We start from the raw sequence: 57,671 nt of genomic DNA, 5'->3' as shown, positions 1-57,671 counted from the left end.
GGCGGGCAGCTTCACGTGACGCAAAATCTGCAGGCGCGTGGCACCCATGGCACGCATGAGGTCGATCTCGTCGGGGTCGACGGAACGCAGACCCTCGAGCATTCCCACCGTGATGGGGAAGAACGTCGCCACCACGATGAGCACCACCTTGGGCAACATGCCGTAACCGAACCACAGCACCAAAAGCGGCGCGATGGCGACGGTCGGAATGGTCTGCGTAAGCACGACGATGGGATAGAACGCGCGGTAAAGCAGGTCGAAGCGGTCCATGGCGAGCGCCGCGATGAATCCGAGGGCGACACCGGCGGCAAGGCCCAGCCCGGCCTCGGCAAGCGAGGTCGCAGCGTGCCCGATGAGCAGAGGCCAATCCCCTACGAGCGCCTGCACCACGCGAATCGGACTCGGCAGCATGAACGGGGGCACGAGACCGGCCGAACATACCAGCTGCCAGATCGCCAGCAGCGCAAGAATCGTCAGCGGGGCGACGAGTCGCGACGTAACACGCGAAGAAGCGGGAACGTTACGCATCGTTCTCGTGGTACTTGGAAATCTTCTCCTCGGTGGTGAGGACGCCCTCCTCGGGTGCGAAGAAGATCTTGACGTAGGTTGCCACCTCGGGTGCACCGGCCTCGACGCAGATGCGGTTCACACCTGCCACGACCTCCATGCACAGGTCGTACTCGCCCTGAATGGTGGTCTCGAACGGACCAACGTAGGCGTCGGGGAACTTGGTCTGAATGTAGGCGATCGCCTCGTCGACGATGCGGCAGACCTCGTCGTTGCCGCCGACGCGCTGGGGCAGGACCTGAATCGCGACGCTTGCTTCCATGAGCTTCCTTTCCGAGGCCACAAAAAAGCGGGCCCCTCGTTTTCCGTAGGGGCCCGCTCTCACATCATGACGTCCGCCTATTTCAAAGCGTCCGCGTCGATCAAAGCAAGGCTGCTCGATCCCTACGCCGGCATTACCCGGATCAGGTTACGGGTCGAGCGAAGGTTCGCTCCTCTCAGCCGGGCCATTTCCCAGCTCCCCAATACGTCATTCAGTATACGGCAACGAGGATGCGCGTGCGGCACAATCACCGAAAAGCGCTACGGCGAAAAATAATGCCGGCGCCAATCACAGCGGCCATGAGCACGCACAGAACCGCAAGGTAAAGCATGAGGCCGTCGGGTGTCACGGTGTTCTCCAGAACGACGATGGACGTATGCAGCAACATCGAGGCCCCCTTTCGCCTGCCCGCACAAGCGCGAACGGCCGCGCGGGGAGTCGCCACCGGCGCGGGCCAATTCAGCAGTTTTAACATACCGCGCAGGTATCAGGACCAGGTAAACAGCCGGTCAGCATAAGAAAACGCCGCCCGCCAAAGCGGACGGCGTCATGTTGATTTGCATGCAGGCTCGCAACCCAAGCCTTAATTCAGAACCTCAATTTAGGGACTGTCCCTAAATTGAGGTCGTGGACTGCAAGGCCACTTACTCCAGGCGCAGGCCAACTTCCTTGAGCTGAGCCATGCTCACCTCGGACGGCGCGGCGGACATGAGGTCGCTGCCGCTGCTCGTCTTGGGGAACGCCATGACGTCGCGGATGGAGTCGGTGCCGGCCAGAAGCATGCACACACGGTCGAGGCCGAGCGCGAAGCCGCCCATGGGCGGAGCGCCGAACTCGAGGGCCTCCATGAGGAAGCCGAACTGGGCGCGGGCGCGCTCCTCGGAAAAGCCCATGAACTCGAGCATCTTGAGCTGGAGCTCGGCGTCGTGGATGCGCATGCCGCCACCGCCGGCCTCGAAGCCATCCATGACAAAGTCGTAGGTGCACGAACCCATCCTGAGCGGATCCTCATCGAGCAGGTGCAGCTCGTCGAGATGCGGCAGGGTGAAGGGCTGGTGCTCGGCCTCGTAGCGCTGACCCTCCTCATCCCAATGGAACAGCGGGAAGTTCACGACCCAGAGGAACTCGTGGCCCTCGCGCGGAACATTGAGCGCGTCGGCCATGTGCGAACGCATACCGCCGAGGATGCCGTTGGCCTCCAAGCGGGGACCGGCGGCGAACATGACGAGGTCACCGGGCTCGACGTCGCAACGACGACGCAGCTCCTCCATCTCCTCGTCGGTGAAGAATTTCACGATCGGGCTGTTCACGGAGCCGTCCTCACGGAAGGCAATCCAGGCGAGGCCCTTGGCGCCGAAGGTCGCGGCGACCTTGGCAAGCTTGTCGATCTGAGCACGGGGCCAGGCGCCGGCGCCCTTGGCGTTGATGGCCTTGACCACATGGCCCTCGGTGGTTGCAGCGCTTGCGAACACCTTGAACGCGGACTCGGTGAACACGTCGGTCAGGTCGACGAGTTCCATGCCGTAACGGGTGTCGGGCTTATCGGAGCCATAGGTGTCCATGGCATCCCAGTAGGACAGGCGACACAGCGGCGTGGGCATCTCCACACCCACGCGGGCGAAGGCGTCGGACAGCACGTCCTCGAGCTGGGCCATGACGTCGTCCTGCTCGACAAAGCTCATCTCGATGTCGACCTGGGTGAACTCGGGCTGGCGGTCGGCGCGCAGATCCTCGTCACGGAAGCACTTGGCAACCTGGTAGTAGCGCTCGACGCCGCCGACCATGAGAAGCTGCTTGAGCAGCTGCGGGGACTGCGGCAGGGCGTAGAAGCTGCCGGGCTGCAGGCGGCTCGGCACCACGAAGTCGCGCGCACCTTCGGGCGTGGACTTGAACAGGGCCGGTGTCTCGACCTCGGTAAAGGCGCGGTCGTGCAGCGCGGAGCGGATGGCAAAGGTGAAGTCGGAGCGCAGGCGAAGGCGAGCGGCCATCTCGGGACGGCGGAGGTCCAGGTAGCGATAGCGCAGGCGCGTGTCCTCGGCGGTCTCGATGCCGTCCTCGATCTGGAACGGCGGGGTCTTGGAGCGGTTGAGCACGGTGGCGTGGTCGATGAGGACCTCGATCTCGCCGGTTGCGAGCTTGGGGTTCACCGCGTCCTCGCCACGGTAGCGCACGACGCCGTGCACGCAGATGGGCCACTCGGGACGCATGGTCTCGGCGATCTTGAAGGCATCGCCATCGGAATGCTCGGGGTCGAAGTTGATCTGCGTGATACCCTCGCGATCACGCAGGTCGCAGAAGATCAGGCCGCCGTGGTCGCGGCGACGGCTCACCCAACCGGTGAGGGTAACCTCCTCGCCGATGTTGGCGGCGCGAAGCTCACCGCAGGTGTGGGTGTGCATGCAGTGCATGTTGGCGGGGTTGGTGGCAGGCGTCTCGGCCATAAGCCCTCCTCGTGATCTGTGCCGCCCCGTGCCGTAAGCGGGCGACTGGTGTACAGACTGCCGTGGCGCGTAGACAGCGCGGCTCGGCATATCGCGCGCACGCCGAAACTCGGCACCCGCAGCGCGATAACTCACTAGGATAGCGGAAAGCCGGGCACTTTATCATAGAAGAGCGCCCGGCTTACGTTGTCTTAACAGGTTCGCAACCCGAACTCGGCACGAACTCGCCTACAGCTAGAGGCCCACGGCTTTGGTCGCCACGACTCTACCTATGCATCCCTCGGCTTTGCCTTTGCCTCCCCGGATTTTGCCTATGAAAAAATGCCGCTCAGGACCCCTGAACGGCATAATTCCATAGGCAATGTGAAGCAGGTGGCCTGCGAGGGCAACGGGTCCGCGGAGCCAACGTGCACCTGTGAGGGCAACGGGCCCGCGAAACCAGCACGTGCACCTGCGAGGGCAACGGGTCCGTGAAGCCAGCACGCACCTGCGAAGGCGACAGACCTTACCCGGTGTTCTGCAGACCGGCGGAGACGCCGGTGACGGTCTCCAGAACCAGGCTCATGAACTCGGCCTTGGCCTCCTCGGACAGCTCGTCCTGGTTGGCGCGAACCTCGCGCAGCGCGCGAACCTGCGCGAGCGACAGCGCGTCCACGAACGGGTTGCGCACACGCACGGCCTGACCGAGCACGCGACGATGCTCGAGCGGCCACGCGTCGCCCACGATGCGCAGCACCCAGGAACGCGTGAGCATCATCTCGTCAAAGACCTTGTCGGCCAGGTCGGCGCGATCGCCGAGCGCAAGATACATCTTGGCGATGCGGTTGTCCGTCTTGGCGATCGACATCTCGATGTTGTCGATGAACGTGTTGAACAGCGGCCACTCGCGGTAGGCGCGCTGCAAAAGCTCCAAGTCGCCCAGCTTCTCGCAGGCGGTGCCCAGGCCGTACCACGCGGCCAAGTTGATGCGGGCCTGGCTCCAGGAGAACACCCACGGGATCGTGCGCAGGTCGTCGAGGGACTTGGCGCCCAAGCCTCGCTTGGCCGGACGGCTGCCGATGGGTAGCAGGCCGACCTCGGTCAGCGGCGTCACGCAGGAGAACCACGGCGTGAACTCCTCGGTGTTCAGCAGGTCGAGGTAGCGCTCATGACTGGCCTCGTTCAGCGTGGCGGCCATCTCGGCATAGCGCGCGGTCATCTCGGTGTTCGTACGCTCCACGGAAGGCGCGGAGTTGAGCAGGGTCGCCGCGGCAACGGACTCCACATGGCGCTGCGCCAGCGCAGGATTGCCATAGCGGGCAAAGATAACCTCGCCCTGCTCCGTGACCTTGAAGAAGCAGTTGACCGAGCCGGCGGGCTGGGCGAGCACCGCGCGGTTGGCGGGACCGCCGCCACGGCCAACGGCGCCGCCGCGGCCGTGCATGAGCACCAGGTCGATATCGTGCTTCTCGGCCCACGCGACAATCCGCTCCTCGGCGGAGTGCAGGGCGAGCGTGGCGGTAGTGGGGCCAGCGTCCTTGGAGGAGTCGGAGTAGCCGAGCATGACCTCCATGCGACGACCGGACTCGGCAAGGCGCTTCTGCACCGCGGGGATGGCGAGCATCTCCTCGAGCACGTCGACGCAGCCCTCGAGGTCCTCGAGCTGCTCGAACAGCGGGATCACGTCGAGGGTCGGGACGTCCTCGGCATGCGCGAACGCCAGGTTCGCGAGCTCATAGACATCGGCCACGTGGCTCGCGCTCTTGGTGAACGAAATGATGTAGCGACGGGCCATCTTCTGGCCGAAGCGCTTCTGGATGGACCCGATGGCACGGAACGTGTCGAGCACCTCGCGCGTCATGGGGGCGAGCTCGCCGTGAATACCGTGCTCGCGGATATCGGCGAGCGCGCGGCTGTGGACCACGGAGTGCTGACGGAACTCCATTTCCACCATGTGGAAGCCGAAGGTCTCGACCTGCCATATGAGGGTCTGGACCGGGCCGTACGCGGCGCGTCGGGCACCCGCGGCGGCCAGTGAGCGCTGGACCACGCGCAGGTCCTCGAGGAACTCCTCGGCGGTGCGGTACATGGTGTCGGCGTTGCGCGTCACCGTGGCGTCCAGGCGGGCGGCCATCACGAGCATCACGGCGCGATGCGGCTCAGAGTTGGAGATCTCGCGGGCGCGCTCGGTGAGCACCTCGCTCATCTCGACCTGATGGCTCCACAGGTTGAGCAGCTCATCCGAGGGCTGCGTATGCGCTGCCTCGAGCGTGAGGTTGCGACCCACGCGACGGCACTTGTCCGCGAGCTTGGAAATCATGTGGGTGGCGTACTTGGCGGCCACCTGACGGCTCACCTTGGCGGTGACGTTGGGGTTGCCGTCGCGGTCGGAGCCAATCCAGCTGCCGGGATGGAAGAACGCCGGGCACACGGGCGGGACCGTGCCCGCGACCTCGCCCAGGACCCAGTCGTCGAAGCGACGGTAGATCACGGGAATGGTGTCGAACAGCGTGCTGTCGAAGATGTCGATGATGGTGTCGGCTTCCTCGACGGGCGTGGGCTTCTTGAGGGCGATGGGGCTCGTGCGCACGAGGGCGTCGATCTCCTGCAGCATGTGGCGCTCGTTCTCCACCAGGTCGGAGCCGCCCATGTAGGGACGCTCCTCAAGCAGGCGGGCGATGCGGCGGATCTTGCCTTCGACGGCCTTGCGACGCGCCTCGGTGGGGTGTGCGGTAAAAACCGGGTGGAACTCCAGGCGGGAAAGCAGCTCGGTGGCCTTGGCGCCGCCGACCTCCTCGTTGAGTTGATGGAACGCCACGGTGAGGGCATTCGCAGGGTCGACCGCATCCTCGGTGGACACATTGCGCTCGCGCTCGCGCAGCTGTGCCACGCGATAGTTCTCCTCGGACAGGTTGGCGAGGTGGAAGAACGCGGTAAACGCGCGGACGATGACCTGGGCCTGATCCATGGGCAGGGCGTCGATGAGCGCCACAGCGTCGCGGAAGGCACATGCAGAGGGCGTGTCGCTCGCGGGCATGCCCTGGGCGTCCACGGCCTCGCCATCGGCCTCGGCGCCGGGGTCGCCGGCGTTGGCGCGGATCACGTTCATCATGAGCTCGTCGAAGACATCGAGCACCTTCGCGTCATACTCACGCAGGACGCGACGCTCGAGACGCAGGAACAGCGCGAGGTTGTCGCGGAGCTCGGCGGGGATGTCGATATCGGACAGGACCTCGACGGCGGCCGCCAGGTCGGTCAGGTCGATGCGGCGGGTGCCGGACATCACGTCGGCGACCATGTCACCGGTGATGAAGTCTCCGAGCCGCTGCTCTGCAGACGTATTCTCTGCCACGCTACCTCCTTAGATGCAGGCACGGACGCTCCCAGGGGGCCCGTGCGACCGCACTATTATAGGCGGGCAACGCGTCACCTACCACCTACTTTAGTCTGATAGAGTTCCTCTCCCGCTTTTCAACAAATAATCGGCAGGCGGCGTGTATGTCCCGACGGATGGGCGTACTCGCGCCAAAAAACGGCGGGGCACTCGCCCCGCCGCAACCATGCGATTCGACTTTCGCGCTACAGCCCCGTTTCGCGCTACAGCCCCGCGATGACCTCGGCAGCGCTGGCGCGCTCGATCAGGTTCTCCTCATGCGTGGCCATGTTGCGCAGCTTGACCTTACCGGCAGCCAACTCGTCGCCACCGACGATCACGATGTGCGAGGCGTTGAGCTTATCGGCGAGCTTGAACTGGGCCTTCAATGACTTGCCCTGGTAATCGCACTCGGTGCGGACCCCGCGACCGCGAAGCTCGAGCGCAAGCGCGAAGACCTCGTCCCTCAGATCGGCACCGGCGTTGGCAACGAACACGCAGCGATCGGCATCGCAATCCATCTCCTTGCCGAACGCCTCGAGGGCGAGCACGGCGCGCTCGAAGCCGACCGCAAAGCCAACGCCCGGCGTAGGCTTGCCGCCCTCGAGCTCAACCAGACCGTCATAACGGCCACCGCCGCCGATGGAGCCAACGCCCGCGCCCGGGGCCTCGACCTCGAAGACGGTGCGGGTGTAGTAGTCGAGGCCGCGGACGAGCGTGGGATCCTCGACGTAGGCGATACCCGCCGCGTCCAGATACTGCTTGACCTGCGCATAGTGCTCGCGACACTCGTCGCACAGAGAATCCGGCATGAGCGGGGCGCCCTGCATGATCTCGTGGCAATGCGGGTTCTTGCAGTCGAAGGCGCGCAGCGGGTTGAGCTCCGCGCGCTCGCGGCACTCGTCGCACATCTCATCCTCATGGTCGAGGATGAACTGGCGCACGGCCTCGCGATATGCGGGGCGGCACGCCGGGTCGCCCATGGAGTTGATCAGCAGGCGAAGCTGGGAGAGGTCGAATCCAAGACGCTCGTAGAAACGCATGAGCATGATGATGCACTCGGCGTCGGCCGCGGGGTCGGGCGCGCCCAACCACTCGATGCCGACCTGGTGGAACTGGCGCAAACGCCCCTTCTGGGGACGCTCGCCGCGGAACATCGCCTCGGCGTACCACGCCTTGAACGGAGCGGAGCCCTGCGGCACCAGGTTGTTCTCCACCACCGCGCGGACAACGCCAGCGGTTCCCTCGGGTCGCAGGGCGAGGCGCTGCTTGGCCTTGAGCTTCGCATCGGTGCCCTCCGCGAGGACGCGCTCGAAATTAGCGCCGGAAAAGACGCGGAACATCTCCTTGCGGACCACGTCGGTGGACTGGCCGATGCCGTGCACGAACACGTCGAGCTGCTCGATCGCCGGGGTCTCGATGGGCTCGAACCCAAACGGCCCGAACACCTCCGCTGCAACCTGCTGCATCCTCTGCCAGGCGCGCATGTCGCGCCCGATGAGATCCTTGGTGCCCTCGGCCTTCTGTGCCTGCATGTGGCCTCTCCTTCGCATATCCCCCGGCATCCGCCGGGCGGTACATCGTCAATCTCTCCATTATAGGGGCAGATACGGATGTGCCCCGACATTTTCCACGCGTTATACTTCGTTTTGGCAAAGTGCGTCGCCGAACCTCGCCGCGACCCGCGCGCCGTCTTACGCTCAACTCCCGCACGTATGAAGGGGCAGGACATGCACCAGTTCCGCAACGATTACTCCGAGGGTGCCGCACCCGAAATGCTCGAGGCGCTCATCCGCACCAACGGCGAACAGGCGCCCGGCTACGGCACCGATTCGCACTGCGAGCACGCCGCTGAGCTGATTCGCGCGGCATGCGGCCAGTCCGATGCCTTCGTGCAGTTCATCCCCGGCGGCACCGCCGCCAACGCCGTGTGCATCTCCGCCTTCACCGAGGACTTCGAGGGCCCGATCCTCGCCGCCGATGCGCACCCTACCGCGCATGAGACCGGTGCGATCGAGGCCTGCGGCCGACGCATCCTCGCCACGAACGACGCCCTGGGCGTGCTGACCCCTGCCGAGGTTGAGCGCGTGTACCACGCCTCGATTGCCGGCGGCTGCCACTGCACGCGCCCGGCCATGCTCTACTTCTCCAACACCTCCGAGCTCGGCCACGTGTACACCCGCGCCGAGTTCGACGCGCTGTGCGATGTGGCCGAGGAACTCGATCTTGCCGTGTACGTCGACGGCGCGCGCATGGCCAGCGCACTCGCCGCGCCCGGCGGCGACCTCACCCTCGAGCACTTGGCCGCACGCGCCGATGCGTTCACGCTGGGCGGCACCAAAGCCGGCATGCTCTTTGGCGAGGCGCTCGTGGTGAGCCCGCGCTCCAAGCGCGGACGGCGTGCCATCGACCGCATCCCCTACCTCACAAAGCGCGGCGGACACATGACCGCCAAGGGGCGCCTCATGGGCGTGCAGTACACCGCGGCATTCACGCGCGGCGAAGACGGGTCGCTGCCCTATTTCGCCCACGCTGCAAGTGCGAACGAATGCGCTTGCATGCTCGCCCACGGCCTTGAGGACGCAGGGTTCGAGCCGCACGTGCACACCAACGGCAACCAGCAGTTCTTCTGGTTTGACTCCGACGACGCCGTCCGCATCGTCGAGGCATGCGGTGCCGAGGTCACACCCGCTGTGGATCCCGCGGGTCGCGACCGCATCCTGCTGCGCTTCGTGACGAGCTGGGCATGCCGCCCCGAGCATGTCGATGAGCTGCTGGAGTTTGTCCGAGGATTGTAAAAACAACTGAGCGCGAGCGTTTCGGCCTCGCGCAACGCAAAAGATAGGCGCCCGGAGACGGGCGCCTTTTCTCATCTACTTCTTGGGGAACCACTTTCGCAGGAAGCTGAAGTGCGTCTCGGACAGCACGATCGACAGGAAGATCAGCACAAAACCGAAGATCAGCTTGCCGGTGAGCACCTCGCCCGCCATGAGGACGGAGAACAGCACGCCCGAGGGGCTCTCGAGCGAGAGCAGCAGCGAGCCAGTCGCCGGCGGCACGTGCGAAAGCGCCTGATTCTGCAGCAGCAGGCCGATGGTGGTGCACACCACGGCGAGGAACACGAGCTGGCCGATGATCTCGGGCGTCCACTGCTCGGCGGGGACGCGGGGCTCGAAGGCGGTGGTCGCCGCGAGCGAGAACAAGCCCACGAACAGGAACATCCACGAGGTCAGGACGCTGACGTCGCGCGTGCGGCCGATATGGCCCACAACCGCCATATCCACGGCGAAGAACACGGCGCCCACGAGCGTCATGAGGTCGCCCATCTGGATGCTGAAGTTGTCGAGCGCGACGAAGCCCACGCCCACCAGGCACAGCAGCGCAGAGGCGATATGCCACTTGGTGACGCGCTCCTTGAACAGGATGAGCGCGATGAACGGCACCAGGATGCAGTAGGTTCCGGTGAGGAACGCGTTCTTGCCCGGGGTGGTGTCGACCAGGCCGAGCGTCTGCGCGGCATAGGCCGACCAGATCACGCAACCCATGAGCACGCCGAACCCAAGGTACTCGCGGTTGAAATGAGCCTTGATGCGCTTGTGGAAGATGATGAACATGATGACCGCCGACAGCAGGAAACGGCAGGCCAAAAGCATGAACGTGGGGACCGTATCCAGCACGGTCTTCATGGTCAGGAAGGAATAGCCCCAGATGAGCGCCATCGCGACGAGCATGAGCTTCCAAAACAGCGGTGAGCGGGCGCCGGCGCCTCTAAGCTCACCCGGAGCGCGGTCCTCGGGCGGGACCGGCACGGCGTCCTTGCTTGCGAACGGATCGTTCTCCTCGATACCGGCAGTGGTCTTTGCCACCTGCTCCTCAATCACGGTCTTCAATTGAGCCCACGCCTCGCTTTCTCCCTCATAACGCACACCGGACCTGCAGGCACAGGCGTATTTCCAGGTGCCACCCTTATGCGCGCGCTTCATCGCGCGCACGTCCTCTATAGTTTTGACGGTGGTGATGTCATCCCCACGCTCGCGATCGATGCTGGTCATCCCGGCTCCCTCGCGCACCCGAGCGTGGTGTCCGCACCCCATAGGCGCCACTCGGCATCACATAGTTCTAGCGTCGGCCCCCCGACTTTAGAAACATTACCATACGCTTTACCTGCAGCTCAACGCACCACGCTAAAGCGCTGGCTCGATATATGTGAAAACGACGGGCCATCGTTCGCGCTGGAGCCGTGTGGCTAGGCGCAAACCTTAGCTCAGCATTCCGCGTATGTGACAGAGGTCTCGGGAAACGGCGTCACCGGAGGCTGGTCCGCACGGTGCTCGCCGATCATCTTTTCCATCCAAATCATGTTGTACCAACGGCCGCCCTTGAACCCACACTGGTAGAACTCCCCCACCAAGCGGTATCCCATATGCTCGTGAAAATGCTGGCTGTTGCGGGTAAGCGTCTCGTCGTCCTCGCCATCCGGCACGGCGATGCAGGCATACATGTTGAGAACGCCCTGCGCACGCAGCAGAAGTTCGAGCATGTCGTGCAGGGCGCGGCCGATCCCCTCGCCCGCGTGACCCTGCGCCACGTAAATCGAGGTCTCGACTGCCCAATCGTAGGCGGGCCTGCCCTTGAAGGTTCCCGTGTAGGCGTACCCCACCAGGCGCCCGTCGAGCTCGGCAACCAGATAGGGGTAGAACTCCATGGTCTTGCGCATGCGCTCGGCAAACTCCGCGGGCGTGGGCGGGACGTACTCGAAGGTGATCGCCGTCTCACGTACGTACGGCTCGTATATGGCAGCCAGCTCCTCGGCATCCTCGATGCGTGCCAGCCTAACCCTCACGTCTCCGCTCATGGCCGTCCCCTCTCAAATCGTTTTCGTCCATCTTATCCCAGGCGTCGCCCCCGCTGCCGACTGCCATACGCGGCCGACAAGGCGTGCCCATACGGAAAGGCCGGCATGGAAACCACGCCGGCCCTTTCGATGGGAGCAAGTTGTTACCGCGAATTAGGCGCGGCCGCAGGAGCCGAGGTTCTCCATACGAACCTTGACGATCTTGGTGATCTCGGCCATACCAGCCTGACCCGGGTTCTTGGGGTCGAAGTTGTTGGGGTTCTCAGCCATGTAGGCCATGTAGCCCTTGGTGTAGGCCTGACGCAGCTCGGTGGCGTAGTTCACCTTGCAGATGCCGTTCTTGACGGCCTCGGCGACCTGCTCGTCCGGCACACCGGAGGTGCCGTGCAGAACCAGCGGCACGTCGACGGCGGCACGGATGGCCTTCACGACGTCCTGGTCGATGTGGGGCTCCTCGGTGTACACGCCGTGAGCGGTGCCCACGCCGATGGCCAGAGAGGTGCAGCCGGTGCGCTCGACGAACTCCTTGGCCTCGACCGGGTCGGTGTAGGGGGACTCGCCCTCGACCTCGACGTCGTCCTCCTTGCCGCCAACCTTGCCGAGCTCAGCCTCGACCGGCACGCCCATGCAGGCGCCAGCGTCGGCAACGGACTTGGTGAGGGCGATGTTGTCCTCGAAGGACTCGTGGGAGCCATCGATCATGACGGAGGTGTAGCCAGTGCGAAGGGCCTTCATGCAGCGATCGTAGCCATCGCCGTGATCGAGGTGCAGGGCCACGGGCACGGAAGCGCGCTCAGCGGCGGCCTTGACCATACCGTAGAAGTAATCGAGACCGGTCTTCTTGATGGTGCCAGAGGTGGTCTGCATGATGACGGGGGACTTGGTCTCCTCGGCGGCGGCCAGGACGGCCATGACGAACTCGAGGTTCTCGACGTTGAAGGCGCCGACGGCGTAGTGGTTCTTCTGCGCGTCGAGCAGCATCTCCTTGGTGGTTACGAGCATGAGCGATCGCTCCCTTCTCGGCCCCGGTTCACCCGTGGGCACCTGCCATACCGCCGGCACCGATACCGACGTAATTGCTGCATCCATTGTACAAAAGCGGCAGCTCACGTGCTGCGCTATTCACGCAGGGTCGGCGCGTCCGCACATGCCCATCAGAAGAGAAACGAAAGATTCGCCCATCCTCGCGCATTTCGTCATATTTGCGTTCATGATGAAACGAAAGAGAAACAAACTCTTTTTGTTTCTCAAAAAGAAAATAATGCAAAATGGACTCAACACATTTTGCACACGATTGACGAGGGGGCTTCCATGTCCGCATCCGCATCCCGCACGTTCGCCGAGGAGCGTCGCACGGCCATCATGGATATGCTCGAGCACAGCGCCTCCGTGCAAGTCGCCGACATCGCGCGGGCTTTCGGCGTCTCGACCGTCACGGCCCGCGGCGACCTTGATGCGCTCGCCGCCGCCGGCAAACTCAGGCGCACGCACGGCGGGGCCGTCTCGCTGCACAAGACCCTGACCGTTTCGGTCCAAGACCAGCGCGTCAACGTGAATGTCGATGCCAAGCAGTCCATCGCTCGCGCCGCCCTTGAGCTGGTGCGCGATGGCGACACCGTGTTCGTCGATTCGGGCACCACGGCCCTCGAGTTCGTACGCATGCTGGACATGCGAACGGGCATCACGGTCATCACCGCAGATATCACCATCGCCGACTTCATCGACGAGAGCCTCCCCTCGGTCGATGTCATCATGCTCGGCGGCGAGCTCCGCAAGGGCCACCGGTACCTCTTTGGGCCGCTCACCATGGCGGCAATCGCCACCATTCACGCCGACCTCGCGGTGATCTGCCCGGGCGCATTCGTCGCAGGGCGCGGCTTTGTGACCGACTTCCCCCAAATGGCGGAAATTAAGCAGGCCGCGATGAGCGCCGCGAGCCATTCCGTCGCTCTCATGGACGCCAGCAAGCTCACCTCCCGCGGAACGTATTGTTTCGCCCCCATCCACGCGGTCGACCACATCGTCATCGATAAAGACGAAGAGGGCACCCTCTCGGATGCCCTCGACAAACTGCCGAACGACGCCAAGCGCCCTCAGCTTATAGTCACCACTGAACAGTAGCGGGTTTTCCAGGTGCCCGAGGTTGCCGTGAAAGAGGAGGGCGCACGCCTTGCATGCGGCGCCCGACGATTGAACGGCAAGATCGAATACCTGGGAAGGCCGACTAGAGCTCGGTGACCTCAACGGCGTTGTAGACCTCGTCCCAACGCTCGATGACCAGGTGGCCGGTCTGCGGGTCCATGGCGTTGAGCTTGCCGCAGGTGTTGGCCGTCTTGAGCACGGTCACGTCGTCGGCGCCGGCGGCGATGGCATGCGCGAAGCCGGCGATGGTGGAGTCACCGGAGCCGGTGGCGTTCACGGCCGGGATCGGCGGAGTCACGGCGCGGTAGATCTTATCGCCGTGGAAGGCAAAGGAGCCGGCGGCGCCCATGGACACGACGACCCACGGAATACCGGCGAAGCGCTCGTCGGCCTTGAGGGCGGCGGCCAGATCGGTGACCTGCTCGGGCGTGTAGCTGGTGCCGAGCAGAGCGTTGATCTCGGTGAGGTTGGGCTTCACGAGCGTGGGCTTGACCTCGGCCTCGAGGGCGGCGTCAAGCGATGCGCCGGAGGTGTCGAGCAGCACGGGAACGTTGTGCTTGGCGGCCTCGGCGACCATGCCGGCGTAGAAATCCGCGGGGACGCCCTTGGGCAGGGAGCCGGAGATGGTCACGCAATCGGCCTTGGCAACGAGCTCGGCGAACTTGGCAGAGAAAGCAGCGAGCTCCTCGGCGGAAATCTCGGGGCCGCTCTCGAGCAGCTCGGTCTGATTGCCCTCATGCAGGATGTTCAGGCAGATGCGGGTCTCGCCGGCGATGGGCGTGAAGTCGTGGTTGATGCCATCCGCATCCATCAGAGAGCCCATGTAGGCACCCATGTGGCCGCCGAGCAGGCCCGTGGCAACGACGTCATCGCCGAGCTGGCACAGGACGCGGCTCACGTTCAGACCCTTACCACCGGCGGTCTTCTTCGGCGCGACGCGGTTCACGTCGTCGACGATCAGCTTGTCCAGCTGATACGCCGTATCGATGGCGGGATTCATGGTGACGGTCAGGATCATGGTTCCTCCTTACGTACGCGGACTCGGCCGTCCGCGCGATTACCCCTACAACATCTCGGTATGATGGCCGCAAGAGCGGCGATAAATAGCTTTCACCACGCTCCCCATTCTACCGCTCCGCACCATTCCAGTGCTTGATTCTCGCTGGTCGGAACGTGCATCATGGCGATTTGGAGCAGCGCTGGCGCAAGCAAACGAAAGGCCCGACGCCCATCGAACGGCCGCGCAAGCGCTATTCGGGCGCACCCGCGTTTTTGCCAAGCGTCGCATCCATGACGCGCTCGACGTGCTCACGGTATGCCGCCGCCTTCTCGTGATCGCCCTTGTTCTCATATTGCACGGCAAGCAGCTGACAAAGCATGACCTCGTCGGACGGAGTCGCCTTCTCAAGCGCATGCTCCATCTCTGGAATATAGGCGCTCGATTTCTTGAGGAAGATATCGTACGTGCGCCTGTTCACACGGGCCGCCTCTTTACCGCCGTGCTTCTCGATGTACTTGAGCGCCTCCTTGGCCTTGCGCTTGTCCTCGACGTCCACATAGAAGTTGAACGCCTTCACCGTCAGAGCGAGACGTTGCTCATCATTCATCTTGAGCTTAGCCATCTGCTCGATGGTCCGCTCCGTCTGCTCAGCGTCACTCAACGCCATCGTCGCGTTTAAACGCAGGAAAAGCACGTTGTACTTTGGATACAGGATGCTCGTGAGCGGGCGGTCGACCAACTTGAGATAGCTTTCAAAATCGCCCTTGGCAAGGTAAGTCTCGAGCTTTCCGATGGTCGTCCGCTTTTTGACCTCCATGTAGACCGTGAACACGAGTACCGCAGCCACCATGACCATGCCGATGGTTTTCATATCCATGTACCTTGACCTCCAGATCGATCGACCGGACCCCGACCATACGAAAGGCGCCACCCCAAACGAGGTGGCGCTTCTCAAGACATACGCGTCTAAAGGTGTCCTCACGTGTAGTTTACGCCGTGTAGACGCTCTCGCCGCCGAGATAGGTCTCGACGAGGGACAGGTCGTGGTTGAGGACGACGAAGTCGGCATTGCGGCCGGGGCGGATGGAACCGCACTCGTCGGCGATGTCGTTGGCCTCGGCGGGAGCCTGGGTGGCCATGTAGACGGCCTCGGCCTTGGTGGCGATGCCCCACTCATAGACGTTCTTGACGGCGTCCTTCATGTTGAGGATGGAGCCGGCCAGAGAGCCGCCGTCCTTCAGGCGGGCGGTGCCACCGGCAACGACAACGGGCAGCTCGCCCAGGAAATAGTCGCCATCGGGCATGCCACCGGCGCACATGCAGTCGGTGATGAGCGCGACGTGCTCATGACCCTTGGCGTGCATCACGATGCCCGCAGAGATGGGGTTGACGTGATGGCCATCGCAGATGAGCTCGGAGAAGGACTTATCCTGGCTGGAAAGGGCGGCGCCCACCATGCCGGGCTCGCGGTGATGCAGGCCGCTCATGCCGTTATAAGTGTGGACGAAGACCTTGGCGCCCGCGTCCAGGCAGGCCTGAGCCTGCTCGCAGGTGGCGGCGGAGTGACCGAGGGCCACGACGACGCCGGACTTGACAGCCTCAGCGGTGAACTCGACGGCACCGTCGTACTCGGGAGCGACGGCGATCTTCTTGACGAGGCCGTGCGCGGCGGCCTGCCAGGCGTTCAGCTTCTCCATAGTGGGGGCGGAGAGGTAAGCCGGGTTCTGGGCGCCCTTGTACTTCTCGGTGAAGAAGGGGCCCTCGAGGAAGATGCCCTGGATGCGGGCGTGCGGCGTCTCGTCGCCAGCCTCGACGTACTCGGCAACGGAGGCGCAGGCGCGCTCGAGCTGCTCGGTGCTCGCGGTGAGCGTGGTGGGCAGGTAGCTGGTCACGCCGTTGCGCAGGATGCCACGGGACACGATAGCGACGCTCTCGGACTCGCAGTCCATGATGTCATGATCGTCGAAGCCGTGGATATGGGTGTCGACGTAGCCAGGAGCGATCTCGTGACCGGAGTAGTCGCGGATCTCGCAGTCGGGGGCCTCGGTCACATACTCGCCGAAGACACCGTCCTCGACCATGAGGTAACCGCCGCGCGCAACGCGAGTGGGCAGATAGAAGGCATCGGCCTTGATTGCATAAGTGCTCATGTGTTCTCCTAACACGATATTGATGCACGCACTGGGCTTGTACCCAGAAAGCAACGAACGAGCAGCAAGAAAAGCGCCCGCCCGTCCTTGCAGACCGGGAGGGCGCCTTCAATTCGGAATTCCGAGAGCTATTAGGCCTCGAAGGGGTGGATGGTCACGCCCTTGACGACGCGGTTCACAGTGCCGGACGGAGACGGGGTGTCCGGGGTGTTGCCCACGCGCACGGAGTTGAGCAGGGAGATGACCTGAGCGACCATGACGAACGGCAGGGCCAGGTAGCCCTCGGGCAGAGCCTCACCGGCGAGGGTGAAAGAGGTGCCGTCGAACTTGGTGGCGCCGTCCTGCTGGATGGCGATGGTCTTGGCGGCGATCTGGTCGCCGTTGATCTCGTTCAGGATGTCGAGGTCATACTGACGGGTGTACTCGTCGTTGTTCATGTACACGAACACGATGGTCTTGTCGTCGACGAAGGACTTCGGCCCGTGACGGTAACCCATGCAGGAGTCCCAAGAAGTGGCAACGAGGCCGTGAGCAAGCTCGAGGATCTTGAGCTGAGCCTCCTGAGCCAGACCCACGAAGGAGCCGGAACCCAGGTAGGTCACGCGGTTGAAGTCACCGGAGAGGAACTCGGCGATCTCGGACTCGCGAGCGACGACGTCCTCGCCCAGCTTGGCGGCAGCCTCGACCCAAGCGATCTTCTGCTCGAGGGAAGCGGTGTCGAAGATGAGGGTGGAGAGCAGGGTCATGCAGCTGTAGGAGCCGGTCATGGCGAAGCCCTTGTCGTTGGCGCGCGGGATGAGCAGCGTGAGCTGATCGGCGTCGCCCTCGGACTCGACGGCGAGCTTACCCTCGGGAGCGCAGGTGATGTTGATGAACTTGACGTTCTTCACGAAGGTCTTGGCAACCTGAACGGCGGCCAGGGACTCAGGGCTGTTGCCGGAACGGGCGAAGGAGACGACCACGGTGGGCTCGTCGGGGTTCAGGAAGTCGCGAGGAGCGGACACGATGTCGGTGGTCGCGATGGGCTTGAAGTCGTACAGCTTGGTGTCGCCAGCGTGACGCAGGTAGGGAGCGCAGGTGTCGCCGACGTAGTCGGAGGTGCCGGCGCCGGTGAACACGACGGAGAGGCGACCCTCGCCCATGGCGCGAGCCTCGGCCAGGAAGGACTCGATGGCCTCGAGGTTCTCCTTGTAGATGTTCAGAGTGTCAAGCCACAGCTCGGGCTGCTGCTTGATCTCGGTGGTGGTGTTGAAGCCACCAATCTCGTTGAGCTGGTCAGTCGTCATCTCGAACATTAATACCACTCCTTTTGACTTGTGGTTTTACAAGCTGCTTTCATTATAAGTTGGTTATCTGGTTATAACCAGTAGTTCTCGACTTCACGTGTTGGACACAATTGACGATTCACTGCCTGAGCAGTTGAGGACCCTGCCGGGAAAGAGACGGTTCTCACTCCCCCGCAATCCCCTCAACTGCCCACGCACGAGCTACTCGCTGCGACGGTGCTGGACCCTGTACTTGAACTGGTCGGCACGGGCGACCGACAACGTATACTCGACGATCTCGTTCGAGCTGTTATAGGTGGTTCGAACCAGATCGAGCACGGGAGAGCCCTCGGAGATGTCCAAGAGGTGGGCATCGGCAGGGCGGGCGATGCTCGCGAAGAACTCCTCCTCCGCGACGCTGATCTTCTCGTGGTAGTCCTTCTCGATCACGTCATAGAGCGGCTTGCACTCAAGCTGGGGACGCTTGAGGGACAGGAACTTGCGAACGGGCAGGTAGGAACGCTCGACCATCATCGGCATGCCATCCGCGGAACGAAGGCGCTTGAGCTTGAAGAGCTTCTCGCCAAGGCGGACGCCCATATGCTCGGCAAGGTTCTTATCGGCCTCAACATCGCAGAATTCGAGGATGGTGGTCACCGGATCGCGACCCAACTCGCGCATCTGCTCGGTAAAGCTGTAAGACTGCATGAGGTTAGTGGTCTGGGCGGAGCGATCGGCCACGAACGTGCCGCGACCATGCTGTCGAACGATCAGGCCCAAACGCTCGAGCTCCTGCAGGGCAAGGCGAACCGTCGTACGGGACAGGCCATAGCGTTCGGAGAGCTCGCGCTCCGAGGAGATCATGTCCCCGGCGTGGTACTCGTGCTCGATTTTATCGGCGAGGATATCAACGAGCTGGTCATACAGGGGCTGCTTGCGCGCCGTGGCTGCCATGAGCTTCGCCTCCGATGCTACTAAGGACTTGCCGGCCGACGGGATGCCGATCCCGGGCAGACGAATTGAAGTGACGGGAAAAGTTAGAAAAAACCCGGCGTGAGTACGAAGCCCACGCCGGGTTTGCAGGCGCATCTGGGGGAGATTGCACCTCAACAGTCAGCTGGAATTACCAGAGACCAGTCCACCAGGTGAGGCCGAACCACTCGTTGAGCGGCAGGGCGCCGAGGATGCCGATGATCAGCATCAGAACGATACCCTTGATGGGGGTGAAGTTCTTCTTGGCGAACAGGAAGTACAGCAGCATGACGAGCGCCAGAGGAACGAGCTTGGGCATGACGGTGTCAAGCGTGTCGGCCACGGAGAAGGAAACCGGGGTCTCGGTAACCTCAGCGTAGGTCACGGTGCTCATGCCGTTGCCCATGTCGACGATGCCGGTCTCGACGGCGTTGCCATCAGCGTCGGCAGCGGTGAGGGGGTTGCCCTCGAGGTCGGTAAGACCAAGGGTGCCGGGCTCAGCGGTCTCGGTGTCGAGCTCAGACTCGAAGTTGACAGCGTCCTCGTTGGAAACCACAACGGTGTGAGCGGCGAGGCCACGGGTGGTGCCGTTCGGGATGTTGAGGTTGATCTGGGTGCCACCCATGTTGACCGTCAGGGCGCCAACCACGAAGCAGCCCATGATGGCGGCAGCGCGGGTGAAGGCCTGCATGTTGGCGGTCAGGGAGTCGATGGCGGAGGTGCCCATCTTGTAAGCCCAGTTCATGAGGCCGAAGCGGCAGGCGAACAGGGCGGCGTGGAAGACCACGAGGAAGATGAGCGGGGCGATGATGTTGCCCTCGATGGCCATGTTCGAGGTGATGCCGGCCGTGATCGGCACGAGCGTCAGCCAGAACAGGGCGTCACCGATGCCGCCCAGCGGGGAGGCAGCGGAAATACGCACGGAGCGGATGGTCTGGGTATCGACCTTGTTCTGCTCGAGGGAGAGAACGATACCCATGACGAAGGTGACCAGGAACGGGTGCGTGTTGATGAAGTCCAGGTTGTGGTACATCGACGCGGCGAGGTCGTTCTTGTTGGTGTGAACCTTCTCGAGGCCGGGGACCATGGCGAACAGCCAGCCACCGGACTGCATGGTCTCGTAGTTGAACGAGGACTGGAGCCAGTAGGAGCGCCAGACCATGCGGTTGAGCGTCTTCTTATCGACGTTCGGCGCAGGAGTGAGATCCTCGTACTGCGCGGGGACGACAAACTCATTAGATGCCATCGCTCATATCACCTCCGTCAAAAGAAGCGCCCTTGAGCTCGGTCTGCTGCTGGAAGTCCCAGAAGGCGAGGCCGAAGCCAATGATGGCCATGATCAGAAGCTCAGGCTTGGCGAGCGCGGGGATGCCGTGCACGATGGTGGTGAGACCAAAGCCGAGCAGGAAGAAGGCCCACATGTCGCGGGACATCATGATCTTCAGCAGGATCGCGAAGCCGACGAACTTCATCATGCCACCAGCGGCGGACAGACCGGCGTTGAGCCATGCGGGGATGGCGGAGACGACAGCCTGGCCGGCGGTGAGGCCACCGACGAAGAACAGGGTGACGATCGCGGCGAAGATGAGGCCGAGGATGATCTCGGACACGACGGTCAGCTTGGTGATGGCCTTGGTGTCAGCCTTCACAGCCGCGGCGCGGAAGGACTCCATCATCGGGGCACGAAGGGTGAAGAACAGGGTCACACCGTACTGGCCGAGCAGGGCGAACGGAATCGCGGTCGCAACGGCGACGTTGGGATCCATCTCGAGGGTGCAGGCAAAGACGGCTGCCATGATGCCACCAATAACTGCGTTCGGCGGCTGAGCACCACCAATAGGCATGTTACCAATGGTCATGAGCTGGTAGGTACCACCAACCACGAGGCCGGTCTGCACATCGCCGAGGATAGCGCCGATGATCGGGCCGGTGACGATGGGCTGGTACAGGGACTCCGTAAAGTCGAACTGGTCGATAGCGGCAACGAAGGTCACCAGGAAGACCAGGGCGATCTGAAGGAAATTCACGTCCATCTTTTGCTCCTCCTTTCAAATGTACTTTCTCGTACGAGATTTACGACCGGGATGATTTCATCCCGTATACAAACAAACTGGTTCGCTAAACCCCCAAATTACGCGAACAGCTTGTTGGTATCCTCAACGGGCGTGCTGGGCACACGCTGGATGGAGAGCTCGACGCCATGCTCCTGAAGCTTGCGGAAGCACTCCACGTCGTCGTCGTTGACGGCGACGGTGGTAGCGACCTGACGCTTGCCCTCGGCCATGTGCATGTTGCCGATGTTGAGCTTCTTGATCGGCACGCCGCCCTCGACGAGCTTGAGCGCGTCCTGAGGAGAGTCGAGCACGATGAAGATCTTCTGGGCCGGGGAGGCCTTGTGAATCACGTCGATGGTCTTCTGGATGGAGAAGAAGCGGGTCTGAACACCGGTGGGAGCAGCCATCTTCATGAGGTTCTGGCGCATGGTGTTCGTGGAGACCTCGTCGTTGGCAACGAGGATGAGGTTGGAACCCAGGGTGGAGTTCCACTGGGTGGCAACCTGACCGTGGATCAGTCGATTGTCGATACGGGTGAGAAGGATATTGGGCTCTGCCATTGCGATCCGTCCTTTCGTATTCGCGTACTGGCCTTTACTACCTAAGGGATTGAGCCTCTTATCGGCGAGGCTTGATCTCTTTAAGCTACTTGACGATCTCTTGGATCGCGTAGCGGGAGACGTCGAGCGTCGCGCCGGAGCGGACCTTGACCTCGACAACGTCACCGTTGACGCTCTTCACGTCGCCGAAGATGCCGCCGCCGAACATCACACGCTGGCCGGGTGCCAGGTCGGTGTGGATGTGTTCGAAGTACTTGACCTTCTTCTTCATGTTGGCCTTGGACCAGATGAAGTAGACGACGCCCATGACCGCCATGATGAGCAGCAGGGCGACGGAGGAGGCGAGAACGTTCTGCCCGAAGTTCTCCATTAGATGCCGTCCTCGGCGGTGTCCTCGTCAGCGGCGCCCATGACGGAAGCCAGGGACTGACGGGTGACGGCCTGCTGGCCCACGGTGACGGCCTGCTCGGCGAGAGCGGTCACGTCGGTGGCGCCATTGCGGGCGAAGAGCAGCTCGATGATCATAGGAAGATTGGAGCCGGTCACGATCTCGAGCTTGTCGACATCGTTGGCGATCATCATGGACTGGTTGAAGGGAGTGCCGCCGAGCAGGTCGACGAAGACGATAACGCCCTCCTCGCACTCGCCGCGCATCTTGGTGATGGCGGCACGGAGGTCGTCACCATAGGTGGCAGCCTGGGAACCCTCGAAGGGAACGATCTCGAACGCCTCCTGATCACCAGCGACCATATCGAGCGCGCTCTTGATGCCATTGGCGAAGTTGCCATGACCAGTCAAAATAAAGCCGACCATTAATCCTTCTTTCCTGTTCCCACCGCGTAATTTGGTGCGGTACTGGTAGTAACCACGTAACAAGTCGTTATTCACTATACCAGTTGTGAATGTTCTGTTTCCGAAATTTCGGGTTTTTCTGGTTTCGAACCGTTTATCGGTAAAAAGCGACCGTTCATCCCTTCTGGTTGTGCTCAACTGCTTATTCGCTACCGTTTAACGCCCTGTAAGCGTTTGCGCAGGTTCTCTGCTTCCAGCGTGTTCGCCCGTAAACCTGCTGGCTAAATGTGCCACTGGTTATACAATTATGAAGATTTGAATTGATTGGTATCTATTTTCAGGTAGCCGGTTTGACTCGTTTTAATACCAGTTGCCTCAATTGATTCATCCACCTGCGGTTCGCGCGCTCATGCACTCGTAACCGCCGTGGACACGGGCCCGCACGCCCAACCACGCCAACCCGCTCATCACGAAAGGCCCGACCATGGATCCAAGAACGGTCATCCTCTACAGGTCCAAGCACCACGGCAACACCAAGAAGCTCGTCGACGCCCTGGTCGCCGCCCACCCCGAGATCGACACCATCGATGTTGCGACGCTCGGCAAGGAGGAGTATCCCGACCTCTCCCCCTACCACATCATCATCGTCGGCTCCGGTATTTATTACACCAAGTTCGACAAGGACGTCCTGCGCGTATGCGACCATTGCCTGCGCGACGGCGACAACGTGATCGGCCTCATGACCTACGGCGGCGCCGCCAAGTTCAACGGCGGCGACCTCGACGGCGTGTGCCGCATGAAGATGGCCACCCTCATGTGCACCTACGGCTGCCCTGGCTTCGACACCTTCGGTCCATACAAGTTCGTGGGCGGCATGAACAAGGGACGCCCCAACCAAGAGGACATCGATGGGGCCGTCGAGTTCTACGACAAGTTCCTCGCCGATTACGGTGAGATCTTGGTCGAAGAGCGCCTGAAGCGCGACAAGCGCGACGCCTTCAACGCCGCACATCCCGCCGGCGGCCTCTTCACCAATCTCAAGCGCAGCGCCAAGAAGATCGCCAAACGCGTTAAGGGCGACAACGGTAAGGCCACCGATGAGAAGACCGCCGCGCCCGCCGCGACGGATACGCCGAGCGCAACTGACGAGCCCAGTACTTCCGAAAACCAGTAAGCACTCAAAAAATAACCAGCACCCTGTCGGGCGCACAAACTTGAACCGCCTCCCATCTCTCATGATCACGAGATGGGAGGCGGTTCGTCTTCCGGGCCCCAGCGATATCCGCAGCCCGTTTTCGCATTTCAAGGAGTATGGTAGAAGGCAGCAGATAGGCGCGGGCGCCGAAGCGCCCCTCGAAAAGCAAGGCGGATACCATGCCCAAGACCAGAGCACAGCAAATCATGGCCCACAAAGAGCACCGCGATGCCGACCAGATCACCGCGGCGATTCAAGACATCGCCGCCGAGTTCGAGCCCTACATCATCAAGCAGCGCCGCCACTTCCATAAACACCCCGAGCTGAGCCTTCAGGAGGTGCGGACCACTTCCGATATCGCCGGCCAACTCGACGCCATGAACATCCCCTACGAGCAGCCGCTCGAGACCGGCCTCGTTGCGACTTTGCGCGGAACCGCGCCGGACGCCTATCGCGAGGACGGCACGCCGCGCCGACGCCTGCTCATGCGCGCCGACATCGACGCACTGCCCGTCACCGAGCGCACCGACGACGAATTCGCGAGCGTCAACGAAGGTTGCATGCACGCCTGCGGCCACGATTGCCATATCGCCATGATGCTCGGCGCCCTGCAGGTCCTGCGCCACATGACCGACGACATCCACGGCGAGATCCGCGTTGTGTTCCAGCCTTCCGAGGAGAACGGCTCCGGCGGACGCATGATGTGCGAGGCCGGCGTATGCGAGGGTGTCGACGGCGCGTTTGCCATGCACATCTGGAGCGAGGTAGACGCGGGCACCATCAGCTGCGAACCCGGTCCGCGCATGGCCAACACCGATTGGTTCCGCGTGGACGTGCACGGCACGTCCTGCCACGGCGCCATGCCGCAACGCGGCAGCGACGCCGTGATGGTCGCCGCCGAAATCGTGAATGCGCTGCAGACCATCGTGAGCCGCGAGCTCTCCCCCTACGAGCCCGCCGTGGTCACCGTGGGCAAGCTCCACGCCGGTAGCGCACGCAACGTCATTGCCGGCGAGGCCCACATGGAGGGCACCGTGCGTACCTATTCCACGGCGACCCACGAGCTCATGCCCGCGCTCATCGAACGCATCGCGGTGCATATCGCGCAGGCTCATGGCGCCGAAGCCGAGCTCTCCGACTACACCATCGCCAACTACAAGGTCGAAAACGAACCCGCCGCAAGTGAGCGCTGCCGCCAGGCGGTCCTCAAAACGCTCGGGTCCGAGGGCGTTGGCAGCTACCGCGGCACCATGTCGGGAGAGGACTTCTCCGAATACCTGCGCCGAGTTCCGGGCGTACTGGCGTTCGTGGGCTGCCGCAACCCGCAGATCGGGGCGACGTTCGCCCAGCATTCGTGCTTCTTCAAGGTAGACGAATCGGTTCTCGCCAAGGGCTCCATGGTCGCCGCCCAATACGCCATCGACTTCCTGTCCGAGCCCACGCAGGAGGAGCTGGACGGACCGCTCGTGACGCGTGTAGCCGAAACGAACCCGCAGCTCGCCGAGACGTTGCGCGGCGCGCGCAGCAAGACGGTCGGCGCGCACAACGCCTTGCGCGACGCACGCGAAGCCCGAGCCGCCGCCGCACGCGAGATCCACGAGGCGCGCCACGGATCTGACGCGCGCAACGGCAAGTAGCGGCGGGCAGCGGCAAGTAGCGGCATCGTACATATCAAGAAAAGGCCCTCGGGACTCCCGAGGGCCTTTTTCGATGAGCGATATACCGCTGTTTACCGACTGACTAACCTAATGCGACGTCGAGCACCATCATGACCACGAAGCCCGCGATGACCCCCAACGTACCGATGTTCGAATGCTCCCCAAGATGCGCCTCGGGAATCAGCTCTTCAACGACGACGTAGATCATCGCACCAGCGGCAAAGGCGAGCATCCAAGGCATGAACGGCGTGATTTGCGAACTCACCAGCACCACGAGAATGCCGAAAATCGGTTCGACAATACCGGACAGGCTGCCCATCACAAACGCCTTACCTCGACTCATCCCCTCGCGTCGCAATGGCAGGGAAATCGCCGCGCCCTCGGGAAAGTTCTGCAAGCCCATGCCGATAGCAAGCGCCATCGCCATGCCGAGATACGCCGTCCGTTCAGGGCCCGAGCTCTGGCCCGCCATCGCGAACAACAGGCCAACGCTCATTCCCTCCGGAATGTTGTGCAAGGTCACAGCCGAAACGAGCAGCGTGGTGCGTTTCCAACTCGTCTTGACGCCTTCGGGGTCATCGCCCTCCATATGAAGATGGGGCAGAAAAGTGTCGAGCGCCATGAGGAACGCCACCCCGAGCAAGAAACCACCCGCCGCCGAGATCCAGCCGACCTGGCCGAGCTCTTCGGCCTGCTCGATGGCAGGGTTGAGCAATGACCAGACGCTCGCAGCGATCATGACGCCCGCGGCGAACCCGAGGAAGATGCGGTGGGTGACGGCGCGGTCCTTGCGGAAGAAGAACACCACGGCCGAGCCGGCTGTGGTCATGAGCCAGGTGAAGCCGCAGCCCATCGCGGCCCATATGAGAGATTGCATAAGATTGGCGTCGATTTGCATACGATTTCGCCTCCTTTTCGTACGTTTTCCAATTTCTGGTCAAAATACCCTAATTGTGCGCCGACCATGCAGTCCGCCCCCAACAAAACCCCTGGATTCGATTGAGCGATTGCGGGGTACACACGACGAACGCCTCCATGCGGGACATGTGCCCGAAGCGCACCCTTGCGCGACCTGCGGATTCATCAAACCAGCGGCTATACATGTTTTCGCTCCCGTCACCGATCGGCGCACTATCAACCCTTTTTGACCACTTCTTCCAAAACGAACGGTTGGGTATAAGAAATTACCGTCAAAAGGAGGGACCATGCTCACCATCACTACCACCAACAACCTCGACGGCTACGAGGTGGTCGAATACCTCGGAATCGTCACTGGCGAGGCCGTGAGCGGCATCAACATGTTCCGCGATATCGGTGCCGGGCTGCGCAACGTGTTCGGCGGGCGATCTGCAGGATATGAAGACGAAATGGCCCAGGCGCGCGAGGAGGTCCTGCGCGAGATGTCGCAGCGCGCCGAGGCGCTCGGCGCCAACGCAGTCATTGGCGCGAACGTGGGGTACGAGACCTTTGCCGAGATGATCATGACCACCGCTTGCGGCACCGCAGTACGCGTGCGCCGAACGTCATAATCACCCCGCTCACTCTCGCGCCCTGCCCGTTCTCGTCGAAACGGGCACGCAGGGCGCCGTGATCCCCATCGCACACGAGCACGCAGAACGGCCGCGATTTCCATCGCACATAAAAACCCGGACCATCCAGAACCGCTATCGGCCGGATGATCCGGGTTTTAAGGTTAGAGATGCAGGTCAAATCAGGGCACAGGGCAAAACGCAGAGCAGGGCAACATCCAAGTCCGGGCATGTCCATGTGGAACGATTTGCCTGTTGGGCAACTTAAACCAGCTTGCCCTGGCAGTGGTCGCACATGTGCTGAATGAGCTCGGCAGGCCACTCGACAAAGTCGCGCTTGCGCGGCTTGAGCTCGCCGTCGACCAGCTCGTCGTAAGCGACCTTGATCTTGACGAAACGGGTCACCCTGACGGAACCCTCGCGGGTGAGGCAGCTCTCCTCAGCCTTGAAGGCACCCATGCCAAACAGGACCTTGGGGTTGTACATCACGAGCGTGTTGCCCTCGTCGTCGGCCAGGGCGCAGATGGCCTTGGTCACGCCGATCTGATTGGCAGCCAGGCAGGCGGCGTCCTCGATGGACAGCAAGGTATCCACCAGGTCCTGCGCGATCTCCGCGTCGGCGGCGGTGGCGGGCTCACACGGGGTGGAGAGGATGGCCTCGTCCTTCACGAGCTCCTTGATCATGGGCGCTCCTTTCTCATATGGGCGCAGCAAATCCTCGCCCATTCATTTCTTTCACCTGCGGAACTATACCAGATGCCCATCAAGGCCCGCGCCGTATCGCCGTAGAACGAACTAAACTGATGAGAACGCAGACAATGGCCGCATATACATGCGGAGCAACGAGGGAGGAAGCGCCATGAAAGTCATGCTCGTCAACGGAAGCCCACACAAGAACGGCTGCACTCACCGCGCGCTTGCCGAAGTCGCCGCGACGCTTGATGCGCACGGAATCGAAAGCGAGATCTTCTGGATCGGCGCCAAGCCCGCCGCCGGCTGCATGGCGTGCGGACGCTGCCGCGAAACCGGCGCCTGCATCTTCGACGATGCCGTCAACGAGTTTCGCGTGCTTGCCGAGCAGGCGGACGGATTTGTCTTCGGCGCGCCCGTCCACTATGCCCACGCCGCCAGCTCCCTCATGGGCTTCATGGACCGCCTGTTCTACTCCAACGGCAAAGCGGGCGCGCCCGACGTATTGAGCTTCAAGCCCGCCGCAGCCATCGCGTCTGCCCGACGCGCCGGCACCACAGCCGCCCTCGACGACATGCAGAAGTTCTTCACCATCTCGAACATGCCGATTGTGAGCTCTCGCTACTGGAACATGGTCCATGGATGCACGCCCGAAGAGGTCGAACAGGACCAGGAGGGGCTGTGGACGATGAGACAGCTCGGGCGCAACATGGCCTGGCTGCTCAAATCCCTCGAGGCGGGGCGCGAGGCCGGAATCGGCCTACCCGATCGGGAAGCCGGGTCCTTCACGAGCTTCATCCGATAAACCGGCACGGAAAGGGGCGGCGCATCCAATGTGGTGCGCCGCCCCTTTATCAAGGTTCGCATCTGCTGGGATGATACTCGTCTAGCCGAGCTCAATCGAATCGGCACCGTCGATGCGGACGTTCGTATCGTAAAACGCCGTGAGCGCCTCGATGGCAAGGTCAACATCGCGGGCCCCGGCCGTCTCCATGCACGAATGCATAGAGAGCTGGGCACACCCGACATCGACTCCATGCACGCTCACCTGCATGTTCGAAATATTGCCGAGCGTGGAGCCACCAGCTTTGTCGCTGCGGTTCGCAAACGCCTGATGCGGAATCTCGGCGTCGTCGAGCACGGCGGTGAACGCGGCACGGCTGAAGGCGTCGGTGCAATAGTGCTGGTTGGCCGCCTCCTTCACCACGATGCCGCCGTTCATCTGCGGAGCATGGAGGCTATCGGCGAGCTCGGGATGCGCGGGATGCTGTGCATGTGCGTTGTCGCAGCTCACGAGCATGGAAGCGGAGAGCGCGCGGACGTACTCCTCGGGGCCGAAGCCCAAGGCGGCGTTCACGCGGGAAAGGGTGTCGACCAAAAGCGTCGATGCAGCACCCTGCTTGGTTTCCGAGCCGACCTCCTCGTTGTCGAAACACGCATAGACCGAGACGGCATGCTCGTTCCCGCCGTTCATAAAGGCGACAAGCGAAGTGTAAGCGCACATGAGGTCGTCGAGGCGGGGCGAGGAAATGAACTCGCCGGTGACACCCCACACACGGCCGCGCTCGCGGTTGACCAGGAACAGGTCGCGCGACACGATCTGGGCGGGATCGATTTCGAGGGCATCGGCCACGATCATGTCGAGCGAACCATTCGCCAAGTCGCCCGCGGAGAGCAGCGGGAACAAATCGCTTGCGCGATTGGGGGCGAAGCCCTTGTTCACGCCGCCGTCCATGTGGATTGCAAGGCTCGGGATAAGCGCGACATCTCGATTGAGGGCCACGAGACGGCTCTCGATACGCGCGCCCTCTCGCACCAACACGCGTCCAGCGAGCGAAAGCGGGCGGTCGAACCAGGTGTAGTCCATCATGCCGCCGTAGGCCTCGGTGTCCAAGCGCACATAACCGGCGGGACCTTCGAGCTCGCCATTCGACTTTACCTTGAAGCAGGGGGAGTCGGAATGCGAGGCCGTGAGTTGGAAGTGGTACGGGGCACTGTCACCGGCCGATCCGGCGACGACATCGATGGATCCGGCGGCGCCTTCGGCGGCTTTGGCAACATCGGAGGCAAAAGCCGGAGCGACCACACGCTCGCCCACGCGCCAAGCCACGACACTCGATCCGTTGCGCTGCGTGTAGTACGCGCCTCCCGGGCGCACCTCCCATGCGGCGCCCTCGCTCAGGTAAGTGAAACCAGCCTCATCCAAGCGCGCGCGAATAGCCGCGGCGCTGTGAAACATCGTGGGGCTCTCGGCGATGAAGTCGAGCAGGTCCTCGGCTGCCGTCGTGGCCGGGGCTGCGGCTTTTGTGGCAAAAGACATATGCGCTCCTGTTCGTGACACATGGTTCCGCTTGGCTTATTCGACAAAATCTTACCGCATGCGGGCGCGGCGCCGCACACCGCCCGGCCGCTCCGCCCGTTTGCCAGTTTGCCCTTGCTAACTGTTTGCTTTTTTGTATCATTTCAAGTGCTGACACGTTTTACCTCAAAGGAGTCACCATGACCACCGCCTCCACCCCTAAGACCGTCGCCGTTGTTGGCTGCACGCACGCCGGCACGTTCGCCGCTCAGTCGATCCTCACCGCGCACCCGGATTGGACCGTGCACGTCTTCGAGCGCAACGACACCCTGTCGTTCCTCTCCTGCGGCATCGCGCTGTGGGTCGGCGGTCACGTAAGCGACCCCAACCGCATGTTCTACTCCTCCCCCGCAGCTCTCACCGAGCTCGGCGCGCAAATGCACATGCAGCACGATGTGCTTTCCGTCGATGTCGCTGGCAAGTCCCTCGTGGCGCGCGACCTCACCAGCGGCGAGGAGTCGACCTACGTTTTTGACAAGCTCGTCGTCACGACTGGCTCCAAGCCCGTCACCCCGCCCATCCCCGGTCTGGCCGAGGGCCTTGAAGATGGTCGTGTGATGCTGTGCAAGAACTGGGACCACGGCAAGGCCATCAAGGAGAACGCCATGCAGGCGGATTCCGTCGCCGTGATCGGCGCGGGATACATCGGCGCCGAGCTCGTCGAGCAGTTCAGCGAGGCCGGGGTGCGCGCCACCCTCATCGACGGCCTCGATCGCGCACTCGCCAAAAACTTCGATGCGCCCATCACCGAGCAGGTCGAAGCTGTGTACGCCGAGCACGGCGTGGAACTCGCACTGGGCCAGATGGTCACTGAGTTCCGTCTGAACGAGAGCGGCACTGGCGTCACCGTCGTGACCACCGCCGGTGAATACGATGTCGACTACGCCATCATGGGCGCCGGCTTCCTTCCCCGCACCGATCTGTTCGAGGGCCAGCTCGAAACCCTTCCCAACGGCGCCATCAAAACCGACGAGTACATGCGCGCATTCCCGGCCGGCAGCACCGAGGCCAGCTCCGACATCCTCGCCGCCGGCGACTCCTGCACCGTGCTCTACAACCCTACCGGCACCTATGACTACATCCCGCTGGCCACCAACGCCGTGCGCCAGGCCCTGCTCGTGGCTGCCAATATCGAAGAGCCCATGCAGAAGTACATGGGCACGCAGGCAACCAGCGCCGTGCAGCTCTATGACCTGTCCCTTGCGGCGAGCGGTCTCACCCAGGCAGGTGCCGAGGCCCGCGACGTGAACACCCGCTCCACTACCATCGTCCAGGACTACCGTCCCGATTTCATGCTCACCACCACGCCGGTTACCGCGACCCTCACCTGGGATCCCGAGACCCATCGCGTGCTGGGCGCCCAATTCCTGTGCCGCCACGACGTGGCCGAGGCAGCAAATGCGATTTCCATCGCCATCCAGGCGCGTTTCACCATCGATCAGCTCGCCAACGTCGACCTGTTCTTCCAGCCCAACTTCTGCCAGCCGGTGAACTTCATCGGCGCCGTGGCCATGCAAGCCGTGGCCGAGCAGGACGCCTGCTAACCCGTTGCTCGGAACAACATATATCCGCTTAAGGGGCGCCGATCACACCTTCGGTGCCCCTTCCTTTTGTGACATCGGCAATCTCGACAGCGCGTCCGGTGCCCGACGCCAATAGACCTTCTGACAGTAAAGCCTCTTGCAGGTAAAACCACCATCTCAATCCCGCCAAACGAAATCCCACGCTTTCGAAAGATCAAGAACGGCACGATCGTCCGTCTGGAAAAATGGCGCAGATCCCCTCGGGCCACATCTTCTGGCCGCTATGCATCCGCTAGGCAAAAATAGCCCAATTGATGCACTTCTTCAGCACGCCGTTTTCAATTCGTCGACTTTTGGTAATTACTTATCGCTTCCTCGAGATATAAGGCCCATTTGGATGCACACGACCAGGTGTCTTACGCGCCAGAATGCGTTGCCACCGGCCAGTCTGGAAAACTAATTACCAAAAGTCGATGAATTGACTTCAATCGCCCTTGCGCAATCCGACTCCCCCTTTGGGTACAAGCTCATTCATCGAGGGAGGGGGTATTTAATGGAACAGGTGATTTGCGGCGCCAGCGCCTTTGAGCTTTATCGAATCCCACCCCAGGTCACACTGCTGCTCCCAGAGTTTCCCCGTTTTTCGACGCGCCGGCAACGCAGCGCCATCTCCCGGTCGAACGACCTGGGTCCTTGGCTAAATCTTCCAATACACACCCTGTGCGACAGCCCGTCAGCCCGAACACGGTCTTCGGCAATCAAGGACCACGTCTGGAGCGGGGGCCTCCCGAGTTCAGCTATCTGGGAAAACAACGAAGTCGGTGTTCAGTACACCTCGCCGCTCATGACGTTGCTCACCTTGGCGCCGCTCGTCTCGGTGCACCGTCTCACCATGGCCGCTTACGAACTCTGCGGGACATTCACCGTCTACGCGCCCACCAAAGAAATGCAGCACGAGCTCGACCGCTTGCGCAATCAGCGCCTCGTATGGCCGGGAGGATGGCGACAAGTGTATGACCACGTGGGCAAACCGACGTCTCTTTGGCACCGCGACCCGCTCGTGACGCTTCATGAGCTTCGCGGGTTCTGCGAGGAAAGCAAGGGCATGCACGGCCATCGCCAGTTTTGCCAGGCCGCACGCGCGGTCACGGGCGTTACGGCGTCTCCCCTCGAAGTGCAAGCATCCATGCTGTTGAACCTTACGCGACGACGCGGCGGCGAAGGGCTAGGGCCCATCGTCAACAACCACCCCATCACGCTGAACCGCGACGCCCGCATCCTCGCCGGCCAATCAACCTGCTACGCCGACATCCTTTTCCCCGAAAACGACATCCATCCGACAATCGATATCGAGCTTCAGGGCCATATGGTTCACGATGGGGGCCGAGCGGGCGGAATAGACTCCAACCGCATGCTCGGCCTCAAGCGCATGGGTATCGAGGTCATCATGGTGACAGCCGAGCAACTCTATAACCCCGGGAGGTTCCATCGTCTGTCGGCCCACTTGTCGTCGTTGCTCGGAAAACGGCGGAAGGCGAAATCGGCGGGCATGGAAGCCGCCGAGCGCGACCTAAGGTGCGAGGTCCTTTCGAACTGGGAACAGCTGGTTCGCTGAGTTCTCACGGGATCCCGCGTACTCCATCTCGCGCTCTGCTCGTGCGTTGACCTCGGCGAAGACACGACTGAAAAATTCCTCATCGAGCAGGCGGTACGCAGCGCCGGTGACCGGGTGATTGGTGCGCACGGTCTCATGGGCGATGGCGCAGGTCGCAGATACCGACGCCGCATCGATCTCGTACTGAGGAAACGCCGCCGCGACCTCGATGAGCTGTGGCGTAAGACGCGGCATGAGATCGAGTTCGAGAGACTTGCCGAACAGGTCGAAATCGCCCTGCTTCTTGATACGGAAATCCCGACTGGGCTGCTCGCCACGCGCATCAAGCAAATCGCTCACGGCCTGGTTCCATGTGCAGTCGGCAAGCAGGTGAACCCATGTGCCGAGCACCATGTCGAACAGGGAGCGTCGCAGCTCATCGCGGCTCAACGCGCGTCGGGAGGTCGCGAACGCGTCACGCTGGCACGCGGCAGTTTGGGCCACATCGAAATCCCACTCGAACGTCGGCGTGTGCGCGGGAGAAACGTGGGCGACCTCGGCCGCCAGGGAGGCCGGGGCGTGCCAGGGCAGCGCCGGGGCGTGCTTCCCGGCGTCCGCGAAACCGGAGGCACCGGAGGCAGAACCGGGCGCCCCGAAACCTCCCCCCGTTGCGCAATCGTCGCCGAACGCATCCAGCAACCCGCACTCGCGCGCGAGCGGCAGCACGTACGCATCGAAGAACTCGCCCGCACGCGGTTTTGGGATGTGCTCGGGCTTGGCGAAATGCGTCACGCGATACGGAACGGGCCGCACCACGCCGGGCACCATGTAACCCACGTAGATATCGGGAATCAAGTTTCCGAAGAGAAACGCATTGCCGTCGCGCACAGCGCGCGCAACGGAGCCGCCGCCCTTGAGCAGCCGCTCCGCATGCGCGATATGTATGTTCCAGCTAGGCACTAGCTGCGGACCTCGCCGCCGGTGGCCTTGCACACCTTCGTCACCAGCTTGGAGTGAGCGCGCTCGACCTCCTCGCTCGTAAGGGTGTGGTCGTCGGCGCGATAGGTGAGCGCGAAGGCCATGGACTTCTTGCCAGCACCCACGCGCACCGGGTCGCGGTACACGTCGAACAGGCGCACGCCCACGAGCAGCTTGCCGCCGGCGGAGCGCAGGCGGCGCTCCAGGTCCTCGCAAGTCACGTCGTCGTCAACAACGATGGCAAGATCGTGCTCGACGCTCGGAAACTGGGAGAACTCGCGATAGGCCTCCTGAGCGCCGGCACCCTTGATCAGCGCCTCGAGATTCAGCTCAAAGGCCACCACGGGGATATCGATGCCGTAGACGTCGCGCGCATCGGGATGGATCTCACCGACCCAGCCGAGAACCGTACCGCCGGAGAGCACCTCGGCGCCGCGGCCGGGCTGCAGGAACGCATAGTCGTCGCCGTCGGCGGGGCGGAATCGGACCTTAGGCGTGCGCAGCTGGGAGAGCAGCTCCTCAACAACGCCCTTGCCGTCGAAGAAACGAAGCGGCATGGGCTTGTAATTCCAGGTCACATCGCCCATGGAGCCGGAAAGCACGCCCGCCACGGACTCGCGCTCCTTCGGCGCGCTGGCGTTCTCGCGGCCGAAGAACAGCGTGCCAATCTCATACAGCTGCACGTTTGCGGTGCTGTGCTTGATGTTGTACTCGACGGACTGCAGCAAGCCTGGGATGAGCGAGCGGCGCATCTCGGTCTGCTCGGCCACCAGCGGGTTCATGATCTCGACCGGGCATCCACGGCCCTCGTCCGTCATGCCGATACGCTCGAGGTCGCCGGGGGCGGCGAAGGAGAAATTCATGGTCTCGTTGAGGCCGCAGGCGCGCAGGATCTGGCCGACCTTGCGGGTGAGCTGCTGCTCGCGAGTGAGGCCGCCGATGTGGTTTTTGGCCGCCGGGATGGTGGCCTCGACGCGATCCATGCCCCACAGACGCAGGACCTCTTCGATCAGGTCGATCTCACGGGTGAGGTCGGGGCGGAACGTGGCGGGCATAACCGCGAACACGCGCGCATCCCCCTCCCCCTCGGCCTCGACGGAGCAGCCGAGACGCGTAAGCGCCGTCTCGATGAAAGAGGGCTCGATCGCGGCGCCGCACAGCTCGTGCACGCGGGAAAGGCGCAGGCTGATGGGAGCGAGCTGCTTGGGCGCGGGATAGACGTCCACGCAACCCGGGGCAACCTTGCCGCCGGCAAGCTGCTCGATGAGGGCGCAGGCGATGTTGGCAACATCCACGCACCCGGTCTCGTCGACCTGACGCTCGAAGCGGATGGAGGCGTCGGAGATCAGCGCGAGGTCGCGGCTGGTGTGGGAGGTGCGGCCGGCGTTGAAGCAGGCGCTCTCCACCAGCACGTCGACGGTGGCGTCGGTAACCTCGGACTCCATGCCGCCCATGACACCCGCAAGCGCGACCGGGGTGGCGCCGGCCTCGCCGGTGGCGATGAGGCCCATGCCCGCGGAGAGCGTGCGCTCCACGTCGTCGAGGGTGCGGAAGACCTCACCCTCACGCGCCGCGCGCACGGCCACGGTGCGCTTGCCGCCCTTCTCCTCGAATGCGTTGAGGTCGAAGGCGTGCAGCGGCTGGCCGGTGAACATCATCACGTAGTTGGTGATGTCCACGACGTTGTTGTGCGTGCGGATGCCGCAGGAATTGAGGCGCTGGACGAGCCACTCGGGCGAGGGGCCGACCTTCACATCGCGCACCACGCGGGCGACGTAGCGATCGCACAGGCCCTCGTCGATGAGCTCGACCGAGACGGTCTCGGCGGTCGGGGCGCCGGACTCGGCGGCGACGGCGGGCAGGTCGACGTGGAAGTCGCGGTCGTAGATGGCGCCGACCTCGCGCGCGATGCCGATCATGGAGAGGCAGTCGGCGCGGTTCGGAGTGATCTCGCAGTCAAGCACCGTATCGGACGTGCCCACGTACTGGGCAAACGGCATGCCGATGGGCGCATCCTCGGGAAGGATCATGATGCCCTCGTGATCGGCGGAGAGGCCAAGCTCACGCGCGGAGCAATTCATGCCCATGGACACGACGCCGCGCAGCTTGCCCTTCTTGATCTTGATGTCGCCGGGGAGCTCCGCGCCGATCATCGCGGTCACGATGCGGTCGCCCTCGTTGAAGTTCTGTGCGCCGCACACGATCTGCAGGGGCTCCGGGTTGCCCTCGGCGTCCACGTTGTTGGTGCCCACGTCGACCATGGTGACCCACAGGTGATCGGAATCGGGGTGGGCCTCCTTGGAGAGGACCTTGGCCGTCACGATGCGATCGAAGGACTCGCCCACCGTCTCGATGGCCTCGACCTCGGTGCCGGTGCGGATGAACTCACGGGAAAGCTCGGAGGGGTCCTCCGGCAGCTCGACCATGCTCTTCAGCCAGTCGTAAGAAACTTTCATCTCAAACCTCTTCTATAAGCACCTCAATTTAGGGACAGTCCCCAAATTGAGGTCTCGAACATCTTCTTAGAACTGATTCAGGAAACGCATGTCGCCGGTGACCAGCGTGCGCAGGTCGGGCAAGTCGTAGCGGAGCGCCGCGATGCGCTCGACGCCGGCGCCAAAGGCGAAGCCGGAGTAGACCTCGGGATCGATGCCGCAGTTGCGCAGGACGTTGGGGTCGACCATGCCGCAGCCCAAGATCTCGATCCAACCGGAATGCTTGCAGAAGGGGCAACCCTCGCCACCGCACACGCCGCAGCTCACGTCGACCTCGCAGGAGGGCTCGGTGAACGGGAAGAAGTGCGGGCGGTAGCGCGTGGCACGGTCCTCGCCGAACATGCACTTCACGAAGTAATCGAGCGTGCCCTTGAGGTCGCCGAAGGTGATGCCCTTATCCACAACGAGGCCCTCGATCTGATGAAACTGGGGCAGGTGGCAGGCATCGGCCGTATCGGGGCGATACACACGGCCCGGGGCGATCATGTAGATGGGCGGCTCCTGGGCCTCCATGGTGTGCACCTGCACGCCGGAGGTCTGGGTGCGCAGCAGCACGTCGGACTCGCCGTGGGCGTGCTCCTCGGGGTGCGCCGCGGTGCCGGGGGCATTGTCCTTCACGTAGAAGGTGTCGCGCGCGGAACGGCTCGGGTGATCGAGCGGCGCGTTCAGCGCGGTGAAGTTATACCAGCTGGATTCGACCTGCGGGCCGGCCTCGACCGTATAGCCGATACCGCAGAAGACGTCCTCGATCTCCTCGATGATCTGGTTGATGAGGTGCGCATGGCCGATCTGCGGACGGGCACCGGGCAGCGTGATGTCAACGGCCTCCGTGGCCATGAGTTCGCGCACGGCGGCGCGCTTGAGGTCCTTCATGCGACCGTCGAGCAGGGTCTCGGCCATACGGCGCATCTCGTTTGCGCGCTTGCCGAGCACCGGACGCTCCTCGGGCTCGATCTTGCCCATCATGCGCATGAGGCCGGTGATCTCGCCCTTGCGGCCCATAAGCGCCACGCGGGCGGCCTCGAGCTTCTCGGTCGTCTCGGCGCTCTCGATCATCTCGCGGGCTCGCTGCTCGAGCTCCTCAAGCTCGTCGATCAAGCTCATCTGTTCCCCTCTCGTCCATCGGCGCCATATCGGCGCCACGTTGTTCCATAGAAAAATCCGCCCTTGGGATCGTGCGATCGCTCGCACTCCCAAGGACGGATGAGATTCCGCGGTACCACCTTGATTGGCCGCCGGTTGTCTGCCCGGCGAACCCTCTTTTGCCCGATGTCGCGCGGGCGCGCGGCTTCCCTACTCAGCATGTGCAATCGGGGACGGGTGCAAATTGCACATCGCGCCCCGGCGCCCGCCGTTCAGGTCGCAGCTCGGGAGTGAACTCGGGGCTCCTCGCCGCGGGTGGGCTCGCAGCCGGTGGCCCTCCCTCTCTTTGCGGCGATGCGGTGAGGCCCGACCTCTCCGTCAACGCAGTGGCCAAGATGATAGCATACCTGCGCTTCCCTACGCGATCGACAGCTCATGAACCTCGTCGTACTTGCCACCCATGCAGATCTTCGCCGTGCCGCGATCGAGGTTGTACACCACGGACCACTGCGTTTGGAAAACCTCGCCGTTGTCCTTGATCTTCACCTCGCGGCTCACGCTCTGAAGCGTATCCATGGCCTGCTGCTCATCCATGACGCCATCTACCGCCTCGAGCGCGCCCATCACGGTGGCGTAACGGTCCTCGCCACCTCCGAAGTCATACTCACCGGGCGTGAGCAGGAAGTTCGTTGCCGCCATGTACGTCTTCCCCTCGGCGGGCACGCCGGCCGTCGTGGTGGTAATGTCCACGCGGTCGGTCCGCTGGTCGGTCGCCTCGGTGTCGATGAGCAAAACGCCCACGGCCAGGCCCTTCTCGTTCACACCGTCGAGCGGCGCGAAAGGCGCCGCCAGCGACACGATGCTCGATGCAAGATCATCGGGCAGCTTGTCCTCACCGTATCCGATGAACGCGAGATTCACCATCGACAGCGACGCATAACCGTCCTCGGGGTTCGTGCGGACCATCATGCCGGGCGAGAACTCCAGGTCGAAATTGCGGCCGAAGACCGCGTCGCCCGAAGGCGTTTCCGCGTTGAACGTCGAGCAGGCGAGATTGGGCAGCTCGATCTCAATTGGTAGGCCCTTGAGCAGTCGGCCCACCACAAAGTCGATAAGCTCGGCGTCATTGGATGCTCCCCCTTGTTCCAAAAACTCGTCGATGCCGTAGTCGCCGGCGTAGTCCATGGTGTACAGCGGGTACTCATCGATCTTCTTGATGCTGTTGAGCGTCTTGAGCTCGTTTCCGAACAGCGTGAAAACGGCGATACCGACCAGCAGGCACGCAACGACAATGAAGCCCGCCACGCCGAGAGCGATGCGCTTCATAATGCTCAGCGCGCGCCCCGTGCCATCGTTAGAATTGCTCATAGATCCCCCTCAGACAGGTTATTCCAACGAGCAAGGGATTCTAACTCACATATCTGACATTATTTTAATTTTTGTCGTTTATCTTACTCACTTCATAATGCTGTACGTTTTGAGCTAATCGGCGAGGGGCGGCGGGTTTCGCAGCCGACAGTGCTACGGGCAATGGCGCCAGGCCGTTTGCGCATCATTGGCCGCCCGGGAAAGTGTGTAATCGGGGACGGGTGGGTACACTCATGGGCAATGACCGCGAAGCACGAAAAGGAGGCCTCATGCCCGAGACCAACTCCGCCGAGCTCACCGCGCGCCTCGATGCGCTCGAGAACAAGCTCTGGACCCGCTCCTACCTCATGAAGATCGCCGAGTTCGACGGCGCCACCATCGCCCCCGAGAACGGCGCAGCCGCGCGCGGCGAGGCCATGGCGGCCCTCGCCGGCGAGCATCACGAATTCCTCACCAGCAATGACGCCGTCGCCCTTGTGAGCGAGCTCGAGCAGGGCGTCGCCGCAGGCGAGATCGGCGACCCCAAGCTCGTCGCCCAGATCCGCACGCTCGCGCGCGATCAGCGCGAGGCCCTCGCCCTCCCCACCGAGGAAGTCGAGGCGTGGAGCCGCCTCACCTGCGAGGCTGACGCCGTGTGGCACAAAGCGAAGGTCGCCGACGACTGGGCGAGCTTCGAGCCCTATATCGACCGCATCGTCGCCTCACTCAAGCGCCAGGCCGCCTATCTCGACGACACGCGCGACCCCTATGACGTCTGGCTCGACCAATACGAGCGCGGCATGGACTCCGCCGCATTCGACCACTTCTTCGGCCAGGTGCGCGAGACGGTCGTGCCGCTCGTCCAGGCAATCGGCGAGCGCGGCGAGCAGCCCGAGGCGCCCTTCCTCACCGCGCACGTGGACGACGCCACCCAGCGCGCGCTGTCCTTCGACCTGATGCGCCTCGTCGGCCTGAACGACACCGACACCTGCCTCGCCTTTACGGAGCATCCCTTCTCCGAGGGCTTCTCGGTGGGCGACGCCCGCGTGGCGACCCACATCTACGAGGACAACCTGATGTCCAACGTTTACTCGATCATCCACGAGGCGGGTCACGCCGCCTACGAGCTGGGTGTCGATCCGGCCTACGCGCGCACGTGCCTCGAGGGCGGCACCTCCATGGGCATCCACGAGAGCCAGAGCCGCTTCTTCGAGAACACCGTCGGCCGCAGCCGCGCGTTCATGACCCCGCTGCTCGGGCTGCTCCGCCGCCATGTCCCCGAGGTCTATAACGGCGTGACCGAGGACGAACTGTACCGCGCGGTCAACATCGCGACCCCGTCCCTCATCCGCACCGAGGCCGACGAGCTCACCTATCCGCTGCACATCATGATCCGCTACGAGATCGAGCGCCTGCTGTTCTCCGGCGAGGCGACCGCCAAGGACGTGCCCGGCCTGTGGGCCGACCTCACCCGCAAGTACCTCGGCCTCGAAGTTCCCAACAACGCCATGGGCGCACTGCAGGACACGCACTGGAGCGGCGGCAGCTTTGGCTACTTCCCCACGTACGCACTCGGCTCCGCCTACGACGCGCAGTACGTTCCGGCCATGGAGCGCGACGGCATCGACCTCGAGGGCGCCTGCGCCTCGGGCGACCTCGCCCCGGTGCGCGCCTGGCTGGGCGACAAGGTCTGGCGCTGGGGCCGCGGCAAGGACGCCCCCGAGATCATCGAGGCCGCCTGCGGGGCACCCTTCGACGCCACGTTCTTCTGCGACTACCTCGCCAAGAAGTTCGGCGACCTGTACCAGCTGTAAAGCGCGCGTAAGCCACAGGCAGGATATGCCGTCCCGCCCGCGGCGACAGGCCCGCCAACGCAAAGGCGCCCGGCTCGAATCGATATCGAGCCGGGCGCCTCTTTTTCATTCGATCAAACGATATGCAGCGGTCGGTCAACCTACACCGTGAGGAACACCATGGCGATGATCAAGGCGAAGCCGATCAAGTCCGTCGGGGCGAACACGGTGCCCAGCACAAGCGCGCTCGTGACGGTGGCCGAAACGGGTTCGACCGTGCCGATCAGGCTCGCGCGCACGCTGCCAATATCCTTAACGCCCTGCATATACAGGTTGTACGCCAAGAACGAACCAACCACGATGAGTATCGCCAACGCGAGCCAGCCGGGGGCATCGAACGCCGGCACGTTTTCCCACGGACGCACGAACGCCGAGATCACCAGGCCGGAAACGAACATCGCCGATCCGGTCACGATGGACGAGCCGTAGATCGGCAGAATCTTGGTCGGAACGATCGACATGCAGGCGGCGCCGATCGCCGAAATGAGGCCGACGGCAAGGCCCGCGGGCGGGATCACGAGCGTGGTGGGGTCGCCACCCGTGGCAATGAGGAACGCGCCCGCAAAGGCCAGCACCACGCCGGCGAGCTCGCGTCGACGCGGAAGGCGATGCGTGACGATGCAGGTGTATACCATGATGATGACGAGCTGCAGGCACTGCATGACCGTCGCCGTTCCCGCATTGGTCAGGCGGATGGCGAGCAGGTAGAAAAACGAATTTCCAAACACGCCGAACGCCGTGAACACCGCCATGGTCGCCAAGTTGCGAGGGTTCTTGAGCAACTGTATAAAGCGGGCGCGATCGAACAGAACGATCACCACCATGAACATCGCGCCGGCAAGCAGTTGGCGGATGCTCAGCAACCAGATGGTGTCGATTTGGTAATGGGCGAACAGGTAGCTCGCCGACGTTCCCGAGAAGCCCCAGAAAATACCACCCAAAAGCGTGGCCACCACGCCGACGATCAGGCGACGCGCCTCACGATCGTTCAGGCGCTCGCGAACCGTGCGGCGACGAGCGCGCGAAGCGGCGTCGGCATCGGCGCCCGGCTTGATGGACGAAGCGAGGCCCATGCGCTCACGCTCGTTCTCGCGAGATTCCAACTGCTCCTCTGTCATGCACATCCCCCATCGAATCCGACTCCCCGACAACGATACCGCAAGCGACCGGAAAACGTGAGCGTGCGCCGAGTGGGTATACTGGGCGCAGCAATCAACCTCCATAAAGGAGCCCCCATGAACCAACCCACTCCCGCGTGCGAGCGCGCCGCCACCACTCTGCCGCTCGGATCGACCGTCTCCGGCTTCACCGTCACCAGCAAAAAGACTCTGGCCGAGCTCGATGCCGACGCCTACGTGCTGCACCACCGCGCCTCCGGCGCCCGACTGCTCTATCTCGCATGCGAGGACGAGAACAAGGCGTTCTCCATCGCATTCAAAACGCCGCCCACCGACGACACGGGCGTCTTTCACATCCTCGAGCACTCGGTGCTGTGCGGCTCTGCGAAATTCCCGGTGAAAGAGCCGTTCGTGGACCTCATCAAGAGCTCCATGCAGACGTTCCTGAACGCCATGACCTACCCCGACAAAACCGTCTATCCCGTCGCGTCCACCAACGAGCAGGACCTGCTCAACCTCATGGACGTCTACATGGACGCGGTGCTCAACCCCGCCATCTATACCAAGCGGGCGATTTTCGAGCAGGAGGGCTGGCACTACGAACTCGACGTCCCCGAGGGCGCGCCGCTCGCGGCGGGCGCCCTGCGCTACAACGGCGTGGTTTTCAACGAGATGAAAGGCGCGCTCTCCGATCCGATGAGCGTCCTCGACGACGCGGTCAACCGCGCGCTGTTCCCCGACACCGCCTACGCCTGCGAATCGGGCGGCGACCCGCGCGCCATCCCGCAGCTCACCTACGAGCAGTTCCTCGACACGCATGCGCGCCATTACAACCTCGCGAACAGCTATATCGTGCTCTACGGTGACATGGAGGTCGAACGCGAGCTCGCATTCCTGGATGAGCGCTATCTGGGTGACGGGCCCCGTCTGCGCGACGAGGCCGAGCGTGCCCGTGCGCTGCAGGCCGCTCGCGATGCCGAGGCCGACGCGACGTCCGGCTCCCATTCGACCGATGGCGCCGCAACGAAGGGCGAGCCCAACCCACTCGTGCGCCAAGACCCCCTCGTCTGCGATTACGAACGCGTCGAGATGGCCACCACACCGGACAACGCGCTGGTGGGCATGGCCTACGTGATCGGTGATGCGGCCGACCGCAAACGCCTTGTGGCCGCCGACGTTCTCATCGACGCGCTCATGGGCGCCAACGAGGCCCCCGTGAAGAAGGCCATCCTCGCAGCCGGCCTGGGCGGCAACGTGGTGAGCTACACCTCCGGCGATCTTTTGCAGCCGCACACGCTCATCATCCTGCAGAATGCAAAACCCGAAGTCGCGCGCGAGTTCCGCCGCGTCATCGAGGACGAATGCCTCCGCCTGGTGAAGGAGGGCATCCCGCGCGAGCGCCTCGCGGCCATCCTCGCCAACGAGGAGTTCGACCTGCGCCAGCGCGACTACGGCTACGCCGATGGCGTCGCGCTCGCCTGCGACGCGCTCGGCACCTGGCTCTACGACGACGCCGACGAGGCCGCCACGCGCGGCATCGAGTACGGCCCCATCTACGAGGAGCTCAATCGCGAACTCGACGGAACCTACTTCGAGGACCTGCTGCGTAAGCTCGTCCTCGAGAGCGAGCATCGTGCGCTCGTCGAGCTCGTCCCCGTGGCCGACGACGCCGCGGCCTCGCGCGAGGAGGAGGCCGAGCTCGCCGCGGCCAAGGCGGCCATGGACGATGCCGATCTCCAGCACATCGTCGAAGACGTCGCCGCCCTGCGCGAGCGCCAGGAGGCCGAGGATGTGCCCGAGGCCCGCGCCACCTTGCCGCGCCTGCACGTGAGCGACATCGGCCCCGCCCGTCCGGAGCCGCAGCTCGTCATTGACAAGCAGACGCCCATCCCCTGCCTGCGCCACGACTTGCCCACCCACCAGCTCGCCTACGCGCTCACTTACTTTGACCTCTCCCACCTCTCCTTTGCCGAGCTGCCGTATGTGACCGTGCTCACGCGCCTCATGAACCAACTCGCCACCGAGCGCATGACCGCCGGCGAACTCGACAGCTACGTGTGCGCCAACCTCGGCTTCCTCTCCTTCACAACCGAAGTCGCCACGCAGCCCAACTGGAAGCTCGCGCACCCGCGCCTGCTCGTGTCGGCCGGCGCGCTATCCGAGAAGATGGACGCACTCGCGCGCATCCCGCGCGAGGTCTGGTCCGAAACGGTCTTTGAGGACACTGAGCGGATGCGCGATGTCCTCACGCAGACGCGCATCGGCATGGAGCAGAGCTTCCTCATGAACGGCCACAGCGCCGCGCTCGCCCGCGCCATGTCTTACGGTTCGCCGGCCGCCGTGCTCACCCAGCAGCTCTCCGGCGTCGACTTCTACCTGTTCCTGCGCGATTTGCTCGACAACTTCGACGATCGCAAAGAGGGCCTGTGCGAGACCCTGCGCGAACTGCAGGCCCGCATCTTCACCTCGACCGGCGCCGTTGCGAGCTTCACCGGAAGCGACGAGGATTATCGACGCTACTGGAACGCCGCCGGCGATTTGGGCCTCAGCCCCCGCACCGCGGCCACCAAGGAACTCTATGTACCCTGGCCCGAGGACAAGCGCGAGGCCTTCATCATCCCGAGCGACGTCACCTACCTCGCACGCGCCTGCGACCCACGCACGCTCGAAATCGAGACCGACGGCACCTGGAGCGTCGCCTCCAGCGCGCTTTCGTACGACTACCTGTGGAACGAGATCCGCGTGAAGGGCGGGGCCTACGGCTGTGGTTTCCGCTCCCCCAGCCCGCGCCATGCGAGCTTCTACACCTATCGCGACCCCGCCATCGACCCGTCCCTCGCCCGCATCGAGGCCGCAGGCGATTGGCTCGCCTCGTTCGACCCGGACGCCGACACCTTCGAGGGCTTCATCGTGAGCTGCGTCTCGGGCATGGACGCGCCGCTCAAGCCCTATGCACTCACCAAGCGCCGCAACGCCGAATACTTTTGCAAGACACCGAGCGGCAAGCGCGCCGAGCGCCGCCAGCAGATGCTCGAATCCACGCCCGACGCCCTGCGCGCGCTGGCTGCGGACATCTCGCGCATCGCACGCGAAGCGCCCGCCTGCGTGTTTGCCGGACGCGACGCGATTGAGGCGAGTGAGGTGGACTGGAACGTCGTCGAGCTCATGGGAACCGACGACGATGAGTAGAATCGGGATCGGGGCGGCCGACGGATTCGCCCCGACTCTTGAGCCCGCGCATATCACGCACGCGATCGATCCGGTCTTTAACGACCGTTCGCGCGTGCTCGTGCTCGGAACGATGCCGTCTCCGCGCTCGCGCGAAGTCGGGTTCTACTACGGTCATCCCCAAAATCGCTTTTGGCGTGTGATGGAGCGGATCTACGACCTTAAGGACCGCATGCTCGTCGACAACGACGCACGGCGCACCTTCCTGCTCGCCAACGGCATCGCCTTATGGGATGTCCTTGCGGCATGCGACATCGCGGGGGCAAGCGATGCGAGCATCGCCAACCCCGTGCCCAACGACCTCACGCGGATTCTCGATGCCGCGCCCATCGAAACCGTGTGCACCACCGGCGGTAAAGCTTCCCAGCTCTGCCGCCGGTTCAACGGGCGAATGCTCGAAGCCCGCGGCATCACCCGCGTCGACCTGCCCTCAACCAGCCCCGCCAATGCGCGCATGCGCCTGGACGACCTGGTTGCGGCCTACCAAGACGCCGGCGTGTTCGGACGGAGCTGAGCTCGAAGTCGGGCTTTGCGATAACGCGACATCGCAAAGCCCGACGCCCGCGCGGTAGAATGAAACGATGAGACGTTGAGAGGAATCGCGCCATGGCAACTGCAAAACAAACGAACAAGACCGATGCCGCATCCACTGCCGCGAGCACGCGAGGTGAAGCCGCACAGGCCATCCTCGATCGCAAGGGCGACGTGAGGCGCGCTGCGGTCCAAACGCGCCAGGAGCTGCGCCCCGCCGCCCGCTCCAACAAATCGCGCGAAATCTGCAACCGGCTCATCGAAGAGCTTCGTTCCAGCGGTATCAAGGGAAAGAACGGGCAGCCGCCAACCCTGGCCGTCTACGCCGCCCTGCGTTACGAGGTCGACCTTGACCGCTTCATCCGCGGCGCCTATGCCTACGGATACCGCATCGTATTCCCGTGCATGATTCCCAACGCAGCGTCCGGCGCCATGTGCATGCGCTCCGTCTCCTGCAACAACTACCTTGGCGGCAACGTGCCGTTCATCGTCGACCCGCGCAAGCCCTGGGGCCCGGCAGTCACCGAGGAGCATCAGACCCTCACCAGCACGCGCGCCGGCGCCACGCGACGCTTCATTCCCTCACGCGTAAAGGGCAGCGTTCCACCCAAGGATGACACGCGCTTCCCCGTCGTACCGCCGTCGGAGATCGACTTCGCGATCGTCCCCGCCGTCGCCTTCGACGCACAGGGCAATCGCCTGGGCTACGGCCGTGGCACCTATGACCGCTATCTGCCTCAGCTGCGCGAGGACTGCCAGGTACTCGGCGTCGCGTTTGCCGAGCAGGAAGTCGAGCAGGTCCCCCGCGACGAACACGATTGCTCAATCGCGCGGTTCATCACCGCATAGACGCTTGCATGTGACGCGCCCGCTCGCGCTCACCCATGCAAGCGCGCGGGCACATCACACGGACGCATGGGTGAGCATGGGCGCGTAACATGGGCGCGCACATTATTTTCGTTTCCATTTTTCCGGCAGGCGGATATCCACATGTCCACCTTGCGCAAAGAAAATGATCGTCAAAACTAAGAGCACACCGGGCAGCAACTTAAAGGCACCCGCGAGGACAAAGCCCAGCGCTGACAACACAAATGAGATGATCGCCGCCGCCACAAGCAAAGCGGCGATGAGATGTAAAAGGCGCACGGTGCTTCCCCATCCGGGTTTTCCTAACCCATATCTGACCATATAACTGCAGGTAGAGTACCATATCACGAGTTGATTATTATCTCAGCCCTGTTATCGTTGATCCATGGACGCGATCATTTGCGACATATCGGCCTGGGAGTACTGGCGCACGCCGCCAGCCCTGCGCAATGTCGAAATCCCAGTCGACATCGCCCGTGCAAAAAAGCCCGACGGGCTCGGACTAGAATGGCTCTCAGAGATACCGCGCCTGAACATTCGCCCTTTTGACGCTAGCATTCGCGAAAGACTTCTCACCGACCTCAAGGGCGTGACGAAGCCCGTGCACATTATGCTTCCCGAATCCACGCGGTACTCCTCCGATTTCATAGTCGCACACCGCGTTCCTCGGGACCTGCCCTCGTCATGTGTCGTTGATCTTGGCAACAATCTAGGCGTTCTCTCTCCCTCCTACCTGCTCGTCAAAGCCCCGCGCAAAACCGACCCGATCGCCCTCGCGCTCGCCATGTTCGAAGCTTGCGGCATATACGCCGTCTCTCCGACGAACGAGCGCATGGCCTTTGCTTTTGACCTGCTCAGACGGGAGGGCGGACTTAAAGAGAATGGGCCACTCAACCCCGATGTCAAAATCTGCGAATACTACGACGCCGACGGCAAGCGAACCTCTTTCCTCGATAGCGAAGGAGAGCAGCTCCCCTGGAGCATCTGCCTCCCTTCAGGCAAAATGACGTCAAACCTTTGGAAGCGCCCGCCGCTCACGTCGCTCGAACAACTTACCGAGTTTTCAGCCAGCCTTCAGGGAAAAGCAAGCAATCGCACGGTATCACGGGCATTGAGCCTCGCCTTGGATGGATCTGCCTCGCCACTCGAATCAAAAATCGCCCTGTTTCTTACCGCTGATATGCGTTTTGGCGGTGAAGGCTGGCCCAAACCGCAGCTCAACCAACGTATCAACTTCGATACCGCGGCGCTCAAGCTGGCCTATCAAGGCCATTGCATTGTTGACCAGCTGTATCCAAGCACCATGGGCGTTGTCGAGGTAAACGGCGAGGGCTTTCATTCGGACGACCTGACGTTCAAAAAGGAGACCGGCCGCACCGCGGCGCTCGAGAGCATGGGCTATAGCGTTGTCTCTTTCACCTATGATCAAGTCTCGGATTTGGAAAAGTACGACTCGCTCATCGAACAACGCGCGGAGGCACTCGGGCTGAAACTCGCAAATCGAACCGCAAGCTTCCTCGATCGCCGAAATGCGCTCCACGGAAAGCTGTTTCCCGCATCGAAGTAGCGCGCAGGAAGCCCCTGGGCGAATCCAGAAGTCACGAAAATCATAAGTGTACGTTTTGGGGAACGTTTTGCGCTCTTTTCATCAAGCTGACGCGCTGGCGCCAACAAAACCGCAGGTCGCGAAAAGCCAGTCGCGAAGCAAAGAGCCTCAGAGAACAAAAACCTTCCCCAAAACGTACACTTATATTTTTTGACGCCCTATTTTGCTTCGAATCAAGGGGTGCGGGGGCCGGCGGGCCCACATGCTGATCGCCGCCACAGCTCCCGTGGTCAACATGGCGATATCCAATATCCCCCCAAACGCTTCCAGAGAATTCACAATCACAGCTTGCACCTCCCTATTCAACTGCATAAACACCTGCTGTCGATATTCCAACGACCGTTTCCACTTGCCTCTTACGGCAGCTCCCGACCGGCAAAGACGACGGGAAGGGGCTCTGTCGAGCCCTTTCCCGTCTCGATGGCACAATCAACGTAAATGTCACCGCTGCCATCTCACAGCGCGTATGCACTGCGAACGGTCAACACCTGCACTTTGCACATGCACACATCGCACGGCCAGCTTGCGCGATACCGTTAATGCGCGTGCCTCACGCGTATCGCATCGGACACGATCCCCTTGCTCATGAAATACGTGACCATGAAGTAGCCGCCATAACACAACAGGAAGATCGCACAGGTTGCAGCTACCGTCATGCCGATCGAAATACCGCCGAACAGCGCCACGATCTCGATGACAACGTGCAGCGCCACCATCGAATGTGCGACGCCCATAATCAGCGGGAACACAAAGAACACCGCCTGCTGCGCCAACATCGAACGCACGATTTCGTGACGAGAAGTACCCAGCTCGGAAAGGATGCGGCAGTTCTTACCGGAATCGGCGACGCTCGAAAGCTGCTGGATGGTGAGGATGGCTGCACAGGCAATGACCAGGACAAATCCGATATAGATCGCCAGATAGCTGATCAAGCCGTTCATCGTGTTCGTGCCCTCGTAATTCTGGATGCGCGTCATCTCCATGCCCCACAAACCGACCTCGCGGCCATTCGCGTCGCACAGGTCCGGCGCCCACCCGCGGTCGGCGCGCACGTAGCCCTCGGTCTCCTCGTACGTGAGGCCTTCGCGATAATCGCCCAGAAGGTAGCTCGCGTACAGGGGCAGGTTCGCGCGCTCAGCAACCGCATCGGGGACGATGATCGTGCCGGAATTGCTGCCCATGCTCGAATCGGCGAACGTGCTGGCATCCTCATCGACCTCTTTGGCCCTTGGGTGCAACGTCACATCGCCAAACGGAATGGCAACGTCCTCGCGCATGGCCGCGTCGTACACCTTGTTCACCGTCTCGCCCATATCGGACGTGAGCAGGTACCCATCCGAACCCAAATCAACCTCGCCCAGCCCGCGGAACGCGCGGTAACGGTTGTAGTCGCTCTCCTTCATGACCTGCAGGCCCATAACGTTTGAATTCGCGCTCCCGGTACCGACCGGCAGCGGCATGTCGACCGCCTCGCACAGCTGATTGAGCGTGACGAGGGGCTCGCTTCCCCCTCGAGGCGTGGAATCGTACCCCTCGACCTGCACGCGCTTGCCGAGGATGCCATCGAGGTCGAACGCCTCCTCGTTGGCAAGGCCGGGGTTCACACGGTCGCCCTTGCTCAGCTCCACAATGTCGAACGGTTCCTCCGCGATCCCCATGGGACGATCGGAATCGTAGCTGTTCTCCAGCGTTCTCTCGCCGTAGTAAATCACGATGCGCGAGTAATCCGCGGGGTTGTTGCGCTCCACGCTCGTGTTCATGACATTGGCGATGGACATACCACCTGTGACGCTCGTGATCGCGAGGAACAGAATCATCGAGATCATGGCCATGGAGAAGCTGACCGTGTTCACCTTGGCAGAGAGCTGGCGCAGTGTGAACATGTTGAGCCCGCGCCAATACAGACCCTTCGCGCCCTGAAGCATCTTGAGCAGGAAACCCGAAAGCCCGAAGAAGAACAGGATCGTTCCCGCCACCACGATACCCGTCGTGAGCGCGAACTGGTTCATGGCCGCGTCCATCTCGGCGGCGGGCGCATCCACCGGAAGGCCGTCGCGCAGCAGGCGGTAGTACGCAACGCCGATCAAGATCACGCCCAGCACGAATACCACAGCAGACAGCATCGGGCTACGAGTCTTGATGGCCTCGTTCTGACGACCGGCGCTCATGAGGTCGATGATGCTCGTCCGACCCACCACGAGCAGGTTGAAGGCAAGCGTCACCAGGAAGATAACGAACAGGCACCCCACCGTGAGCGTGAACGCCTGCATGGAGAAGAAGAAATGGAAGTTCGCGATCTGCGTCTTGAAAATCGACGCCGTGAAGAACGTCATGAGCTGGGAGACCCCGACGCCGAACAAAATGCCCAGCACGAGCGCCGCACCGGAAACGATGGCCGTCTCGAGGGCCATGACGCGGGCCACCTGTCCGCGACTCATGCCGAGCACCTGGTAGAGGCCGAACTCCTTCTTGCGGCGCTTCATGATGAAGCCGTTCGCATACACCATCAAAAAGCCCATGACGGCGGCGAGGAAGAGCGTCAGCCCCGAGAAGATGCCGCCGAGCAACTGGGACAGCGCCTCTTCCATGGAAACGAAATCGACCTGAATGGATATGGTGTTGAACGCATAGAACACCGATACGGCAAGTGTGAGCGTGAGGAGATAGACCAGGTAGTCCTTGCCCGCACGGCGCACATTGCCCCAAGCGAGCTTACAGAGCATCGGAGCCCTCCCCTCCCATCATGGCGACGACCTCCATGATGCGGTCGAAGAACTCGCGCCTCGGGCTGTCTCCGCGGCGAAGCTCGGTGAAAATGCGGCCGTCGCGGATGAACAGGACGCGGTTGGTATAGCTCGCGGCGAAGCTGTCGTGCGTGACCATGAGGACGGTCGCCTGGTACTGGCGGTTCATGGCCTCGATGCTCTCGAGCAGCAGGCGGGCGTTCTTGGAATCGAGGGCGCCGGTGGGCTCATCGGCCAAGATGATGGCCGGGTCGGTCACCAGGGCGCGGGCAGCGGCCACGCGCTGCTGCTGGCCGCCGGACATCTGATACGGATACTTGTCGAGCACCCCGGCAATATCCAAGCGCTGCGCGACCTGCTCCACCCGGGCAAGCGTCTCCTTGGCGGGAACGCGGGCGATGGTGAGCGGGAGCGCGATGTTCTCGCGGGCCGTCAGCGTATCGAGCAAATTGGAGTTCTGGAAAATGAAACCCAGCTGCTCGCGACGGAAACGCGTGAGCTTGGCGTGCTTCATGCGCGTGACGTCGGCGCCGTTGATGACCACGTTGCCGCTCGTCACGGTATCGATGGTGGACACGCAGTTGAGCAGGGTGGACTTGCCAGATCCCGAGGCACCCATGATGCCCACGAACTCGCCCTTGTCCACCGCAAAGGACACATCGGCCAACGCGCGCGTCACGTTGTTGCGGCTGCCGTACACCTTCTCGACGTGATTGACCTCGAGCACGGGCACGCCCGCTCGCACGGCGGCACCGCCGGCGGCGCTCACGCCCGGGACCTGGGGATCCGCCATATGGGCGCCGTTCTTACCAAATGCCATCTCAATCATTCCTTTCACAAGCTCTCGATGCGAGGCGAACTTATCGGCCGACCATGGCGAGCAGCGCGAGCATAACGCCCGCGAGCACCGCCATCACGCACAGCCATACGGTCATCTCGACCTGGGACATGCTCGCGTTGACCATCGCCGCGTCACCCTGAACGAGCTCGGGAGCGAACTGCGTGTTCATGGATTTCATCGTAATCTCCTTTTCTCGCTGCGCCACGCGGCACCTCGCTTCTTCGACCCCTATACTGGCAGGGCGCCCCATTGGCAACCATCGATTTGACTTACGAGCCGGTTGCATTGTTGTAAGGTTGCCCGTACGGCGCGCGACGATTACGAGAAGACGAGGTGGCAGCATGAAGACCGTCCGTGTGGCAGCTGGGATCATCCAGCGCGACAACGAGGTCCTGGCCGTGCAGCGCGGCTACGGCGAGATGGACGGGCTGTGGGAATTCCCCGGAGGCAAGATTGACACAAGCGAGACCCCCGAGGAGGCCTGCCGACGCGAGCTGCTCGAAGAACTGAACGTGCGCATCACGAGCCTGCAGGACTTCTATACGCTCGAATACGATTACCCCGACTTCCACCTCTCCATGAACTGCTTCCTGTGCCACCTGGACGAGGAGAGCGGCGAGCCCGCGCGCAACGATCGCCAGCGCGATATGCGCTGGGTGCACAAGAGCTCGTTGGCGACCCTCGAATGGATGCCCGCCGACATCGAGCTCGTCAACATGCTCGTGCGCATGGGCGAGGAAAAGGAGCAGGCGCTGGTGAAGCGCCGCGCAGCCGTGCGCAAGTCCATGCAGGGCAACAAGCGCCGCGACACCAAGCCCGAGCTCCTCGTGCGGCAGCGTCTGAGGGCGGCCGGCCTCACCGGTTACCGGCTCGACTGGGCCAAAGCACCAGGCCGGCCCGACATCGCCTTCCCCGGGCGCAAGATCGCCATCTTCGTCAACGGGTGTTACTGGCACCGTTGCCCACACTGCAACCCCAGCATGCCGAGCAAGAACGTCGAGTTTTGGGAGGCAAAGTTCCGTCGCAACGTCGAGCGGGACGCCCGCGCCCTCGCCGAGCTCGAAGAGCTGGGATGGTGCGCCATCACCATATGGGAATGCGAGCTCAAGCGCGACCGTATCGACGAAACCATGGCCCGCGTGATCGAAACGGTGCGCCCGATCCAAGCCCTCACCGAGTAAGGAGCCCCATGCATATCGGAATGTTTCAAGCCGAGGAATTCGGCGACCTGCAGCGTCTGGTGGACGGTCTGTTCACGGGGCGCGAGACGATCGATCGCCTCGACCTCATCGTCCAGGCCGAGATCTTGGACCTTGCACCCGACCTGCTCGAGATCGTGAACCTCGTGCCGCCGGGAACCTACGATCGCACTCGCCTGTGCGACCAGATCAACTCCGCGCTCGCCGCCCACGGCTGGGGCGCCACGTACGGCACGGTGGAATAGACGCCCCGAACAAAGCATGAGGCCTCAATGTAGGGCCTCAATGTAGGGACAGTCCCCAAATTGAGGCGCCCGCTATCCCCAGCATCGCCTGCTATTCCCAGCATCACCCGCGATCTCCAACATAAAAAAGGGGCGAGTCTCCCCGCCCCTCTCGTTATTTCGCGTGGCCTCATCCGCCGCACCGCTGCCAGGGCCACACCTCAATTTAGGGACTGTCCCTAAATTGAGGTTTCGGGGTCCGCCTTCTTTTTGCACACCGCGCTCATAAACGCCATGCCAAGAACGGCCGCACTCACCGACCCAACCAGAATGGCGGCCTTCGCAGCCAGGACCTCGTACGGCTCAGCCGGGAAGGCCAGGCCGGCGATGAGGATGGACATCGTGAATCCGATACCGCCCAGAATGCCCACACCCAGGATATGAGCTCCCGTCACGTTCTTGGGCATGTCGGCGATACCGCTGCGTACCAGCAGGAACGTCACACCCACAATACCCAACGGCTTGCCCAGCAGCATGCCAAAGTACGTACCCATGGCAACGGGGTCGAGCGCGAGCTGGACCAAATCGACGCCGACGAGACGCACCTGCGCATTCACGAAGGCGAAGATCGGCAGGATGATGAAGTTCACAGGCGTGTGGATCATGCGCTCCAGGCGGACCAGCGGCGGGGACACGCGGTGCATCACGCGCTCGGCGCCAAAGGTGGCGCTGGTGAAGTCGTGCTGGTCGAGGATGTGCGCATCGTCATCGTAGCTGTCGACCATGTCGGGCATGTAGCCGCGCAGCCAATCGGTCAGGTTGTTCAGGCGAATCCCGGAACGCGCGGGGATGGCAAAGGCGAGGATCACGCCGGCCAGCGTGGCGTGCACGCCGGACTGGAACAGGCAGAACCACAGAACCAGGCCTCCAGCCATATACGGAGCAAGGCGGAAATGCTGCGTCTTGTTGAGCCAGAACAGCACGACCGTCACCACGACGGCGCACCCAAGCCAGAACAGATTGGGCGCGTGGCCGTAGAAGATCGCGATCGCCGCAATGGAAATCAAGTCGTCGGCAATGGCGAGCGTGGAAAAGAAGACGCGGACACCGGCCGGAACGCGATCGCCAAGCAGCGAGAGCACGCCCAGGGCGAACGCGATATCGGTCGCCATGGGAATCGCCCAGCCATGCATCGCGCCGCCCTTGTTGAACAGTGCGTAGATGATGGCGGGCATGACCACGCCGCCCACCGCGGCGAGCATGGGGAGCAGGGCCTGACGCGGACGACGCAACTCGCCGACGGTCATCTCGTACTTGAGCTCGATGCCCACAAGCAGGAAGAAAATCGCCATGAGGAAGTCGTTGACGAAGACCTCGACCGAAATCGCCACGGTGAACTCACCGATGCCCACGTGGATCGGCTCCATCAAGAAATGATGGATCGCCTCATAGGCATCCGTGTTCGCGCAGATCACGGCGGCGATGGCGGCAAGCACCATCACGGCGGCGGCAACGGTGCCGTTCTCAAAAATGCGCTCCCACGTGTCGTGGCGCTCGATGCGCTTCCTCTGCTTCTCGGTAAACAGCTGCTCGCGTGCGTCCATGGCGCTCCTTGTCTCTTCACTACGCGCATGCCAAGGCGCGCCCCTCGCGAGACGGCCCCATGCGCGCATGGGTACGAAAAAAGCGGCCGCACCACATGCGTGATACGAACCGCTTTTCTATCAAACACGTATGGTCCTATGGTACCCAACGGTTACGTGCGCCTAAAACGAGCGGAGGGTCGGCTACAGACCGAATCCAAAACTCGGCGACAAATGTAAGCGTTATGTTTACCGAGCCGTTAGTTGGCGGCCAGGATGGGTGCAGCGACCTGCTTCTTGCGGGAGAGCACGCCGGGCATCCACACGCCCTCGGCCACATCCTCGATCTCGAGGCCCTTCTGCGCGGTCGCGGTGTCGCCCTCGAGCAGGACCTGGGAGCCCTCCTCCATGATGTCGGTGATGCACAGCACGATGCCATCGGCGACCTTCTCGGCCTGGTAGGCGCGCATGGCCTCGCGGATCTCGCCGATCATTCCGAGCGCGCGGGACTTATCAACCGTCTCGTACTGACCGATGAGGAGCTTGGTGCCGGCGACCTCGAACATCTTGATGTCGTTGCCGACCATCTGCTCGGCGGTGAAAGAACCGGACGGACGGGTGAGGAAGACCTCCATGCCGAACTTGACCGGATCGACGCCGAGCTGCTCGCCGAGCTTGGCGGCGATGGCTGCGTCCACAGCGGTGGCGGTGGGGCTCTTGAGCATGAGGGTGTCGGTCATCATAGCGGAGAGCAGGAGCTTAGCCTGCGTATCCGTGGGCTCGACGCCCATGACCTCGAACAGCTTGGCCACGATGGAGCAAGAGGAGCCCCAGGGCAGCGCCACGATGTGCAGCGGGGCAGCGGTGGTGAAGTCGCCGAAGCGATGGTGGTCGACCACGCCGAAGATGGTGGCGTTCTCGAGGCCGGCGACGGACTGGCCGGGCTCGTTGTGGTCGGTGAGGATGACGAGCTGCGGCTCAGCGCCCTCCTCGGCGGGCTCGATGGCGTCGATCAGCGTCGGAGCGGGCACGCCGGCGTCCTCGAGGAGCTTGGCGGACTCGGCGGGCAGCGGGCCCAAGCAGCAGGCGGTATAGGTGTTGCCCTGGTACTCGAGCTGGTTGAGCAGCTGGGACAGGACGACGGTGGACATGATGGCGTCGTTGTCGGGGTTCTGGTGACCGAACACGAGGACGTTGGCCATGGGGTTCCTCCCTTGTTGCGAATACATAGATACAGCTATTGTAGCGCGCGAACGGCGCCGTGATGTCGTTGCAAGCGCGGTATCATACGTGCGGAATACGGACACCCCGCCCCCGCCTCGAGAGCTTGCCGCGGACGTGAAACCGCCATCGGGGGCATGCCCGCTCGCAAGTCCGCATCACGAGCGGCATCTTGTCGGCCGATTCTCCCGAATCCCGCCGCTCGTGATGCGGACTTCACCCTAAAGATTGGACCCCCATGCTCGCCGACTACCACGTGCACTCCGAATTCTCCGACGACTCCGTCTTTCCCGTGAACGACGTCTGCGCCCTCGCCATCGAGCGCGGCATCGACGAGATCTGCTTCACCGACCATGTGGACTTTGAGATCCGTCCCGACTGGGACGAGTACCGCGCCGACCCCAGCTGCGCACCTATCATCGAGGGGCAGCCGTCCATCAACGTAGATTACGAACGCTATTTCCCCACGATCGCCGAGGCTCGCGACCGTTTTGCGGGCGAGCTCACCGTGAAGACGGGCATGGAGTTCGGCGTGCAATCGCACACGATCGGGCGCTTCGACGAGCTGTTCGAGCGCTTTACCGGCGAATGGGACTTTACCATCCTGTCCATTCACCAGGTGGGCAACCAGGAATTCTGGAACGGCACGTTCCAGCAGGGCCGCACGCAGGACGAGTACAACATGGGGTATTACGAGGAGATGCTACGCGTGGTGCAGCGCTTCGACCATTGGTCGGTCCTCGGGCACCTCGACCTCATCAAGCGCTATGACCAGGCCGGCCCCTGGCCGGACGAGAATGCACGCGACATCGTGGCCGAGATCTTGGAGGACGCCATCCGCCGCGGCAAGGGCATCGAGCTCAACACGTCGTCCATCCGCTACGGACTCGCCGACCTCACCCCAAGCACCGAACTACTGCGCCTGTACCGCGACCTGGGCGGACGTATCCTCACGATCGGCAGCGACTCGCACAAGCCCGAGCACCTCGGCGCGCACATCCCCATGATGCGCGAGCGCCTGAAGGATATCGGATTCACCGAGTTCTGCACCTTCCAGGACATGGAGCCCATGTTCCACAGGCTGTAGCGCGGCCCATCCACGAAATCACACCCAGCATCTCGACCAACCCGCCCGGAGTCCTCATGGCGTCCCTCCTTCTTCCCGTCATCTACCTCACATTCATCTCACTCGGCCTCCCGGACTCGCTGCTGGGCACCGCATGGCCCGTCATGCACGTCGACCTTGGCGCGCCCGTGGCAGCGCAGAGCCTCATCTCGATCATCATCTCCTGCTGCACGATCGTTTCCTCGCTACTCACCGCGCGGCTTGTGCATCGTCTGGGCACTGGGCGCCTCACCGCGCTCTCCGTGGCGCTCACCGCCGCTGCCATCCTGGGCTTCTCAACCACGAACGCGTTTTGGCAGCTTTGCCTCATTGCAGTCCCATACGGCCTGGGAGCCGGCGCCATCGATGCGGCGCTCAACAACTACGTCGCACTCAACTACGGCGCGCGCCACATGAGCTGGTTGCACTGCTGCTGGGGTATCGGAGCGAGCGTCGGCCCACTCGTGATGGGCTGGGCGCTCGGCGAGCGCATGGGCTGGCCTGGCGGCTACCTCGCCATCGGCGCGGTGCAAGTCGCCATCACCGTGGTGCTGCTGCTCTCGATTCCCCTGTGGAAGCGGGCGGACAGCGCTGACTCCGCGGGCGAGGGCGAAAGCAAGAGCGGAGCCGAGGACGGGGAGAAGAACAGCACCCCCACGAATCGAGAGTTGCTCAATCTCCCGGGTGC

At 62.9% G+C, this 57,671-nt stretch carries 50 protein-coding genes and 1 riboswitch (2 of these 51 cut by a window edge); of the genes, 17 read left to right on the top strand and 33 right to left on the bottom strand.

What is annotated here, in order from left to right; translation table 11 throughout:
• The 6 genes from FY258_RS01215 to hisS all read right to left on the bottom strand — a co-directional run.
• On the bottom strand, positions 1-528 hold the 5' portion of the coding sequence (locus tag FY258_RS01215) for an ABC transporter permease (protein WP_118102499.1). 255 nt of this gene lie to the left of the window's left edge; 528 of the gene's 783 nt are visible here — the first part of the coding sequence; its start codon is at positions 526-528; its stop codon lies beyond the left edge, outside the window.
• Complete coding sequence (locus tag FY258_RS01210) at positions 521-829, bottom strand: thiamine-binding protein (protein ID WP_118102498.1); 309 nt, start codon at positions 827-829, stop codon at positions 521-523. Before FY258_RS01210 ends, FY258_RS01215 begins: the two co-directional genes overlap by 8 nt.
• Positions 830-931: 102 nt before the next feature.
• Positions 932-1,041: riboswitch (TPP riboswitch) on the bottom strand.
• Positions 1,042-1,076: 35 nt separating this feature from the next.
• On the bottom strand, positions 1,077-1,217 hold the full coding sequence (locus FY258_RS01205) for a hypothetical protein (RefSeq protein WP_182279357.1): 141 nt from the start codon (positions 1,215-1,217) through the stop codon (positions 1,077-1,079).
• Positions 1,218-1,473: 256 nt separating this feature from the next.
• Positions 1,474-3,270, bottom strand: coding sequence for an aspartate--tRNA ligase (aspS, locus tag FY258_RS01200; RefSeq protein WP_118102497.1), 1,797 nt, complete (start codon positions 3,268-3,270; stop codon positions 1,474-1,476).
• Positions 3,271-3,775: 505 nt separating this feature from the next.
• On the bottom strand, positions 3,776-6,601 hold the full coding sequence (locus FY258_RS01195; RefSeq protein WP_118102496.1) for a phosphoenolpyruvate carboxylase: 2,826 nt from the start codon (positions 6,599-6,601) through the stop codon (positions 3,776-3,778).
• Positions 6,602-6,846: 245 nt separating this feature from the next.
• Complete coding sequence (gene hisS / locus FY258_RS01190) at positions 6,847-8,157, bottom strand: histidine--tRNA ligase (protein ID WP_118102495.1); 1,311 nt, start codon at positions 8,155-8,157, stop codon at positions 6,847-6,849.
• A gap of 195 nt (positions 8,158-8,352) precedes the next feature.
• Here hisS and FY258_RS01185 point away from each other — a divergent pair, with 195 nt between their 5' ends.
• Entirely contained in the window at positions 8,353-9,420 is a 1,068-nt protein-coding gene (locus FY258_RS01185; RefSeq protein WP_118102494.1) for a threonine aldolase family protein, read from the top strand.
• A 75-nt stretch (positions 9,421-9,495) separates the two neighbouring features.
• Here the strand turns inward: FY258_RS01185 and FY258_RS01180 are convergent, their stop codons facing one another.
• The 3 genes from FY258_RS01180 to FY258_RS01170 all read right to left on the bottom strand — a co-directional run bounded on the left by FY258_RS01180 (position 9,496) and on the right by FY258_RS01170 (position 12,479).
• On the bottom strand, positions 9,496-10,674 hold the full coding sequence (locus FY258_RS01180; RefSeq protein WP_182279356.1) for a DMT family transporter: 1,179 nt from the start codon (positions 10,672-10,674) through the stop codon (positions 9,496-9,498).
• A gap of 212 nt (positions 10,675-10,886) precedes the next feature.
• On the bottom strand, positions 10,887-11,477 hold the full coding sequence (locus FY258_RS01175; RefSeq protein ID WP_118102493.1) for a GNAT family N-acetyltransferase: 591 nt from the start codon (positions 11,475-11,477) through the stop codon (positions 10,887-10,889).
• A 153-nt stretch (positions 11,478-11,630) separates the two neighbouring features.
• A complete protein-coding gene (locus tag FY258_RS01170; RefSeq protein WP_118102492.1) occupies positions 11,631-12,479 on the bottom strand; it encodes a class II fructose-bisphosphate aldolase in 849 nt (282 codons plus the stop codon).
• 309 nt (positions 12,480-12,788) lie between these two features.
• Here FY258_RS01170 and FY258_RS01165 point away from each other — a divergent pair, with 309 nt between their 5' ends.
• The gene (locus tag FY258_RS01165; protein ID WP_118102491.1) at positions 12,789-13,598 is read left to right on the top strand and encodes a DeoR/GlpR family DNA-binding transcription regulator; all 810 of its coding nucleotides are present in this window, start codon (positions 12,789-12,791) and stop codon (positions 13,596-13,598) included.
• Positions 13,599-13,701: 103 nt separating this feature from the next.
• On the opposite strand, the gene FY258_RS01160 is transcribed toward FY258_RS01165, so the two are convergent.
• The 10 genes from FY258_RS01160 to FY258_RS01115 form a co-directional block, all read right to left on the bottom strand.
• The gene (locus FY258_RS01160; protein ID WP_118102490.1) at positions 13,702-14,637 is read right to left on the bottom strand and encodes a hexose kinase; all 936 of its coding nucleotides are present in this window, start codon (positions 14,635-14,637) and stop codon (positions 13,702-13,704) included.
• Positions 14,638-14,869: 232 nt separating this feature from the next.
• Complete coding sequence (locus tag FY258_RS01155) at positions 14,870-15,496, bottom strand: BRCT domain-containing protein (protein ID WP_118102489.1); 627 nt, start codon at positions 15,494-15,496, stop codon at positions 14,870-14,872.
• Positions 15,497-15,608: 112 nt separating this feature from the next.
• Positions 15,609-16,769, bottom strand: coding sequence for an N-acetylglucosamine-6-phosphate deacetylase (gene nagA / locus FY258_RS01150; RefSeq protein ID WP_118102488.1), 1,161 nt, complete (start codon positions 16,767-16,769; stop codon positions 15,609-15,611).
• Between the two features lie 131 nt (positions 16,770-16,900).
• The gene (locus tag FY258_RS01145; RefSeq protein WP_118102487.1) at positions 16,901-18,064 is read right to left on the bottom strand and encodes an SIS domain-containing protein; all 1,164 of its coding nucleotides are present in this window, start codon (positions 18,062-18,064) and stop codon (positions 16,901-16,903) included.
• Between the two features lie 192 nt (positions 18,065-18,256).
• Complete coding sequence (locus FY258_RS01140) at positions 18,257-18,988, bottom strand: GntR family transcriptional regulator (RefSeq protein ID WP_118102486.1); 732 nt, start codon at positions 18,986-18,988, stop codon at positions 18,257-18,259.
• Between the two features lie 169 nt (positions 18,989-19,157).
• The gene (locus tag FY258_RS01135; RefSeq protein ID WP_118102485.1) at positions 19,158-20,252 is read right to left on the bottom strand and encodes a PTS system mannose/fructose/sorbose family transporter subunit IID; all 1,095 of its coding nucleotides are present in this window, start codon (positions 20,250-20,252) and stop codon (positions 19,158-19,160) included.
• Positions 20,242-21,039, bottom strand: coding sequence for a PTS mannose/fructose/sorbose/N-acetylgalactosamine transporter subunit IIC (locus FY258_RS01130; RefSeq protein WP_118102484.1), 798 nt, complete (start codon positions 21,037-21,039; stop codon positions 20,242-20,244). The genes FY258_RS01135 and FY258_RS01130 overlap by 11 nt, the downstream gene beginning before the upstream one ends.
• Positions 21,040-21,137: 98 nt before the next feature.
• On the bottom strand, positions 21,138-21,620 hold the full coding sequence (gene agaB / locus FY258_RS01125) for a PTS galactosamine transporter subunit IIB (protein ID WP_006723253.1): 483 nt from the start codon (positions 21,618-21,620) through the stop codon (positions 21,138-21,140).
• 85 nt (positions 21,621-21,705) lie between these two features.
• The gene (gene yajC / locus FY258_RS01120; protein WP_118102483.1) at positions 21,706-21,990 is read right to left on the bottom strand and encodes a preprotein translocase subunit YajC; all 285 of its coding nucleotides are present in this window, start codon (positions 21,988-21,990) and stop codon (positions 21,706-21,708) included.
• Complete coding sequence (locus FY258_RS01115; protein ID WP_006723255.1) at positions 21,990-22,433, bottom strand: PTS sugar transporter subunit IIA; 444 nt, start codon at positions 22,431-22,433, stop codon at positions 21,990-21,992. Before FY258_RS01115 ends, yajC begins: the two co-directional genes overlap by 1 nt.
• A gap of 463 nt (positions 22,434-22,896) precedes the next feature.
• On the opposite strand from FY258_RS01115, the gene FY258_RS01110 reads away from it, so the two are divergent.
• Both FY258_RS01110 and FY258_RS01105 read left to right on the top strand, forming a co-directional pair.
• Complete coding sequence (locus FY258_RS01110; protein ID WP_118102482.1) at positions 22,897-23,586, top strand: flavodoxin domain-containing protein; 690 nt, start codon at positions 22,897-22,899, stop codon at positions 23,584-23,586.
• 200 nt (positions 23,587-23,786) lie between these two features.
• Entirely contained in the window at positions 23,787-25,244 is a 1,458-nt protein-coding gene (locus FY258_RS01105) for a M20 family metallopeptidase (RefSeq protein WP_118102481.1), read from the top strand.
• 103 nt (positions 25,245-25,347) lie between these two features.
• Here FY258_RS01105 and FY258_RS01100 read toward each other — a convergent pair whose 3' ends face one another.
• Positions 25,348-26,163, bottom strand: a complete 816-nt coding sequence (locus FY258_RS01100; protein WP_118102480.1) for a ZIP family metal transporter — start codon at positions 26,161-26,163, stop codon at positions 25,348-25,350.
• A 307-nt stretch (positions 26,164-26,470) separates the two neighbouring features.
• Between FY258_RS01100 and FY258_RS01095 the strand changes: the two genes are divergently transcribed.
• On the top strand, positions 26,471-26,794 hold the full coding sequence (locus tag FY258_RS01095) for a YbjQ family protein (protein ID WP_006723261.1): 324 nt from the start codon (positions 26,471-26,473) through the stop codon (positions 26,792-26,794).
• A 264-nt stretch (positions 26,795-27,058) separates the two neighbouring features.
• Here the strand turns inward: FY258_RS01095 and FY258_RS01090 are convergent, their stop codons facing one another.
• Complete coding sequence (locus FY258_RS01090; RefSeq protein WP_118102479.1) at positions 27,059-27,478, bottom strand: peptide deformylase; 420 nt, start codon at positions 27,476-27,478, stop codon at positions 27,059-27,061.
• Between the two features lie 175 nt (positions 27,479-27,653).
• On the opposite strand from FY258_RS01090, the gene FY258_RS01085 reads away from it, so the two are divergent.
• Positions 27,654-28,289 carry a flavodoxin family protein gene (locus FY258_RS01085; protein WP_118102478.1) on the top strand — a complete coding sequence of 212 codons (636 nt, stop codon included), beginning with the start codon at positions 27,654-27,656 and terminating at the stop codon, positions 28,287-28,289.
• Positions 28,290-28,370: 81 nt separating this feature from the next.
• Here FY258_RS01085 and FY258_RS01080 read toward each other — a convergent pair whose 3' ends face one another.
• Positions 28,371-29,804: a M18 family aminopeptidase gene (locus FY258_RS01080; protein ID WP_118102477.1), complete on the bottom strand. Its 1,434-nt coding sequence runs from the start codon at positions 29,802-29,804 to the stop codon at positions 28,371-28,373.
• Positions 29,805-29,983: 179 nt separating this feature from the next.
• Between FY258_RS01080 and FY258_RS01075 the strand changes: the two genes are divergently transcribed.
• Together FY258_RS01075 and FY258_RS01070 are read left to right on the top strand one after the other, a co-directional pair.
• On the top strand, positions 29,984-31,387 hold the full coding sequence (locus FY258_RS01075) for an FAD-dependent oxidoreductase (RefSeq protein ID WP_118102476.1): 1,404 nt from the start codon (positions 29,984-29,986) through the stop codon (positions 31,385-31,387).
• A gap of 532 nt (positions 31,388-31,919) precedes the next feature.
• The gene (locus FY258_RS01070) at positions 31,920-32,981 is read left to right on the top strand and encodes a hypothetical protein (protein ID WP_118102475.1); all 1,062 of its coding nucleotides are present in this window, start codon (positions 31,920-31,922) and stop codon (positions 32,979-32,981) included.
• On the opposite strand, the gene FY258_RS01065 is transcribed toward FY258_RS01070, so the two are convergent.
• From FY258_RS01065 to FY258_RS01050, 4 genes are all read right to left on the bottom strand, one after another.
• Entirely contained in the window at positions 32,937-33,920 is a 984-nt protein-coding gene (locus FY258_RS01065; RefSeq protein WP_118102474.1) for a hypothetical protein, read from the bottom strand. The two genes, FY258_RS01070 and FY258_RS01065, sit on opposite strands and share 45 nt — an antisense overlap.
• Positions 33,920-36,394 (bottom strand): phenylalanine--tRNA ligase subunit beta, encoded by a 2,475-nt coding sequence (pheT, locus tag FY258_RS01060; protein ID WP_118102473.1) that lies wholly within the window; start codon positions 36,392-36,394, stop codon positions 33,920-33,922. Before pheT ends, FY258_RS01065 begins: the two co-directional genes overlap by 1 nt.
• Before the next feature lie 66 nt (positions 36,395-36,460).
• Positions 36,461-37,537: a phenylalanine--tRNA ligase subunit alpha gene (gene pheS, locus FY258_RS01055; protein ID WP_118102472.1), complete on the bottom strand. Its 1,077-nt coding sequence runs from the start codon at positions 37,535-37,537 to the stop codon at positions 36,461-36,463.
• 396 nt (positions 37,538-37,933) lie between these two features.
• Positions 37,934-38,884 carry a C45 family peptidase gene (locus FY258_RS01050; protein WP_118102471.1) on the bottom strand — a complete coding sequence of 317 codons (951 nt, stop codon included), beginning with the start codon at positions 38,882-38,884 and terminating at the stop codon, positions 37,934-37,936.
• Between the two features lie 269 nt (positions 38,885-39,153).
• Between FY258_RS01050 and FY258_RS01045 the strand changes: the two genes are divergently transcribed.
• Positions 39,154-40,677, top strand: a complete 1,524-nt coding sequence (locus FY258_RS01045; RefSeq protein WP_118102470.1) for a carboxypeptidase M32 — start codon at positions 39,154-39,156, stop codon at positions 40,675-40,677.
• 140 nt (positions 40,678-40,817) lie between these two features.
• Here FY258_RS01045 and FY258_RS01040 read toward each other — a convergent pair whose 3' ends face one another.
• Positions 40,818-41,834 (bottom strand): DMT family transporter, encoded by a 1,017-nt coding sequence (locus FY258_RS01040; RefSeq protein WP_310592047.1) that lies wholly within the window; start codon positions 41,832-41,834, stop codon positions 40,818-40,820.
• Positions 41,835-41,951: 117 nt separating this feature from the next.
• Between FY258_RS01040 and FY258_RS01035 the strand changes: the two genes are divergently transcribed.
• The 3 genes from FY258_RS01035 (at position 41,952) to FY258_RS01025 (ending at position 46,442) form a co-directional block, all read left to right on the top strand.
• Positions 41,952-45,023, top strand: a complete 3,072-nt coding sequence (locus FY258_RS01035) for an insulinase family protein (protein ID WP_118102469.1) — start codon at positions 41,952-41,954, stop codon at positions 45,021-45,023.
• Positions 45,016-45,576, top strand: a complete 561-nt coding sequence (locus FY258_RS01030) for a DNA-deoxyinosine glycosylase (RefSeq protein WP_118102468.1) — start codon at positions 45,016-45,018, stop codon at positions 45,574-45,576. The genes FY258_RS01035 and FY258_RS01030 overlap by 8 nt, the downstream gene beginning before the upstream one ends.
• A gap of 92 nt (positions 45,577-45,668) precedes the next feature.
• Positions 45,669-46,442, top strand: a complete 774-nt coding sequence (locus tag FY258_RS01025) for a 5-formyltetrahydrofolate cyclo-ligase (RefSeq protein WP_118102467.1) — start codon at positions 45,669-45,671, stop codon at positions 46,440-46,442.
• Positions 46,443-46,544: 102 nt separating this feature from the next.
• Here FY258_RS01025 and FY258_RS01020 read toward each other — a convergent pair whose 3' ends face one another.
• Positions 46,545-46,739: a hypothetical protein gene (locus FY258_RS01020; protein ID WP_118102466.1), complete on the bottom strand. Its 195-nt coding sequence runs from the start codon at positions 46,737-46,739 to the stop codon at positions 46,545-46,547.
• 106 nt (positions 46,740-46,845) lie between these two features.
• On the opposite strand from FY258_RS01020, the gene FY258_RS01015 reads away from it, so the two are divergent.
• Entirely contained in the window at positions 46,846-48,027 is a 1,182-nt protein-coding gene (locus FY258_RS01015) for a PDDEXK family nuclease (RefSeq protein ID WP_118102465.1), read from the top strand.
• 575 nt (positions 48,028-48,602) lie between these two features.
• Here FY258_RS01015 and FY258_RS01010 read toward each other — a convergent pair.
• Genes FY258_RS01010 through FY258_RS01000 form a run of 3 tightly spaced genes read right to left on the bottom strand, consistent with a single transcriptional unit; the run spans position 48,603 to position 51,829 of the window.
• Positions 48,603-50,789 carry an FtsX-like permease family protein gene (locus FY258_RS01010; RefSeq protein WP_118102463.1) on the bottom strand — a complete coding sequence of 729 codons (2,187 nt, stop codon included), beginning with the start codon at positions 50,787-50,789 and terminating at the stop codon, positions 48,603-48,605.
• Complete coding sequence (locus tag FY258_RS01005; RefSeq protein ID WP_310592055.1) at positions 50,779-51,639, bottom strand: ABC transporter ATP-binding protein; 861 nt, start codon at positions 51,637-51,639, stop codon at positions 50,779-50,781. Before FY258_RS01005 ends, FY258_RS01010 begins: the two co-directional genes overlap by 11 nt.
• Positions 51,640-51,670: 31 nt before the next feature.
• A complete protein-coding gene (locus FY258_RS01000) occupies positions 51,671-51,829 on the bottom strand; it encodes a hypothetical protein (protein ID WP_259324391.1) in 159 nt (52 codons plus the stop codon).
• Positions 51,830-51,992: 163 nt separating this feature from the next.
• On the opposite strand from FY258_RS01000, the gene vsr reads away from it, so the two are divergent.
• Together vsr and FY258_RS00990 are read left to right on the top strand one after the other, a co-directional pair.
• Complete coding sequence (gene vsr, locus FY258_RS00995) at positions 51,993-52,832, top strand: DNA mismatch endonuclease Vsr (protein WP_118102461.1); 840 nt, start codon at positions 51,993-51,995, stop codon at positions 52,830-52,832.
• 8 nt (positions 52,833-52,840) lie between these two features.
• Entirely contained in the window at positions 52,841-53,095 is a 255-nt protein-coding gene (locus tag FY258_RS00990; RefSeq protein WP_118102460.1) for a hypothetical protein, read from the top strand.
• Positions 53,096-53,313: 218 nt separating this feature from the next.
• Here FY258_RS00990 and nhaA read toward each other — a convergent pair whose 3' ends face one another.
• Together nhaA and FY258_RS00980 are read right to left on the bottom strand one after the other, a co-directional pair.
• A complete protein-coding gene (gene nhaA, locus FY258_RS00985; protein ID WP_118102459.1) occupies positions 53,314-54,678 on the bottom strand; it encodes a Na+/H+ antiporter NhaA in 1,365 nt (454 codons plus the stop codon).
• Between the two features lie 239 nt (positions 54,679-54,917).
• Entirely contained in the window at positions 54,918-55,859 is a 942-nt protein-coding gene (locus tag FY258_RS00980; RefSeq protein ID WP_118102458.1) for a DHH family phosphoesterase, read from the bottom strand.
• A 257-nt stretch (positions 55,860-56,116) separates the two neighbouring features.
• Between FY258_RS00980 and FY258_RS00975 the strand changes: the two genes are divergently transcribed.
• A complete protein-coding gene (locus FY258_RS00975; protein ID WP_118102457.1) occupies positions 56,117-56,965 on the top strand; it encodes a histidinol-phosphatase HisJ family protein in 849 nt (282 codons plus the stop codon).
• A gap of 56 nt (positions 56,966-57,021) precedes the next feature.
• A protein-coding gene (locus FY258_RS00970; RefSeq protein ID WP_118102456.1) for an MFS transporter crosses the window boundary here: on the top strand, positions 57,022-57,671 show its 5' portion. The gene runs 532 nt beyond the window's last position; the window shows 650 of its 1,182 coding nt (coding positions 1-650); it begins with the start codon at positions 57,022-57,024; its stop codon lies off the right edge, out of view.

The organism is Collinsella intestinalis (genome assembly GCF_902364775.2).
GTDB lineage: Bacteria > Actinomycetota > Coriobacteriia > Coriobacteriales > Coriobacteriaceae > Collinsella.
The sequence above is the reverse complement of the archived record's forward strand: the minus strand, read 5'-3'. Positions and strand labels throughout refer to the sequence as shown.

What these genes read in the sequence shown, in the direction of transcription:
- FY258_RS01210 (WP_118102498.1), bottom strand. Translation starts at nt 829, where the DNA reads ATGGAAGCAAGCGTCGCGATTCAGGTCCTGCCCCAGCGCGTCGGCGGC.
- FY258_RS01205 (WP_182279357.1), bottom strand. Translation starts at nt 1,217, where the DNA reads ATGTTGCTGCATACGTCCATCGTCGTTCTGGAGAACACCGTGACACCC.
- aspS (WP_118102497.1), bottom strand. Translation starts at nt 3,270, where the DNA reads ATGGCCGAGACGCCTGCCACCAACCCCGCCAACATGCACTGCATGCAC.
- hisS (WP_118102495.1), bottom strand. Translation starts at nt 8,157, where the DNA reads ATGCAGGCACAGAAGGCCGAGGGCACCAAGGATCTCATCGGGCGCGAC.
- FY258_RS01185 (WP_118102494.1), top strand. Translation starts at nt 8,353, where the DNA reads ATGCACCAGTTCCGCAACGATTACTCCGAGGGTGCCGCACCCGAAATG.
- FY258_RS01180 (WP_182279356.1), bottom strand. Translation starts at nt 10,674, where the DNA reads ATGACCAGCATCGATCGCGAGCGTGGGGATGACATCACCACCGTCAAA.
- FY258_RS01175 (WP_118102493.1), bottom strand. Translation starts at nt 11,477, where the DNA reads ATGAGCGGAGACGTGAGGGTTAGGCTGGCACGCATCGAGGATGCCGAG.
- FY258_RS01170 (WP_118102492.1), bottom strand. Translation starts at nt 12,479, where the DNA reads ATGCTCGTAACCACCAAGGAGATGCTGCTCGACGCGCAGAAGAACCAC.
- FY258_RS01165 (WP_118102491.1), top strand. Translation starts at nt 12,789, where the DNA reads ATGTCCGCATCCGCATCCCGCACGTTCGCCGAGGAGCGTCGCACGGCC.
- FY258_RS01160 (WP_118102490.1), bottom strand. Translation starts at nt 14,637, where the DNA reads ATGATCCTGACCGTCACCATGAATCCCGCCATCGATACGGCGTATCAG.
- FY258_RS01155 (WP_118102489.1), bottom strand. Translation starts at nt 15,496, where the DNA reads ATGGATATGAAAACCATCGGCATGGTCATGGTGGCTGCGGTACTCGTG.
- nagA (WP_118102488.1), bottom strand. Translation starts at nt 16,769, where the DNA reads ATGAGCACTTATGCAATCAAGGCCGATGCCTTCTATCTGCCCACTCGC.
- FY258_RS01145 (WP_118102487.1), bottom strand. Translation starts at nt 18,064, where the DNA reads ATGTTCGAGATGACGACTGACCAGCTCAACGAGATTGGTGGCTTCAAC.
- FY258_RS01140 (WP_118102486.1), bottom strand. Translation starts at nt 18,988, where the DNA reads ATGGCAGCCACGGCGCGCAAGCAGCCCCTGTATGACCAGCTCGTTGAT.
- FY258_RS01135 (WP_118102485.1), bottom strand. Translation starts at nt 20,252, where the DNA reads ATGGCATCTAATGAGTTTGTCGTCCCCGCGCAGTACGAGGATCTCACT.
- FY258_RS01130 (WP_118102484.1), bottom strand. Translation starts at nt 21,039, where the DNA reads ATGGACGTGAATTTCCTTCAGATCGCCCTGGTCTTCCTGGTGACCTTC.
- agaB (WP_006723253.1), bottom strand. Translation starts at nt 21,620, where the DNA reads ATGGCAGAGCCCAATATCCTTCTCACCCGTATCGACAATCGACTGATC.
- yajC (WP_118102483.1), bottom strand. Translation starts at nt 21,990, where the DNA reads ATGGAGAACTTCGGGCAGAACGTTCTCGCCTCCTCCGTCGCCCTGCTG.
- FY258_RS01115 (WP_006723255.1), bottom strand. Translation starts at nt 22,433, where the DNA reads ATGGTCGGCTTTATTTTGACTGGTCATGGCAACTTCGCCAATGGCATC.
- FY258_RS01110 (WP_118102482.1), top strand. Translation starts at nt 22,897, where the DNA reads ATGGATCCAAGAACGGTCATCCTCTACAGGTCCAAGCACCACGGCAAC.
- FY258_RS01105 (WP_118102481.1), top strand. Translation starts at nt 23,787, where the DNA reads ATGCCCAAGACCAGAGCACAGCAAATCATGGCCCACAAAGAGCACCGC.
- FY258_RS01100 (WP_118102480.1), bottom strand. Translation starts at nt 26,163, where the DNA reads ATGCAAATCGACGCCAATCTTATGCAATCTCTCATATGGGCCGCGATG.
- FY258_RS01095 (WP_006723261.1), top strand. Translation starts at nt 26,471, where the DNA reads ATGCTCACCATCACTACCACCAACAACCTCGACGGCTACGAGGTGGTC.
- FY258_RS01090 (WP_118102479.1), bottom strand. Translation starts at nt 27,478, where the DNA reads ATGATCAAGGAGCTCGTGAAGGACGAGGCCATCCTCTCCACCCCGTGT.
- FY258_RS01085 (WP_118102478.1), top strand. Translation starts at nt 27,654, where the DNA reads ATGAAAGTCATGCTCGTCAACGGAAGCCCACACAAGAACGGCTGCACT.
- FY258_RS01080 (WP_118102477.1), bottom strand. Translation starts at nt 29,804, where the DNA reads ATGTCTTTTGCCACAAAAGCCGCAGCCCCGGCCACGACGGCAGCCGAG.
- FY258_RS01075 (WP_118102476.1), top strand. Translation starts at nt 29,984, where the DNA reads ATGACCACCGCCTCCACCCCTAAGACCGTCGCCGTTGTTGGCTGCACG.
- FY258_RS01070 (WP_118102475.1), top strand. Translation starts at nt 31,920, where the DNA reads ATGGAACAGGTGATTTGCGGCGCCAGCGCCTTTGAGCTTTATCGAATC.
- pheT (WP_118102473.1), bottom strand. Translation starts at nt 36,394, where the DNA reads ATGAAAGTTTCTTACGACTGGCTGAAGAGCATGGTCGAGCTGCCGGAG.
- pheS (WP_118102472.1), bottom strand. Translation starts at nt 37,537, where the DNA reads ATGAGCTTGATCGACGAGCTTGAGGAGCTCGAGCAGCGAGCCCGCGAG.
- FY258_RS01050 (WP_118102471.1), bottom strand. Translation starts at nt 38,884, where the DNA reads ATGAGCAATTCTAACGATGGCACGGGGCGCGCGCTGAGCATTATGAAG.
- FY258_RS01045 (WP_118102470.1), top strand. Translation starts at nt 39,154, where the DNA reads ATGCCCGAGACCAACTCCGCCGAGCTCACCGCGCGCCTCGATGCGCTC.
- FY258_RS01040 (WP_310592047.1), bottom strand. Translation starts at nt 41,834, where the DNA reads ATGACAGAGGAGCAGTTGGAATCTCGCGAGAACGAGCGTGAGCGCATG.
- FY258_RS01035 (WP_118102469.1), top strand. Translation starts at nt 41,952, where the DNA reads ATGAACCAACCCACTCCCGCGTGCGAGCGCGCCGCCACCACTCTGCCG.
- FY258_RS01030 (WP_118102468.1), top strand. Translation starts at nt 45,016, where the DNA reads ATGAGTAGAATCGGGATCGGGGCGGCCGACGGATTCGCCCCGACTCTT.
- FY258_RS01025 (WP_118102467.1), top strand. Translation starts at nt 45,669, where the DNA reads ATGGCAACTGCAAAACAAACGAACAAGACCGATGCCGCATCCACTGCC.
- FY258_RS01015 (WP_118102465.1), top strand. Translation starts at nt 46,846, where the DNA reads ATGGACGCGATCATTTGCGACATATCGGCCTGGGAGTACTGGCGCACG.
- FY258_RS01010 (WP_118102463.1), bottom strand. Translation starts at nt 50,789, where the DNA reads ATGCTCTGTAAGCTCGCTTGGGGCAATGTGCGCCGTGCGGGCAAGGAC.
- FY258_RS01005 (WP_310592055.1), bottom strand. Translation starts at nt 51,639, where the DNA reads ATGATTGAGATGGCATTTGGTAAGAACGGCGCCCATATGGCGGATCCC.
- FY258_RS01000 (WP_259324391.1), bottom strand. Translation starts at nt 51,829, where the DNA reads ATGAAATCCATGAACACGCAGTTCGCTCCCGAGCTCGTTCAGGGTGAC.
- vsr (WP_118102461.1), top strand. Translation starts at nt 51,993, where the DNA reads ATGAAGACCGTCCGTGTGGCAGCTGGGATCATCCAGCGCGACAACGAG.
- FY258_RS00990 (WP_118102460.1), top strand. Translation starts at nt 52,841, where the DNA reads ATGCATATCGGAATGTTTCAAGCCGAGGAATTCGGCGACCTGCAGCGT.
- nhaA (WP_118102459.1), bottom strand. Translation starts at nt 54,678, where the DNA reads ATGGACGCACGCGAGCAGCTGTTTACCGAGAAGCAGAGGAAGCGCATC.
- FY258_RS00980 (WP_118102458.1), bottom strand. Translation starts at nt 55,859, where the DNA reads ATGGCCAACGTCCTCGTGTTCGGTCACCAGAACCCCGACAACGACGCC.
- FY258_RS00975 (WP_118102457.1), top strand. Translation starts at nt 56,117, where the DNA reads ATGCTCGCCGACTACCACGTGCACTCCGAATTCTCCGACGACTCCGTC.